We start from the raw sequence: 56,761 nt of genomic DNA on the forward strand, positions 1-56,761 counted from the left end.
GCCCATGCAGCCCGGCGACGTGCCGCGCACCTTCGCGAGCGCCGACCTCCTGCAGGCCCTCACCGGCTTCACGCCGAAGACGCCGCTCGCCGACGGCGTGCGCGCCTTCGTGGCCTGGTACCGGGACCAGGGCGCGCGCTGAGGCACCGACGTCAGATCGACAGGAGCACGATCGGCCGTTCGACCTTCGCCGCGGTGCGGCCGGGCGGCAGCACGGGTCCTGGCAGCGTGCCGGTCGGGTGATCGGGCACGCAGGTGCGCCCGGCGCCGTCCTGCGGCATCGGAACGCGAGGCTTGCCGAGACCGGCGACCACCGACTTCGGGACGTTCATGTTGAACGCGAGGGCGTCCCCCAGAGGGGCGGGGGCCATGAGGGCGAAGGCAACCAGGGCGATGGGCATGCGCTTGGCCAACGTCGTCTCCATGATCCTGACCGTGACGAACCATGATGTAGCAGGTCCGCCCTAACGGACCGGCTCAAGCGCGGGGCAGATTTCAAATCGAAATGAGGCGGCGCCGGCAACGGCTCGGAAACCATGGGCCGGCGACGCCGTCAGGCGGTGGCGGAGAGCGCCACGACGACGAGGTCCGGATCGCCGACGGCCAGGAAATAGGGGTTGGCGAAATCCACGTCGCCGGCCTGCCGGCGCTTGCCGTAGGCGAGCGGCCGGCCGTCGAACGTCACGACGGCCCCGCCCGCGGCGCGCAGGACCGCGTCGCCGGCTGCGGTGTCCCACTCCATGGTGCGGCCGTGGCGCGGATAAAGGTCCGCCTTGCCCTCGGCCACGAGGCAGAACTTCAGCGACGAGCCGGTGGACACGAACTCGGCCACCGGCAGGGGCGCGAGGAAGGTCGCGGTCTCGGGCGAGCCGTGGGACCGGCTGCCGATGGCCGTGAGGCCGGCCGCCGGGCGCGGCCGGACGGCGATCGGCTCGAACGAGGACCGCACCCCGCCCGTCACCGTGGCGGCGAACGCCCCCTCGCCTTTCGCGCCGACGTAGAGGCGGCCGAGCGCGGGGGCGTAGACGACGCCGGCCACCGGCGCGCCGCCCTCCACGAGGGCGATGTTGACGGTGAACTCGCCATTGCGGGACACGAACTCGCGCGTGCCGTCGAGCGGATCGACCAGGATGAAGCGATCGGCGATCTCGGCCTGGCGGCCGGCGGCGCTCTCCTCCTCGGCGATCACCGGGATGCCCGGGGCGATCCGGCGAAGACCTTCCAGAATCACCGCCTCGGCCCGCTGGTCGGCTTCCGTCACCGGCGAGGCGTCCGCCTTGGTGGCGACCGCGAAGTCGCCGGAATAGATGTCGAGGATGACGGCGCCGGCCTTGATGGCGAGGTCGGCGAGAGCTTCCAGTTGGATCATCGAAAGGGCTCTGCGGTGGTGGGGTCCGGCGGCTGCGGCCGCCACGACCTTGCAGTAAACGACTCTTGCCCGGACGGGAAGGGTGGCTTAGAACAGCAGCAAAGATTTCGACGTATTGATCCGCCGGACCGGCCGGCACGGCCCTGGTCATCACGCCGACGCACAGTATCGTTTATTATAAGATGGTTTATGGGTCGCCCAATCACGGCCCGACCACAGATGACCGGATCGGCCGGACGCCGAATAGTTCGGTTTCTCTGACAGCCAAACGCCGCACAAGGACTTCCCATGTTTCCGAAGCCACGGCCGGACGTAGTGCCGAACAGTCTCGCGTTCGAAACAAGCCCTCTCGTCAAGCCAACGGGCTTCCGTGAATACGACGCGCGGTGGTGGTTCGGGCATCCGGGCTCGACGAAGCCGCCCGAGTTGAACCTCATGGGCGTGCAGGCGCTGGGCCTCGGCCTCGGCACCCTGCTCCACGAGCTCGGAAAGCCGCTCGAGGTGGTGACCGGGCACGATTTCCGCGGCTACTCCATGGGGATCAAGATCGCCCTGGCGCAGGGCCTGATGGCGGCCGGGTGCACGGTGCACGACATCGGGCTCGCCCTGTCGCCGATGGCGTATTTCGCGCAGTTCGCGCTGGACGTGCCGGCGGTCGCCATGGTGACGGCCTCCCACAACGACAACGGCTGGACCGGCGTGAAGATGGGCTGCGACCGGCCGGTGACGTTCGGGCCGGAGGAGATGGGCCGGCTGCGGGACATCGTGCTGTCTGGCGCCTTCCGCACCGCGCCCGGCGGCCAGTACCGGTTCGTGGAGAATTTCGCCGACCGGTACCTGGACGATCTGGCGGAAGGCCGGCGGATCAAGCGGCCGCTGAAGGCGGTGGTCGCCTGCGGCAACGGCACGGCGGGCGCCTTCGCGCCGGCGCTCCTGGAGCGGATCGGCGTGGAGGTGATCCCGCTCGACTGCGACCTCGACCACACCTTCCCGAACTACAACCCCAACCCGGAGGACATGGAGATGCTCCACGCCCTTTCGGCCAAGGTGAAGGAGACGGGCGCGGACGTGGGGCTCGGGTTCGACGGCGACGGCGACCGGTGCGGCGTGGTGGATGACGAGGGCAACGAGATCTTCGCCGACAAGATCGGCGTGATGCTGGCGCGCGACCTCTCGTCGGTCCATCCGCAGGCGAACTTCGTGGTGGACGTGAAGTCCACCGGCCTCTTCCACGCGGACCCGGTGCTGAAGGAACGGGGCATCGCGACGGACTATTGGAAGACCGGGCACAGCTACATCAAGCGGCGCGTCCGCGACCTCAACGCCCTCGCGGGGTTCGAGAAGTCCGGCCACTTCTTCTTCAACGCCCCGGTCGGCCGCGGCTATGACGACGGCCTGGTGACGGCGATCGCCGTGCTGGAGATGATGGACCGCAACCCCGCCTCCACCATGGCGGACCTCTACCGCGCCCTGCCGAAGACCTGGGGCTCGCCGACCATGTCGCCGCACTGCGCCGACGAGGTGAAGTACGACGTGGTGGACCGGGTGGTGAAGCGCTTCACGGCCCTGAAGGACGCGGGCGAGCGCCTCGCCGGCCACGAGATCGTGGATCTGGTGACGGTGAACGGCATCCGGGTGACGACCGGCGACGGCACCTGGGGCCTGGTGCGCGCCTCCTCCAACAAGCCGGAACTGGTGGTGGTGGTGGAGAGCCCCGTCTCGGAGGCCCGGCTGCACGAGATGTTCCGCGCCGTGGACGGCGTGCTGCGCGAGAACCCGGAAGTGGGCGCCTACAACCAGACCATCTGACGGGGGATCGAGGCGCCGGGCCGGGCAGGCCCCGCGCCCGTCCGCGCCGAAGAAGGCGCGGGCCGCCGCCTTCGAAAACCGAGACGAGTGCAGACGATGTCAAACGCGAAGATCGTGCCGGTGATCCTGGCGGGCGGGTCCGGGACCCGGCTCTGGCCGGTGTCGCGCGACAGCTTCCCGAAGCAGTTCCAGCCGCTGGTGGGCAAGCTCAGCACCTACCAGCAGACGCTGAAGCGGGTGTCGGAGCCGAGCCTGTTCGCCGACCCGGTGGTGGTGACGGGCGACGCGTTCCGCTTCTTCACGCAGCGGCAGGCGCGCGACGTGGGGTCCAGCGCCACGGTGGTGCTGGAGCCCGCGCGACGGGATTCGGCGGCCGCGATGGCGGCGGCGGCGGTGTTCGTGGAGCGGCGGTCGCCGGGCTCGCTGGTGCTGGCGCTTGCCGCCGACCACGTGATCCTCGACGACGGCGTGTTCCAGGACGCCATCCGGCTCGGCGCCAAGGCGGCTTCGGCCGGCAAGATCGTGGTGTTCGGGCTGGTGCCGAACGAGCCGAAGACGAGCTACGGCTACATCCGCCCGGGCGCGCCGATCGACGGCGAGGCGGACCTGCGGCTGGTGGACGCCTTCGTGGAGAAGCCGAACGCTTCCACGGCCCTGGAGTACCTGGAGGCGGGCTATCTCTGGAATTCGGGCAACTTCCTGTTCCGGTCGGACGTGATGATCCGCGAGTTCCGGGCGTTCGCGCCGGACATCCTGGAGGCGGCGGAAGCCTCGGTCGCGTCGGCCGAGCAGGACCTCGGCTTCGTGCGCCTCGGCGTGGAGGCGTTCCAGACGGCGCGCAAGACCTCGATCGACTATGCGGTGATCGAGAAGACCCGCGACATCGCGGTCGTCTACGGTCGGTTCCGCTGGTCCGACGTGGGCGCCTGGGACGCGATCTGGCAGGTGTCGGAGCAGGACGCGGACGGGAACGCCATCCACGGCAACGGCTACGCCCGGGGCTCGCGCAACTGCCTGATCCATTCGGACGGGATCCTGACCACCGTGGTCGGGGCCGAGGACCTGCTGGTCATCGCCACCGCGGACGCCGTGATGGTGGCGCCGAAGGACCGGGCGCAGGACGTGAAGACGCTGGTGGATTCGCTGAAGGCCGAGGGCGTCGACCAGGTGAGTTCGCACCGGCGCGACTACCGGCCCTGGGGCTATGTGGAGGCGATCGACGAGGGCTCGCGCTTCGCGGTGAAGCGCATCGTGGTGGACCCGGACGGGACCCTGTCGCTGCAGCGGCATCACCACCGGGCGGAGCACTGGGTGGTGGTGCGCGGCACCGCGACCGTGACCATCGACGGCGAGGAACGGCTGCTGACGGAGAACCAGAGCCTCTACCTGCCGGTCGGCTCGGTCCACCGGCTGTCCAACAAGGGGCGGATCCCCCTGGAGCTGATCGAGGTGCAGACCGGGTCGTATCTCAACGACGACGACATCGAGCGGTTCGACGACGTCTATCGCCGGGTCTGACCGGCGGTCGGCCCGTCCGCCCGGACGACCAGCACCGAACCATCGGCGCCGGCGTCAGCAGCGGGGCGAGTTCTGCACCACGTTCCGGTCGCGGATGTTCGGCTGGGAGCCGCAGGGCTGCTGCTGCTGCTGCTGGGTGCCGCCGGTATAGCGGCCGATCTCGGCGTCACGGTGCACGTTGCCGGGCCGCAGACCCTCGCGGCGGTCCTTGCGGATGGTGGTCCGCTCGTCCGGACAGGGACGGGACTTGTCGCGGCACTCGGTGGCCGCCGCCGGCGACCAGACGGCCAGGACGACCGGGACCGCGAAGGCGACGAACAGGCAGAACAGAAGAAAACGCATGATGCTCTCCGACGGGACGGCACGCTCGAAGGCGCCGCCGTGCCCGCCCCTCAGATGGCCGTTCCGGCCGTCGATGGCAAGTCGAGGATCGGCGCCACGCCCGAGGACATGGCCTCAGGCGGCAAGCCGGGCCTTTGCGGGTCAACGGGCGGTGACCGGAATGGTTGCGGAGACGACGATCGGGTGCGACGGACGACATCGGATGCGGACGGGGGGCTTGGGTCCGGAGCTTGCATAACTATTTATTAAAAACGCATATGTCTGCTCATTGCTCGTTCACCGGTTTCAGCGAATGGCCTCGGGCCATGCGGCCGGATGATGCCGCGTTTCATCAGGAATTCGGCATCTAACGGTTAGATCGACGAGGTTTCTTCGTTTCGTGATTGTTTTCAAGGTTCAGCGTTCGCGATGCTCACGACCCTGATGCGCCGCCTGTCCAGCCCGCCCGCCGCGCCGCCGCGCCGGCGTCGCCGGCTGTCGATCAATGCGCCCTACCCCGTGATCTACGCGATCGGGGACGTGCACGGCTGCCTTCGGGAACTGCGCGCCCTGGAAGAGCGCATCATGGCGGACGCGGCCGGACGGCCGGGCCCGAAGCTCGTCGTCATGCTGGGCGACTACGTGGACCGGGGTCCCCAGTCGGCGCAGGTGATCGAGCACCTGCTGGCCCCCATGCGGCCGCCGTTCACGCGGGTGTGCCTCTGCGGCAACCACGACGAGTTCATGCTCCGCTTCCTGGACGATCCCCAGCGCAACATGGGCTGGCTCGGCATCGGCGGGAAGGAGACCCTGCTCTCCTACGGGATCGACCCGGACATGATGCTGGACCCGTCCGCGGCGCCGGATCTCGCCGCGCTGGTGCGCTCGCGGGTGCCGGAGGACCACGTGGCCTTCCTGCGCTCCCTGCCCGTGCTCCTGGAAGGCCCGGGCATCCTGTTCGTGCATGCGGGCGTGCGCCCGGAGGTGCCGCTGGCCGAGCAGACCGACGACGACCTGATGCTGATCCGGGAGCCCTTCCTGACCCACGGCCCCGGCCTGCCCTATCTGGTGGTGCACGGCCATTCGCCGGAGGTGGAGCCGACGGTCGGGCGGCTGCGGGTCGGCATCGACACCGGGGCCTTCCGGACCGGGCGCCTCTCGGCCGTGCGCTGGGACGGGCAGGTGACCATCCTGCGCTGAGCGTTTCGGGGCCGCCGCACGGCCCCCTGAGAGGTGGCCGGTGCCGACGCGGAAGGCCGGATCCCGCGCTGTTTATCTTAAAAGCGTGTTATTTCCGGCCCGACTTTCTCGCCTACCGAGTTTCATGTAGGGATTACGATGGAAGCGGACGAAAGGATCGGACGGGTCGCCAGCCGCGTTCAGGGTTCATCTTTCGGGACCGCCACATCAGCCGCCGTCAGTCTGAGACAGTTCGGAGAGCGAGGAACCATGGAAGAACGTAACCCACGTCTCGACAGCCGCATGGAGCCGGTCGACGCGAGGCTGGAAAAGCTGATCGACGAGGTCCATGCCCTGCGGGTCGATGTGGCGCAGATCCGTGGTGCGGTGGGCAAGTACGCGACGGCGGAATCCGTCGGCTATCTGAAGGGACGGGTGGACCGCCTGCCGACGCTGGGCGGCGTCGCCATGCTGGCCGTGGGCTTCCTCGTGCTGCTGGTGGCCGCCATGCACTATGACGACATCATCGCCCTCATCCAGCCGGCGAGCGCCGTCACGCCCTGACACCGGACCGAAGGCTCCGCCGACCTCGGGCGGCGGGCCGGGCGGGTCGTTTCGCGCCGAACCGGACGGGGCGCCGCGCCACCGGGCGGGTGCGGCTTTTTCTCGCTATTGCGAAACATTTTGCTGCAGTGCACATTCGGATCCTCGAGAGGGGTCCAGCCATGCGCTTCAGTCGTGACATGCTCACCGTGGAGGAGCAGCGGGCGCTCAGTCTGGTGGCGGACGGAGCCCAGCTGGCGGCGACCGCCCCGGAGGCATTGCGCCTCGTTGGGCTCGGCCTGATCGCCCCGGACGGGCGGCGGCTCCGGCTGACGCCGCTCGGGCTCGCGCTCGCGACCGAACGGACCGCCCCGGACGTGCCGCGCCGGCCGACGGCCTGAGCCTTAACCACGGTTCCAGGATCCGGTGGACGCCCGACAGGGCGGCGGAGCGCCGTCGCGCGCCCATGCCTACCCCGACCGCACCAGGGGCGGCAGCCCGGAAAGGCCGGATTTCCGAGCCTTTTCGGCAAGCTCAGGCGTGGGCCGGGCGATAGTTTACGAAAACCGAACTTAGTCCGCGAGGCTGATTGACGCTTCGATGCCTAACTCTGAATATGTGAGTTGTAGATGGTGTCGACGAGACCGGCCGCCCGCCCCACCTGTGGCTCGGAGCGCATGAGGCGCCTCGCTGAAGCCGACGGCTCGGGTCTTTCGACAAATATTTTCATCCGCCTGGACCGGTTCGGCCCGGCGGGCGTTCGGTTCAACGTTAAACAGCTCGAGTTTCAGCAATGAAAATTGTGATCACCGGCAATATGGGCTACGTCGGACCCGTTCTCGTCCGGCACCTGCGTTCGAAATTCCCGACCGCCACGCTCGTGGGCATCGATTCCGGCCTGTTCGGCCACTGCCTCACCGGCACGGGCCTGCCCGAGGTGCTGCTGGACCAGCAGATCTACGCCGACGTCCGCGACGTCACCCCGGACATGCTGGCCGGCGCCGACGCGGTGGTGCTTCTCGCCGCCGTCTCCAACGACCCGATCGGGAACCGTTTCGAGACGGTGACCGAGGCGATCAACGAGCAGGCGAGCGCCAATATCGCCGCCATGGCCCAAGCGGCCGGCGTGAAGCGCCTTGTGTTCGCGTCCAGCTGCTCGATCTACGGCGCCACCGAGGGCGGCGCCCGGACCGAGAGCGATCCGCTCAACCCGCTGACCGCCTACGCCCGCTCCAAGGTGGCCACCGAGAAGGCGCTCGAGGCGCTGCCGCGCACCGGCATGGTGTCGACCGCGCTCCGGTTCGCGACCGCCTGCGGCTTCTCCGACCGCATCCGCCTGGATCTGGTGCTGAACGACTTCGTGGCGGCGGCGCTCGTCTCCAAGCGCATCTCCGTGCTGAGCGACGGCACGCCCTGGCGGCCGCTGATCCACGTGAAGGACATGGCCCGCGCCATCGAGTGGGCGATCACCCGCGACCCGTCGGTCGGCGGCGAGTACCTGGCGGTCAATGTCGGGTCGGAGCCGTGGAACTACCAGATCCGCGATCTCGCCCTGGCGGTGGCCGAGGCGGTGCCGGGCACGGACGTGAGCTTCAACCCGAACGCCCAGCCGGACAAGCGCTCCTACCGGGTGGACTTCTCGCTCTATCGCCAGCTCGCCCCGGCGCACCAGCCGCAGGTGACCCTGCCGATGGCCGTGAAGGAGATCTACGACGGCCTGCAGGCCTATGGCCTCGACGATCCGGACTTCCGCAACTCCCGCCTGATCCGCCTGAAGGTGATCGAGAAGGGCATGGAAGCCGGCCGACTGGGCGAGGACCTGCGCTGGAGCCACCAGCAGGCGGCCCCGGTGGACGCCGCGGCCTGACGGCCGCCCTCCCCCGACGCGTTTCGGACGGCCGGTTGCCAGCAACCGGCCGTTTCCGTTTTCTCCGCCGCGCGGGTCAGCGGGCGGCGCCGGTCCGGCTGGCGGACAGGAGGTCGTCGAAGTAGGCGATCGTGCGCGCCAGCCCCTCGCGGAGCGGCACCTGGGGCTCCCAGCCGAGGCGCGAGCGGGCCTCGGCGATGTCCGGGCGGCGCTGCTTCGGGTCGTCCTGCGGCAGCGGCCGGTATGTGATGGCCGAGCGGGAGCCGGTGAGCTCGACCACCAGGCCGGCGAGCTCGCGAATGGTGAACTCCACCGGGTTGCCGAGATTGATCGGGCCGGTGACGGACGCGTCGGTGCGGATCATGGCCATCAGGCCGTCGACGAGGTCGTCCACGAAGCAGAAGGACCGGGTCTGGCTGCCGTCGCCATAGAGGGTGATCTCCTGGCCGAGCAGCGCCTGGACGATGAAGTTGGACACCACGCGCCCGTCCTCCGGGTGCATGCGCGGCCCGTAGGTGTTGAAGATCCGGACGACCTTGATGCCGACCGCGTGCTGGCGGTGGTAGTCGAAGAACAGCGTCTCGGCGCAGCGCTTGCCCTCGTCGTAGCAGGAGCGCGGCCCGATGGGGTTCACGTTGCCCCAGTAGCTCTCGGTCTGGGGGTGGACGGCGGGGTCGCCGTAGACCTCCGACGTGGAAGCCTGAAGCACCGGAACACGCAGGCGCTTGGCGAGGCCCAGCATGTTGATGGCGCCGATGACGCTGGTCTTCGTGGTCTGGACCGGATCGAACTGGTAATGGATGGGCGAGGCCGGACAGGCCATGTTGAAGATGGCGTCGCATTCCACATAGAGCGGGAAGGTGACGTCGTGGCGGAGCAGCTCGAATCGGCGCTCGCCGAGCAGGTGCTCGATGTTGCGCCGGGTGCCCGTGTAGAAATTGTCCACGCAGAGCACCTCGTGCCCCTCGGCAAGCAGCCTGTCGCAGAGGTGCGAGCCGATGAAGCCGGCGCCGCCGGTCACGAGATAGCGCTTCGGCAAGAAGCCGCTGGTGTTGATGAATGGCATCCGGTCGCCCCCTCCCCGACGCGGGCGTCTTCAGCGCCCCGCGGCGCCCCCGGCCGGTGAGTCGCCCGGCGCGCATGGCGTTGTTTGCATCTTTATCGGGGGCGAGCGGGTTGTCGAGGCCGCCGGCCGTGATCTCGGCACGGGCAGCGCGGCTGTGGCGTCCGCGCCGCGCCGGGGCCGGACGCTTGGGAGTGTCAGCGCAGGATAATCGGCCAAATCTGCAGATCGACTGCCAACAAGCCCAGGCCGCCTACGTGGTAGACGAGCAGTCTTGAAGAGGTTCGCGGCCGACAACACTCACCCGTGAGCAGACGGGCGCGTCAACCTTAACAAGAGACGGCTTTAATAGAAGATATATTCACAATTGACAATTTGGCTATGTAAGAGCCATCTGGATGTACATTGCATTGTGGTACTTCAGCGAGTTCCGTGAATGATCTTCCATGAAACGCCCCTCGCCGACGCACGCGTGATCGAACTGGAGAAGCGTGGCGACAATCGAGGGTTCTTCGCGCGGTTCTTCTGCGAGAACGAGTTCGCGGAAGCCGGCCTGGAGACCAGGTTCAAGCAGATCAACAATTCCCTCAGCGCCCGGACGGGCACCCTGCGGGGCATGCACTACCAGCTGACGCCGTCGGCCGAGGTGAAGGTGGTGCGCTGCATCCGGGGCGCGCTCTGGGACTGCATCATCGACCTGAGGGAAGGCTCGCCGACGTTCGGCAAGTGGCACGGGGTGGAACTGACGGCGGAGAACCGCCTGGCCTTCTACGTGCCGCGCGGCTTCGCCCACGGGTTCGTGACCCTGACCGAGGACACCGAGGCGCTCTACCTCGTGAGCGACCTCTACGCGCCCGACCGGGAGCGGGGCGTGCGCTGGAACGACCCGGCGTTCGGGATCGAATGGCCGGTGGAGCCGACGGAAATCTCTCCGAAGGACGCCGCCTGGCGCGATTTCGATCCGGAGTGGCACGGCTCGGCCGTTCTGGCCGGCCAGAAGTAGACCTCCGCGCACGGTCCGCGGCGCCGCGCGGATCCTGCGCCGTCCATTGCGACCCAAGTTTTTTCCGAAGAGGCCAACATGATCATCGTGGATACAGCGATCGCCAAGCGGATGGCGACCGGCAAGCCCATTCTCGTCGGCGTCTATGGCATCGGCTTCATGGGCCGCGGCATGGTGGTCCACTCCGAGCGCCACCTGCCGGTGCTGCGCTTCGTGGCCATCTGCAACCGCAACGTCCAGCGCGCGATCGACGCGCTGGTGGCGGCGGGAGTGGACCGGGACGACATCGTGGAGGTGGACACCGACGCCGCGATGGCGGACGCCATCGCCAGCGGCAAGCGCGCGGTGACCGCCAATCCGGACCTGATCGCCCGCTCTGAGGGCATCGAGATAGTGGTGGAGACCACCGGCGCGGTGGAGTACGGCGCCCACGTGACGCTCGCGTGCATCAACCACGGCAAGGACGTGGTGTCGTTCAACGTGGAGCTCGACGCCACCGTCGGCCCGCTTCTGAAGAAGAAGGCGGACGACGCGGGCGTGATCCTCACCGGCGTCGACGGCGACCAGCCGGGCGTGACCATGAACCTCGTCCGCTACGCCCGGACCATGGGGCTGCGGCCGCTGATCTGCGGCAACATCAAGGGCCTGCAGGACCGCAAGCGCAACCCGACCACCCAGGCCGAGTTCGCCAGGAAGTGGAACCAGACCCCGGCGATGGTGACGAGCTTCGCCGATGGCACCAAGATGATGGCCGAGCAGGCCATCGTCGCCAACGCGGTGGGCCTCAGGGTGCCCCAGCGCGGGCTGATCGGCCGCGACCACCAGGGCCACGTGGACGAGCTCGTCGACTTCTACGACTACGAGCAGGTGAAGTCGCTCGGCGGCATCGTGGACTATGTGGTGGGCGCCAAGCCGAGCCCCGGCGTCTACGTGATCTGCGACGCCCCGGACGACCACGCCCGCTTCTTCCTGGACCTCGGCAAGCTGGGCAAGGGGCCGCTCTACAGCCTCTACACCCCGTGGCACCTGATCACCCTGGAGTTCGGCATCTCGGTCTGCCGCGTGGCGCTCCTGCGCGACGTGGTGATCGCCCCGAAGGGCGCCCCGATGGTGGACGTGGTGACCAACGCCAAGATCGACCTGAAGGCTGGCGACACCCTCGACGGCATCGGCTGGTACATGACCTACGGCGTGGCGGAGAACTACGACACGGGCCGGCGCGAACGCCTGCTGCCGATCGGCCTCGCCGAGGGGTGCCGCCTGAAGCGCGACATCCCGGCCGACCAGACGATCACCTATGACGACGTGGAGCTGCCGACCGGCACGCTCGTGCACCGTCTGCGCGCGGAACAGGACGCCCTGTTCCCGGTGACCTGATCCTTTTCAAGACCCTCGACGAGAGGACGCATATCCATGAAGGCAGTCATTTTCGCCGGCGGCTTCGGCTCGCGACTCAGCGAGGAAACGACGCTCCGCCCCAAGCCCATGGTCGAGGTCGGCGGACGGCCGATCATCTGGCACATCATGAAGATCTACGAGCACTACGGCATCAACGAGTTCGTGGTGCTGGGCGGCTACAAGGTCGATTTCATCAAGAACTATTTCCTGAACTATCACGACCAGTCGAGCGACTTCACCATCGATCTCGCCTCCGGCAAGATCCGCTGGCAGTACAGCCGGACTGAGAACTGGTCGGTGACGGTTCTCGACACGGGCCTCGAGACGATGACCGCCGGGCGCCTGAAGCGCGCCCGCAGGGTGATCGGCGACGAGCGCTTCCTGCTCACCTACGGCGACGGCGTCTCGGACGTGAACATCCGCGAGGCGATCGCCCAGCACGAGCGCTCGGGCAACTGGGTGACGCTGACGGCCGTCAGCCAGCCGGGCCGCTACGGCGCCCTCGGGCTGACCGAAGACATGACCCAGGTGCGCGCGTTCCGCGAGAAGGCGGCCGGCGACGGCGGCCTGATCAACGGCGGCTTCTTTGTGGTGGAGCCGCAGGTGTTCGACCTGATCGACGGCGACGAGAGCGTGTGGGAAGAGGAGCCCATGGAGCGGGTGATCGAGCGCGGCAAGCTCGGCGCCTACTGGCACCGGGGCTACTGGCAGAGCATGGACTCCGTGCGCGACAAGATGGTGCTGGAGAAGCAGTGGGAGAGCGGCAACGCCCCCTGGAAGCTCTGGGACTGACCCGGACGCGCGGTGGACGATGAAACGAGGCCCGGGGCGATGCTCCGGGCCTTTTTCGTTGGGGCGGGTGCTGGAGGTCCGGTGACGGGGTTCGCGGGGCATGGAGCCGCGGGGCGGTTGGCCCCGCGGCGTCAGCGACCTGCGATCACTCGAAGTCTTCGCCCTTGGAGGTGTCCTTCCAGCGGGCGAGAGAGCCTTCCAGGGTGTAGCGGTAGGGAAACCCGTGCTTCTTCAGCTCGTTCGGAAGCACGTTGGTGCTCTGGTAGAGCTTCATCACCCGCGCGCGGTTGATCGACGACTTCTTGAGGCCGAGCGCGTTCAGCACCTCCATGCCGAAGCCGGCGAGGAGCATGACGGAGATCGGCACCGTGGTGGTCACCGGCTTGTAGCCGGCCACCTTGGAGAAGGCGCGGCAGATGTCCTCGGACGTGAAGCGCTCCTGGTGGGCGAAGTTGTAGGTGATCTCCGGCAGGCCCCGGTCGCGCATGTAGGCCATGGAGGCGACGAGATCCTCCACGTAGCCGCACGACTTGATGGTGTCGCGGCGCCCCGGATAGACGAACCGGCCGGCGCGCATGAGCCGGGCGAGGCGGGTGAAGTTGCCCCGCTCGGTGCGGCCGTAGATGACGGCCGGGCGCACCACCACGAGCCGGCGCTCCGCCGGGCGCTCGGCGCGCCAGAGCCGGTGGACGCCCTCGGCCAGCAGCTTGGAGCGGCCGTAGGCGGATTCCGGCTTCAGTTCGGAGGCTTCGTCCTTCGGCTCCTCGGACGGGCCGTAGACGGAGATGGAACTGGTGAACACGATCGTGCCGGTGCCCTTCTCGGAGGCGAACCGGCAGACGTTCGTGGCGCCGTGCAGGTTGGTCCAGTAGTACTCCCAGTCCTCGTGCCCGGGCGTCGTGTGCACGGCGGCGAAGTTGTAGATCTCGGTGGGGGCGAAATCGACCAGATCGGCCGGGATCGGCTTGCGCACGTCGCAGGTGACGTACTCGACGCCGTCCACCCCGAAGCGCGGGGCCGTGATGTCGGCCGAGACGAGCCGCGAATAGGAGCCGCTCGCCGCAAGAGCCGCCAAGAGATGGGAGCCGATAAAGCCGGCGCCACCGAACACTATGGCTGTCGTCATCCAAAAACCCTTCGTGCGCGGCCTGACCGCAGGCCTTGACCTGCCGTGACCGCCTGTCCTGGTCCGCCGCGCAATATAGCGCCGAGGCGCGGACAATGAGATTAACGCATGAGCGGTGCGTCAGGAGGAAGCGAGGCTTATCCTTATGATTTCATGTTCGACCTGTACGTATCCAGTCATCTCGGCAACCGGCTTCTGTTTAGGTTAACGGGCGGGTCGCCCGGATCGGCGGAAACAATGCTTGCCGGACCCATCACGTTCTTCATAGCACTCCCTGTCCCGACGGCACGGCGCGAGTCGGGCCCGCCGGCATGGCGGCCGAGTCCGGCGTCGGTGGCGAAAGGCCGGGTTCTTCGATGTAAACGACCATGGAGCAGGAAAAAATCCAGGGCCGGTCACGCCTTCGAGAGCGGCGCGCCCATGCCGGGGCGGCGCTCGCGTCGTCGATGGGCGGAGCCGGTCTGGTGCGGAGCGGACCGGAGCGACGTGCCGGGGGCTGGTTAACCAATTCGAAAGATAGAATTCCTGCAGCCGTCGAAGTCATCGACCGCATGGACTACCTTTCAGGGTGTAATGGCCCGCTCCCGGTCGGAGCGCCGAAGACCTGAGGACCGTCAACGCAGTCGCGTCGTGGCTGTGCGTACCCGTTGTTTTGCGTGGGTCTGAGGTACAAGCGATGCGTAAGCTTCTCAGCTGGCTGAGCCGCTGGTCGGATCAGGGCCCGGAACCTGTGCAGCCGGTGGAGCGCTACCACACGACGATCGAGGCGGAGGACGCGCTGGTCTATGCCGTCGGCGACGTGCACGGCTGTCTGGCCGAGCTGATGCGTCTGGAGACCCTCATCGCCGAGGACGCCAAGAGCCACGCCGGCCCCAAGTACATCGTTATGACCGGGGACTATGTGGATCGCGGGCCGAACTCGGCCGGCGTGATCGAATATCTGCTCGGCCCGCCGCCGGCGGGCTTCCAGCGGATCTGCCTCGCCGGCAATCACGACGCCAGCATGCTGAACTTCCTGACGGACCGGCGCGGGGACCCGACCTGGATCCGGATCGGCGGGGCCGAGACCCTGCGCTCCTACGGCCTTGAGTCGCCGCGGACGGCGGGGGGCCGCTTCTACCTGCGCACCCTGGCCGAACTGGCGGCCGCCAAGGTGCCGCCGGAACACCGGCAGTTCCTGGAGGACCTGCGCTGGACCGCCCGGTTCGGCCGCTACCTGATCGTCCACGCGGGGATCCGGCCGGGTATCGGCCTCGCGGACCAGCGGCCCGTCGACCTCCTGTGGATCCGGGACGAGTTCATCCACTCGTCCGACCCGCTCGACTTCGTGGTGGTGCACGGGCATACGCCGGTGGACCAGCCGCTGCGGACGGATCGGCGGATCGCCATCGACACCGCCGCCTATGCGACCGGCCGGCTGACGGCCGTGAAGCTGCAGCCGGATCAGGTGTCCTTCCTGACCGCCACCGCCGGGATGTCGCCGTTTCCGAGCCTGCTCGCCGCCGGCCGCTGAGCGGACGGACCGCGCCCGCCGGACGACCGTGACCGCCCGAGGCACGCGCCTGGCCGCCGGCGAGCCCGGTTGTCAGCGCGGCCGGACATGATGTATCTGGAATTAACTCACTTTTCAGCCGCAGTCGCCGCACCGGATCCCGGTCCAGGTCGGAGCGTGGTGCTGGTGCCACGCACGGCCGGAATCGGCCGTTTCACGCCCCCGGTCGCGGGGCGAGCCCACAAAAGATCGGTATTTCCGTATAGATCTTCCATGGGGTGAACAGCGGCAGGCGGGTCCGGAGGCTTGGTGGATGGTCATTGGGGACGGCACTTACCCGCTTGTTGCAGTGGTCACTCCGGTCCGCAACGGCGCGCCGCATCTGGCCGAGACACTGGAGTCCGTTCAGGCGCAGGACTATCCGTCCCTCCTCCACGTGCTGCTGGACAACGCCAGCACGGACGAGACGGCGGGCATCCTGAAGGCCTTCGGCAAGCGGGCGGTGCCCTTGGCGGTGTGGCGCAACCGCGAACCGCTGAGCCGCCCGGCCAACTGGGAGACGGCCATCCACCAGATCCCGCCGGAGACGGCCTATTTCCGGCTCCTCGCCGCCGGCGACCGGATGCGGCCTGACGCCATCAGCCGCATGGTGGCGGTGGCCGAGGCGAGCCCCAACGTGGGGGCCGTGGGGGCGCTGGCGGCCGGTTCGGGCGGGTCGGTGCCGGACTACCGGCTGCTGCCGACGGACCGGGCCGTGTTCTCCGGCCACGACATCGCCGCGGGCCTCTTCCGCGACGAGGTCTATCCGGTATGGGTCCGGCACGTGCTGGTGCGCGCCACCCTCCTCCACCACCGCGCGCCCTATTACGCCCAGCACCTGGAGCACCTGGACCTCGACAGCTTCTTCTCGCTGATGTGCGTGAGCGACTTCGGCTTCGTGCACGAGGTGCTGGGCTGGGACCGGGCGCTTCTCACGAAGCCGCGCCCGGACGTCTACGATCCGGACCTGGCGCCCGAATGGATGCAGGCGCTGAACCGCTACGGCCCGGTGTGCTTCACGCCGGACGAGTTCGACGCCGTCCTGCAACGCTTCTACCGGCGCTACACGGATGCTCTCCTCACCTGGCGCTACACGGGCCGGATCGACGCGGAGGTCTTCCGCATGCACGTGGAGGGCCTCGCCGAACGCGGTCACGCGCCGACCTTCGGCCGCACGGTGGCGGCGATGCTGAAGGCGGTGCCCCGGTCGCTGCGGCTGAGGCGGTCGCGGACCGGCGGCAAGAAGCGGCTGAGGATCGACCGGACGCCGCATACGGCCCAGACCGATCCGGCCGGCGCCTGACCGGGCGCGGAAGGGTTCGTGCGATCGGCCGGGCGCGTTCCGGAACATGTCGGGTGACGGAGCGCGCTCCGCCGGGCGAGTCGCGTCGGCAGGTCAGGACTTGTTCAGAGGCGGTTTCTATACTGAAAGCTGATTGCATGCCGGCGCGCGAACCGCCCGCCGGCCCTTCCATTCCGCATGCAGGTGCCACCGATGGCCGAAGTTGAGTGCATTGTCGTGGGCGCGGGGATCGTCGGCCTGGCGGTCGCCCGCACGTTGGCGATCAAGGGCCACGAGGTCGTGGTCCTGGAGGCCGAGAGCGCGATCGGGACCCACACGTCGTCCCGCAATTCCGAGGTGATCCACGCCGGCATCTACTATCCGGCGGGATCGCTGAAGGCGGAGCTGTGCGTGAAGGGCCGGGACATGCTCTACGCCTACGCGGAGGCGCACGGCATCAAGCACAAGCGCTGCGGCAAGCTGATCGTGGCGACCACCGAGGAGCAGGAACCAGGGCTTCAAGGGATTCTCCAGGCGGGCCTCACCAACGGGGTTTCGGACCTGGCGCCGATTCCGCTGGCGCTCGCCCGGGAGATGGAGCCGGAGGTGCGCTGCGTGGCCGCGCTCCACTCGCCGTCGACGGGCATCATCGACAGCCACGGGCTGATGCTCGCCTACCAGGGCGACGCGGAGGACCACGGCGCCATGGTGGCCTTCCACACCCCGATCGTCCGCGCGGAGGTGACCGCGGACGGATTTCGGGTCACCACCGGCGGCGAGACGCCGACCACCTTCTCGTGCCGCATGCTGATCAACGCGGCGGGCCTGACGGCGCCGGACGTCGCCCGGATGATCGACGGCTACGACCATGACCTCGCGCCCCGCGCCTACTACGCCCGCGGGGTCTACTTCACGCTGATCGGCGCGACGCCGTTCCGCCGGCTGGTCTACCCGATCCCGGAGCGGGCCGGCCTCGGCATCCACGTGACGCTGGACCTCGGCGGCCGGGCGCGGTTCGGGCCGGACGTGGAGTGGATCGACAGCATCGACTACCGCTTCGACGAGAGCCGCGCAGCCCGCTTCTACGAGGCGATCCGCAGCTACTGGCCGGGCCTGAAGGACGGCCAGCTGTCGCCCGGATACACGGGCATCCGGCCGAAGATCAGCGGTCCGGCCGATCCGGCGGCGGACTTCCTGATCCAGGGGCCGGACCGGCACGGCGTGCCGGGGCTGGTGCACCTGTTCGGCATCGAATCGCCGGGGCTCACGTCCTCGCTGGCGCTCGCCGAATCGGTGGCGGGGAGCCTCGACGGGGCGTGACGGGCCGGAACGCCCTCCCCTTTCGGACCTGAGCCTGACAGGACGGCGCCGGAAACGGCGCCGTTTCCCGTTCGGCCGCGGGCTCTCCAAGGGCTGCCGGGTCGTCCGCGCCGGCGCAAAGAAAAACCGCCCCCGGGTCGGACCCGGAGGCGGCTCGCATGGGCTGGTCGGATGTCGGACGATCAGTCGCCGATGGCGCGGATCGCGTTCCGGGCGTCGTTGATGTCCTGCGGCACGCCGGAGGCGGTCGTGGACACGTTGTTGACGATGGTGAGGAACTTCGTCAGTTCCACCGACTCCGCGTTCGACACGTAGATCAGGTCGCTGTCCTGCATCGGGAAGCGCTGGACCGCGAAGAAGGCCGAAGGGTCGCGCAGGTTGGCGCGGAAGACCACCGGGATCTGGTCGTCGTGGAACTTCGTCACGTCGCCGCCGTACTGGGCGACCTCGCGGCGCGGCACCAGGCGATAGAGGAGAACCTCGGCCGGATCGGCCTGGTTGTCCAGGAGACCGCCGGCCTTGCCGAGCGCCTCGCCGAGGGTGAGGTCGGACTCCTCGAAGTCGAAGCGGCCGGACACGCCGGTGGCGCCGAAGGCGAGGTAGGTGCGGCGCTCACGGTCGACGTAGATGGTGTCGCCCGGCAGAACGTAGATGTTCTCGTTGGCGTTGTTGACCACGTCGTCGAACAGCACGGTGGCGGTGCGGCCGCGGCGCTCGAGGGTGATGTAGGTCTCGATGCCCGGGGTCGACAGACCGCCGGCGCGCGAGATGACGTCGAGGAGACGCTCGCCCGCCGGGTTCAGCTCCAGCTTCGCCGGGGAGTTCACGTCGCCGAGCACGGCCACTTCGGCCGAGCGGCTCTGCTCCACGGTGATGAGCACCTGCGGCTCGATCGCGCGGTTGGCGAGGGTGTTCTCGATGTCGGTCTGGACGGTCGCGACGGTGCGCCCGGCGGCCGGGACGCGGCCCGCGTACGGAACCGTGATGGTGCCGGTGCTGTCGACGCGCTGGCTGGGCAGGGTGATGAAGTTGCCCGGACGGCTGCCGGCGTCGGCCGGAATGAAGAGACCGCCGGACCCGGCTTCGAAGATCGACACCTGGACGATGTCGCCCACGCCGAGCGGCAGCGCCGGGGCGCTTCCGCGACCCATGCCGAAGCCGTCGGCGAGCGACGACTTGGTGGCGGCGGTCACATAGGGAAGAACCGACTTGTTGATGTCGACGAGAACGTAATCGATCCCGACCTTGTTGCCCGGCGTGGTGACACGCTGGGAGGCGCCTTTTTCGACGGCCTGATGGGCCGGACCGGACCGGGGGAGCGTCGAACACCCACCGATAGCCAGAGCGAGCGCCACACCGGACACCCGGACGAGATCTTTCCTGAACCGCATACCCCACCCATCCTCTGGATCGACTGCGTTGATTTATACAGCATAGGCTAACCTACGCCATTTGTTCGGGCACCCATCGATAGGTGACAGAACATTTAAGTCTCATGTGTTGCCGATCGGCAACGTCCGACCCGGAACTTTGTGGACAACGAACCTTATCCGCGCCTCCGGCGCCACTGATCTGTCGCGGCGCAAAGTAAACCAAGATCAGCCTTCGATGACCACTGAATCGACTGGTCGTTAACTCCTTTGCATCATTAGCCTATACGAGACTAAAAATGTGTTTATCGCCGTTTACGACGATGCCGCCCCGTGGCGCAAGCCGATTCATTCCGGCCATCCACCCCCACGGTCGGTGTGATGCACGCAAGTCACGCACTTTGCAGAAGTTTTGACGTTTTGGCTCCAGACTTCCCGCAGTTCTCTGCAGCCTTGAATCGGCGCGGCCGTGCACTATCGGCGTGCAGAACGCTCTCGGCGAACAGGCGGCGGCCGGAGCTTTCGTGACGCGGGCGACGTTTTCCGGACGAGTGTTGCGGCGACGACACGGGGTGCGTAGGTGGGAGCGTCGCCCGGCCCATGGCAGGCGACGCTTCGCGCCCGGTCATCCGTCCTGCCGGTCGGCGGCCGCGGTGGCGCGCTGGTCGATGGCGAGGGCCGTGCTGGTGCCGAGGACCACCGCGAGGAGAAGGATCACGGCCGGCGTGTCCAGCGGAAAGCGCAGGAGCGACTGCGCCCCTGCAAGGCCGAGGCAGCCGAGCCCGAGCATGGACGCCCAGTTGTGGCGATGGCGGCGGCGGCAAGCAGCGATGAAGTTGCCCGCGAGCGCCAGGCCGCCGAGGGTGAGGAGGATCGGGAACACGACGCCGACGGCCAGGAAGCCTGCCACGACGGTGCCATCCGCTCGCGCCCAGGCGTCGTTCTCGACGCAGGCCGGATCCCGGTAGGGGATGGAGCCCTCGGCCAGCCCGTCGATGCCGAGACCGAACACCCAGTGGTCGCGGAGGGCCTGGATGACCCCGCCCACGTTGCAGAGACCGCTCTCCCCGGTAAGGGCCGCGAGGTCCGCCGAGGTCGCCGCCAGGTAGCCGCCCACCAGGATGGCGGCGGACAGGACGACGTAGACCGCGACGAGGGCCGCGCGGGGCGTCCGCGACGGGGTCACCTCCCCGGGCCGGCGGCTGGCGATGACGCCGACGATCACGAAGACCGTCAGGCCGACCGCGGTGGCGATCCAGCCGTTCAGGGAGCCGGTCATCAGGAGGGCGATCAGCGTCAGCCCCAGCATGCCGAGATAGATGAAGGCCCGCCGTTCCCGCTTGCGCAGGGGGCGCCAGGGGTCGAAGGCGCGGGCGATGGTGTCGAGCCACTCGAAGCCGTACATGGACCGGGCGATCTGGCCGGCCTGCGCCAGCATGGTGAGCCCGAGGAAGGTGGCGGCCGCGTCGGCGTCGCCGAACAGCTCCGGCAGGGTGCGGAACTGGAGCGCCCAGTCTCCGGCGCCGATGGCCGGCGGCAGGAAGCGGCGCTGCAGGAGCGCGTAGACGGCCAGCGCCGCGCCGAGGAGAGCCAGGAAGACGGCGACCTTCTTGGCCGTCTCGTCGTTGCGGCCGACGGAGACGGCGGCGATGAAGAGGAGGAAAGGCGCGGTGAGCAGGCACACGAGGGCGATGGCGTCCCCCGTCGGCCGGACCGGCCACGTGGGCGCCGGCGCCAAGCCGCCGGTGAGACCACGCACAAGGCCGTTGTCCAGGAGGTCCGCCGGGATCAGGCGGGTCTGCCACAGGATGTAGAGGGCGAAGACGGCTGCGAGCGTCACCGCCAGCCGGCTGATGGCCCGGGCGCCCGGGTGCTCCCGAAGGAGCACCATCACGCCCGCCGCGAAGACGATGATGGCGGCGGCGAGGGCCTCGATGCCCCACGGATGGACCGCGCCGAGCGGCAGGATGCCCGCCGCGACGAAACCCACGAGAGCGGCGGCCAGGGCGGTCTGGCCGACGTCCGAACGGGACGGCTCCGACCGGTCGGCCGAGGGGAGTTTGATCATCGTGCGGTCGCTCACGGTTGACGGAAATCCCTGACTTGCGTGGCCGCGGCCGGCAAGAGCCGGGCACGAAGCCGCCCCCGGCCGGTACACTGGTCGGCCACACTTAATAAGCGCTTGATAAACGCCGGAGCGTGCCCCACCGGTCCCGCCGGCTTCCCCAGAAATCTTATGGTGGGCGCCAAATCTATAAACGGGCGGACACCCTCTTTCGACCCTCCCCGGCCATCGCCTCCAGGCGGGTGCACTGCGGCAGAACGGACTTATACAGGAACACGTAACTATATGTGAGACAAGTCTGTCTTGCCTCTTCGGCTGAAGTCTCGCCGGTCGCGCGGCGTTGTTTCTGCCCCACCGACGCCTCAATCATAATGCAGAGGGGTGGCTTCAGAAGTCATGGGCACGCTGTTCCGCTCACTGCATTTTCGGAAATAGTATGCTATTGGATGGGCGCTTGGGTTCGCTGCGGCCCGTCGCCGAGACTTGTGCGTCACTCCGATTGCGCGAATTGACAATATCTATGACTCTATTTGCAATCCCGGCTTCAGCCAGGACCGAGATGCGGGTGAGGGTCGAGCAGCACGCCGGTCCGATGGGGGTCCCATGTTGAAAGAAGTCGACCAGGCTGCGGTCTACGACATCATCCCGAACACCGACGCGGGTGGGACCACGCTGGACATCGACTGGATCCTGGCGGCGGCCCGCCGGCAGATGAAGGTGGTCGGGCTCGCGGCGCTGAGCGGCCTCCTGCTCGGCACCGTGTTCGCACTGACGTCGACCCCCGTGTACACGGCCCGGACCACGGTGCTGATCGACGGCCTGAAGTCCAACACCCTCGGCGAGGCGGAGCCGGGCAGCAACTTCCTGTTCGAGTCGAGCGGCGTGGACAGCCAGGTCCTGGTGGTGAAGTCGGAGAAGGTCGCCAACGCGGTCATCAACGAGCTCAACCTCCTGGAGGACCCGGAGTTCAACGCGGACACCTCCAGCCTCCTCGACAAGATCAAGGGCACGGTGATCGGGACCATCACCAACCTCCTGACCTTCGGCGGCGGGGGCGGCCAGCTGCCGGACGAGGCGCAGAACTTCGTGAACCGGCGGATCGCCGTTGAGCGGCTGATCGGCAACACCAGCGTGGAGCGGGTCGGCAACAGCTTCGTCATAGACATCACCTACACGTCGCCCTTCCCCTACAAGGCCGCCCAGATCGCCAACGCGGTGGCGGACGCCTACATCGACGACCAGCTCGGCTCGAAGTACGACGCCACCCGGCGCGCCAGCGAGTGGCTGGAGACGCGTATCCAGGAGCTGCGCCAGCAGTCCCTGACGTCCGACCTCGCCGTGCAGAAGTTCCGCGCGGAGAACAACCTGACGTCGTCCGAAGGGCGGCTCCTCAGCGACCAGCAGCTGTCGGAGGTGAACAACCAGCTCATCCTCGCCCAGGCCGCCACCAAGCAGGCGGAGGCGCGCTACATGCGCCTGAAGAGTATCCTGGACAAGGGCGAGATGGAGGCGGCGGTGGCGGAATCCCTCGCCAACCCGGTCATCACCGACCTGCGGACCCGCTACCTGGAAACCTCCAAGCTGGAGGCGGACATCACCAACCGGCTCGGCCCGGAGCATCTCCAGGCGGTGAATCTCCGCAAGGAGATGGAGGAGTACAACCGGCTGATGTTCGAGGAATTCGGCCGCATCGCCGAAAGCCTTCGGAGCGAGCTGGAGATCGCCCGCACGCGCGAGAACTCCATCCGCGAGGGCCTGAACAACCTCGTTGGCCAGTCGTCCGAGACCAACCAGATGCTGGTGACGCTGCGCGAGCTGGAGCGCGAGTCGCAGACCTACAACCGCCTCTACCAGGACTTCCTCGCCCGCTATCAGGAGGCGCTGCAGAAGCAGTCCTTCCCGGTCAGCGAGGCGCGCATCATCACGCCCGCCACCCAGCCGCTCGGCCCGTCGGCGCCCAAGAAGGGCCTGATGGTGTTCGGCTCGCTCTTCTTCGGCCTGATGATGGGCGTCGGCATCGGCGCGCTGCGCGAGTTCCGCGACCGGGGCTTCCGGACCGGCCAGCAGGTGGAGCAGCTCGGCCTGGAGTTCCTGGGCGTCCTGCCGCGGTCCGGCCCGCCCACGCCGACCGATCTGTCGGCCAAGGGCAAGCTCGCGTCGCGCCTCACGGGGGGCGGCAAGCCCGCCAAGACGGCGCGGCCGCTGGCCGACCTGTCGACGAACGTCGTCCACATGGAATATGCCCGCAACCGGGCGCGCAGCCCCAATCCGGTGCCGGCGATCATGCGCCGCGCCACCCTGGCGCCGCTGTCGCGCTTCTCCGAGACGCTCCGGGCCACCAAGGTGGCGATCGACATCGCGACCGTGGACCACCGGCCGAAGGTGATCGGCATCGTGTCGCTGCTGCCCGGCGAGGGCAAGACGACCGTCTCCAAGAACCTCGCCAGCATGATCGCCCACCAGGGCGGCCGCACCCTGCTGATCGACGGCGACCTGCGCAACCCGGGACTCAGCCGCGCCATCGGGGCGACGGTGGACGTGGGCCTCGCGGAGGTCCTGCTCGACCAGGTGCCCTACGAAGACGCGCTCCTCATCGAGCCGGACACCCAGCTGTCGGTGCTGCCGGTCTCCGGCCGCCAGCGGATCACCCACTCCAGCGACCTCCTCGCGTCGGGGGGCATGCGGTCGCTGATCAAGGAGGCGGGCCAGTCCTACGACTACGTGCTGGTCGACCTGCCGCCGATCGGCCCGGTGGTGGACGCCCGCGCGGCGGCCGGCACCTTCGACGGCTTCATCTACGTGATCGAGTGGGGCGCCACGAGCCGCAGCTCGGTGCGCCGCGCGCTCCAGGCCGAGGCGGCGATCGCCCGCAAGTGCATCGGCGTGGTGCTGAACAAGGTCGATGCCGAGACCATCAACCTCTACGAGACGACGGAATCCGCCTACCACGACCACGCCCGCTACAGCGCCTACTACCGCGACCCGCACTGACGCGGGACGCGGAGGGCGACCAAGGGCGAGGCATGCGGGGGCGCGGCCGTCAGGCCGCGTCGCGCACGAGGGCGGTGTCGCGGAAGGCGGCCGGATCGACCAGCCGGGCGACCACGTCCGGCCAGGTCAGCGGGATCACCGGCTCGAAAGCGGCGTCGGGCGCCAGCGCGCGCCGGAAGGCGTCGATGATGGAGGCCGGATCGCCCGGCCCGTAGCCGAAGCGTCCGCGATAGTCTCCGACCGCGAAGTCCGGGCAGACCGCCGGAAGCCCCAGATACCCATACTGCATCAGCTTCATGCTGGAGTCCGACAGGTAGCCGGACTCGTGGTCCTTCCGGTAAGGCGCGACGCCCACGTCCGCGTGCTTCAGGTAAGGGATCGTGTCCTCGAAGGGCATCCGGCCGTGCTCGCGGACGTTCGGCGCCGTCTCGCCGAGGGGCGGCGTGCCGATCAGGTGGAAGTCCACGTCCGGAAAGGCCCTGGCGGCGGTGGTGAACACCAGCGGGTCGAACAGCATGGATCCGACGGTGACCACGTTCCGTCCCCGAGCGTAGGGGCTCGGCGCCTCCGTCGCGAAGGCCGCCACGTCGACGCCATGGGGCACGAAGTGGACCGGCCGGCCGAAGCCGCGGAAGTGATCCGCCATGGCGCGCGCGACGACCACGACGGCGTCGATCGCGGCACGGTCGCGGAAGAGCATGCGATCGATGTGCGGGTGGGCGTTGACGGTCTCGTTGAGATCCGACGCCAGATAGACGATCCGGGCGTTCGGGGCGGCCCGGCGCATGCGCCCGACGAAGGCGGCGCTGAGGCCGGACTCCACCACGATCACGTCGGACTGGGCCGCCGCCTCGTCGACGGTCTTCGACGGCCAGTTCACCCAGGCGTCGAACATCCGGTTCATCACCGGCTCCAGGGGACCGAGACCCCGGCCGAACGGATGGACGGCGGTCTTCCAGAGATAGGTGTCGATGCCGTTCACCGCCTCCCAGCGGTTGGACCGGCCGTTGAGGTCGGCCCGGCGGTCGCCGACGATCAGCGAGAGCGCGCTGAAGCCGACAGAGAGGAAGCGGGTGGTCCAGCCCGCGTCGCGGAAGCTGTCCGCGATGAAGTGCATGTTGGCGCGCCAGCCCGTCCGGTAGTCGTGTCGGGTCAGGATGAGGACCGTACGCGCCATGACATGTCTCCACTGCGAAGCCGCTCGCGGCCCGCGTCCCCCGCCCGTCCGCCCGGGTCTTTAGCAGCCCCCGCCGCCGTTCTCCGGTCAAGTCGAATGGCTCGATCGACCAGAGGATGCTCCAGCCTGGTCGGTCTGGAGCGGTTTCTCGTCGACCTGACGTCCGTGAGGTCCGAAAGCGCTCTAGAGGCCGGCTGCGGCCAAACTGGGGCCGCCCCGCCGACGCCGGGCGGACCGCCCGGGCTCACCTGAACTCGACGAGGAGCGGGGTCTGGGGCTTGTCGCCCCGGTTGTCCGGCTCCACGCTGAAGTGGTAGTCGCCCCACCAGGCTCCGGCCGCCCAGTAGGCCCAGCCGATCCAGACGTCCTTGTTGTCCGCCATGTGCTGGAGCAACGCCCTCCCCTCCACGAGCCCCTCGGGCGAGCGCGGAAAGCCGAACTCGCCGAGGAAGCCCTTCACTCTCTTGGACCGGGCCCAGTCGGTGAAAGCCTTCAGCCGGGTGGCGCCCGCGCCGGCGACCACGCTGTTGGTGGTGCCCGAGCTGTCGCTGTCCAGATACTGGTGCACCTCGAAGACGAAGTTGTTCGCCGGATCCCTCACCTTGAGCATCACGGTGTCGTTGTCGCTGCTCACCCAGGAATGGGCGCCCGACCAGTAGGACCCGGGCACCATGATGAGCTGGCGGGCGCCGGCCTTGCGGATCGCCGCGATGGCGGCGTTGGCGCCGACGAGCCATTCGCTGGCGCTCTGCCGGTTGGGCTCGTTCATCAGGCCGAAGATGACGTTCCGCCGGTCCTTCAAGCGTTTGGCCACCTCCGTCCAGGCGGCCACGAAGGCCTTGGTGGCCTTGGCGTCGCGGCCGATCAGACCGCCGCCGTCCATGCCGCCATACTGGTGGAAGTCGATGAGGATGTAGGTGCCCGTCTTGTTGGCGTGCGAGATGATGTTGACGAGTTCGGTCCAGTCGGCCGTCCGCTTTCGGAAGTCCGAGCCGAGAATGCGCGAGGTGAGGACCGGCACGCGGATCACCTTGAAGCCCTTGCCGGCCCAGTAGGTGATCTGGGAAGCGCTCGGGTACACGTAGTCGAAGTTCATCCGGGTCGCGCCGGGATTGAACTCGGCTCCGGCGATGTTCACGCCGGTGATCCAGAGGTTCGGCGCGGCCCGCGCGGGCGACGCTCCGGCGACCGCGAGACCGAGGGCGACGAGCGACGCCAGGAGCGCGCCGGCCCGCGGCCGGGCGACGGCGGAAAGGCGCTCAGCGGACCGCGGACGGCCGGGGGCGCGTGGACGGCCGAGGGCCCGCGACAGGGCGCCGGCGAGGCTGCCGGAACGGAACGCATGCATGCTGAAACCTCATCCGTGTACGCGAGGAGGCGACGAGAACGACCGGTTCGCGAATCCCAGCCGATGGACCGGCCTCGCCGCCCTCGCCGCAAGGCGGGCGCCGGCCGGGAGGGCGACGTCCCGGGCGAGCGCTCCATAGGTGAACCAGAGAAGACCGGCCGTCTTGACCGAGAAAAGGGAATTGGAGACCAACAGATTGAGCGCGATATAGGCGCAGACCCCGTGCAGATAAATAACGGAGGACTTGTTCTGGTACTTGATCCCGAAGGCGATCATGCACCAGATCAGGAGAACGCCGAAGATGGACTGGCTGTAGAGGAGATAGGCGAGGCCGCTGTCCATGACGTTGTAGGCGAGGTTCGGCGCCAGCCCCATCAGGTCGACGAACCGGAAGTTCATGATCGCCTCGTAGCTGAACACGAGGCGGCCCTGGAAGGTGTCGCCGTCATAGCGCCAGCCGAGGATCAGGATGGCGGAGATGACCGCCACGAGCACGCCCGGCAGATAGAGCGCGTTCACGTAGCGGGGCATCATCAGCGACAGCCAGCGGAGCGCGATCACGAGCAGGATGGTCACCGTCGCGAACCGGCCGTCGCAGCCGACCAGGATCATGAAGGTGCTGACCGCGAGGAAGATCCGCTGCCGCGTGTTCAGGTAGCTCCAGACGGCGACGATGATCATCGACACGATGACGCAATAGTTGCCGAGGGAGACCGGCTCCAGGAAGACCGACGACAGGCGGTGGATGTCGAGGAAGCCCATCAGGAAGCGCTCGCCCGGGCGGGTGGCGCTGGCGAACAGGGTGGAGCCCTCGTTCCAGAACTGCTCCTCGGAGAAGCCGCGCGTGTCGATGTAGTAGCGGACGATGTTGAAGAGGTTGCCGTAGCTTTCCGGCAGGATCGCCTCGTAGAGCATGACGAGGAGAACGACCCACTGGAGCCGGATCACCACGCGGATCACGTCCTTGCGGGTCGCCGACAAGCCGAGCACCACAAAGATCGGGATCACGAGGACGTCGCGGGCGAACTTGGGGTCGATGACCCCGCTCATGACGCCGAGCATGAGATTGAGGCCGAGCAGCGCCGCCCCGGCCAGGAGCCACGCCTCCTTGGCCTTGGTGATGTGACGGCAGCCGATCGCGACCGCGTAGGCGTAGAGAAGCGCCTCGCAGACGATCACGATGCTCGAGCTGATCCGCATGCCGTGGGCGTTCAGGAAGGCGAGCCCGGCGTTGAAGACGGCCGCGCCGAGGATGATCGCCGTGAAGTGGTCGATGCGGATCTGAGGCAGCCTGACAGACCGGCTCGCTTTCAGGGGCGGCAGTCTGGCGTGCATGAAGCTCCCTTCTCGGCTGCGGTGCCGGCCGGCACGAAACACTCTGGCCGGACGTCCGGCCGCGCGCCTGGCGGCGCTGGACATATAAATCCTACCGCATACCTCGTCCGCATGCCACCCGCGGGGTGCGGGAAGCGTGCCAGTTTGGTCCATCCGCATCCTTGCCGACATGACGGGGTCACGGCTCGGCCGATAGAGTCGCCCCGGCGCCCGGCCCCTCCGGCGCGCCCGACGCGCGAGGGTCCATGGAAACGATCGTGACGCTGACGCTCAATCCGGCGGTGGACGGCTCCGCCGACGCGGAGGTGGTGCGGCCCACCCACAAGATCCGGACCACGAACGAGCGCTACGATCCGGGCGGCGGCGGCATCAATGTGTCCCGGGTGATCCAGTCGCTGGGCGGCGACGCCCTGGCGGTCTACCTCGCCGGCGGCGCGACCGGGTCGGTGCTGGACGAGTTGCTGGACGCGCGCGGCCTCCGGCGCCTGCGGCTGCCGATCCGGGATCATACCCGCGTCAGCCATGCGGTGCACGAGCGGTCCACCGGGCTGGAATACCGGTTCGTGCCTGAGGGTCCGCTGGTCGCGGAGGCGGAATGGACGGCGTGCCTGTCGACCGTGGCGGACCTCGACTGGCACGTGCTGGTGGCGAGCGGCAGCCTCGCCCGCGGCGTGCCGGAGGACGTCTACGTCCGGCTGCAGCGTCTCGCCGCCGGCCGGGGCGGCAAGCTGGTGCTGGACACGTCGGGGCCGGCCCTCAAGGCGGCGCTGCAGCACGGCGGACTTTATCTGGTGAAGCCGTCGATCGGCGAGTTCGAGAGCCTCGTCGGCCGCACGCTCGGCACGAAGGCCGAGGTGGGCACCGCCGCGGCGGACCTGGTGACGGCGGGACGCGCCGAGATCGTGGCCGTCACCCTCGGGCACGAAGGCGCCGTCCTGGCGACGGCCGGCGAGACGCTCTACCTGCCGGCGCCGGACGTGGAGGCGCGCAGCGCCGTCGGGGCCGGCGACAGCTTCGTGGCGGCCATGACCTACGCGCTCTCGCTGGGCCGGCCGGCGGCCGAGGCTTTAGCACTCGGTGTCGCGGCCGGATCCGCCGCCGTGCTCTCGCCCGGCAACGACCTCTGCGCCAAGCCCGACGTGGACCGGCTGTTCGAGGTCGTGAACGGGACGGCGGTGCGGCTCTGAGCGCCGGGACGCCCTCCCCTTCGGCGAATCCGGGGATTCCCAGGGCGCGGGCGCCCGTCGTCCAGTTCGGCGAAAACGAATCCCACGGGAGGCGCCGTGGACGCGACGCCATTGCGGATCGTGGCGAGACTATGGAATTGACTTAGTCGACTGAGGTAGTCGACAATAAGGACATGTTAACGGATCTCCGGAGGCCGCCCATGTCCAGCATCGAGACGCCGATCGGACCGGTTCCCCTGAACCGGGAAGCCCGCCCCGCGGCGCGCCGCGCCCGGTCCGGGTCTTTCCTCGACCTGGCGCTGGTGGTGCTGGCTTTCGGCTTCGTGGTGGCCCTCACCCTCGCGCCGGTGCTGACGCCGGCCGTGCAGCCGGCCTCCTCCGTCGTTCACGCGGAGTAACGGCTCGGACCCGGCGCGGGGCGGGTCAGATCTCCAGAAGGGCGTAGGGGCGACCGGTCGGCTTCTCGATATGGCTCGCCACGTTGTAGACCGCGTGCCCGCGGGGCGTGCGGCCCTCGAAGCGCCCCCGATGGGCGTGGCCGTGCACGATGGCGTCGACCTTGAAGCGGTCGATGGTCTCGGCGAGCCGGGAGGAGCCCAGGAAGGGGAAGATCTCCGGCGGCTCGCCCTCCACGGTCTCCTGGATCGGCGCGTAGTGGAGCACCACCAGCGAGCGCTCGGCCCGCACGCCGCGCATGGCGATCTCCAGCTGCATCGCCTCATGCATGGCCTCGGCGACGAAGTTCTTGATCGCCGCTTCGCCGAAGCTGCCGAGCATGCGCGTGCCGAACCCGCCGGCGAAGCCCTTGGTGCCGACGAAGCCCACCCCGTCGATCTCCGTGCTGGAGCCCTCCAGGAGCTTCAGTCCGGCATGGCAGAGAATGGTGCGCACCTCCTCCACCTTGCCGGCCTCGTGGTCGTGGTTGCCGAGCACGCCCACCATCGGGATGGAGCAGGCGCGGAACTGCTCCGCCAGCCGGTCCGCCTCCTTGGGCGAGCCTGTGTCGGTCAGGTCGCCGCAGAGGACGAGCACGTCCGCCTCCTTGGACACCTCGGCGAAGAGGTCGCGGACCGGACCGAGATCGCTGGTCTCCTTGACGTGTATGTCGCCGATGGCCGCGATCTTCAGTTTGCGCTTCGGAGCGAGGTCACCATCGACAGCCGCCAGTTCAACCATTGCGCCATTCTCCTTCACCACCAACGTCCGCGAAGCCCCACTCGTCCACGGCGATCGCATAGTCCACGCGGGACAGCATCCGCCCGCGGCAGACCTTCATGTCCGGCGGCGGCAGCGACATCTGGTGGCGGAGGCGGTCGAGCAGTTCGTCCATCAACCAGCGCGGAACGCGGTCGCGCTCGGTCGGATAGATCCAGCGGAAGTTGAGGAGATGGGTGAGCAGCACTTCCCAGTGCAGCTCCATGTAGTTCAGCAGCCGGTGCCAGTCGATCGCGTCGTGCTGCTTCAGGATCACGTGGACGATGTCCGCCCCGTCGTAGCGGTGCCGGAGCTGGATGAAGGCCTTGGACCAGATCAACTCGGTCGGCCCGACGATCCGGACCGTGCTGCCGAACAGTTCGATCTGGCGCGCGTCCTCGAACCAGGCGTCGTTGACCGGCATGGTGCCGTTCGACGAGGCGAAGATGACGTCGAAGAAGAGTTCGCCCTTGTGCACCTTGCCGAGCCAGCGCTCGTCCTCGATCGTCACCGCGTAGCCGAGATCCTGGAAATTCGACAGGATGCGCGGGTAGTCGCCGGCCTTGCAGAACACGTCGAGGTCCTTGGTGGACCGCGTGATGCCGGTGTAGGCGCTGACCGCATAAGTGCCGGCAAGCAGGAAGGGCAGCCCCATGTCGGTGAGCTGCTTCAGGGCCGTCACATAGAAGGCCTCGGCCTCCGGATTGATCAGCTGAGGCGCCGCTGCGGCTTGGATCAGTTGAATGGGAGCCTCCTCAAGGCCGGAACGGGAGCGTCGACGCCCCAGGTGTCCCAGACAAGTCCGACAAAAGCGGTCCGGTTCCCGATGGCGTCGGACCGGCGGCCCGACGCCGAGGCGGCCATCAGATGCGCTGGCCGCTCATGTACTGGTTGAACACCCGGAACAGGAACGCCACTCCGTCGATGAGATAGCGCCGGCAGAGACGCCGGGGTTCCAGGGTCATCCGGAACAGCCACTCCAGACGGTTCCGGCGCAGCCATTCGGGCGCGCGGGGCTTGTTCTCGGAGGCGAAGTCCAGGAAGGCGCCGACCGCGAAGGCGACCGCGCAGCCGGTGGCGTCCGCGTTCTGCGACAGCCAGTCCTCCTGCTTCAGGTTGCCCATGCCGCAGAGCAAGGTGTCGGCCCCGGAGCGGCGGATGTCATCGACCACGGCGGCGTTCTCCGCCGGGTTGAAGAAGCCGTCCCGGACGCCGACGATCTCGTGACGCGGGAAGCGCTTCTTGAGCGTCTCCGCCGCCAGGGCGGCGACGCCCGGCTTGCCGCCGAGGAGGAAGATCCGCAGGCGCCGCGGCGTCGCCTGGAGATAGGTCGGGCAGAAGTCGGTGCCGTTCAGATTGTCCGGGAAGGGCGACCCGAACAGGAGCTTGCTGGCGATGTCGACGCCGAGGCCGTCGTTCAGCACCAGGCTGTTGGCGAGGAGGGCCTCGCGATCGTCGCGGCCTCGGATGAGGTTCAGGAAATTGGCGTTTGCGAAGTAGACCTTCAGCGTACCGCCGGACTGGCGGGACCGGTCGATGTAGCTCACCGCCTCGTTCGACGACAAGGCGGCGATCTTCACGCCAAGAAGGGTTCGGGTCTCGATCCCGAGCACGTCCTTGTAGACCGTCTCGACCTGCTTGACTGCAGCGCTCATCTCAAACAATCGGGCACTTGCCTCCAGTTCTGACCGGGTGGTCGTGAAGTCGTCGATCGAGTCCCAGGTGGACAGGATCTGGCGAGCGGCGGCGTCCGGCGACGCGAAGTCGACGATGCTGCCGTAGTTCGTCTTGCCGACGAGCGTCCGGTAGGGCGCGATGTCGTTGAGAAAGGGGTAGAGGCCAGCCGCCATGGCCTCCACGGCGGCGATGCCGAAGCCCTCGTATTCGGACGCGCTGAGGAAGACCGAGCAGCGCGCCATCAGGGTGCGGATCTCCTCGTTGGAGTATCCGACCGCGAGCACGACCCGGTCGCGCAAGCCGGCCCCGTCGACGAGCGACTGCACGTAGGCGCCGTCCAGATCGTCGTTGCGGCCGACGATCACGAGCCGCCATTCCGGGTCGAGGTCGACCATGCGCCGGAACGTCTCGACGATCCGGTCCATCCGCTTGTTGCGCGAGAACCGGCTGATCGCGATGGCGGTCTTGGTCTTGGAGACGGCGCCGGCGTCCACGAACTTGTCGATGTTCACCCCGTTCGGGATGGTGATGATGCCGTGGGTCCGGATCGCGTCGAACGTGGCCCGGTCCTGCTCGCTGACGCAGATCACCGCGTTGTAGGAGCAGATCATCAGGCGCGTGACGGTCTGGAAGTAGACCTTCTTGAGCAGGCCGAACTTTTCGGTGTGGAAGAACCCGCCGTGGGTGGTGACCACAAGCGGCAGCCGCCGGAAGAAGCCGATCAGGCCGAAGAAATCGAACGCGAAGTCGATGGCGTGCACATGAAGCACATCCGGCTCGCCGATGTGACGCACCATGGCGGGCGCGATCGGATAGCGACGAGACCCGACAAATGGAACGCGAACGACTTCGACACCGTCGATGGTGTCGGTGCGGCTCAGTGTTCGATCAGGGTCCGCAAAGCTTCTATCAAGGGTAACGACTCGGACACGATGACCCGCCCTCACCTGCGCAGCAGCAAGGTCATGCACAGCAAATTCAAGCCCCCCGGCCTGAGGCAGATACTGCCGCACCACGTGAGTTATCTTCATCAATGCACGCTCAATCCGCTGTATGCCTACTCCAAGTACAAGCTTTCTATTATGCGCTATTAAGAAAATACCGTTCGCAATTCGCGTCTATACACACCGGAGCAAAGCAAAAGCGACGATGGATGGCGTCAGACCGAGCCCCGAAATCTGCGGTCATGAATAGGCTCCCATCCGTCTAACTTCAAGCAAATATGCTGATACATTGATGTGTCATCCGTAAGGCACTGGTCGGGCCGAAACGGGATTGGGGCGTGCGCGGGAGCCTGAGGGTGCGGAAAGTGGCAGGGAACCGGCGCGCCTTCGGCTGGTTCAGTCCTCCGCGACGAGACGCGGAGGCAGACATGGACGAGCAGACGATGCTGTTGCGGATGACGCTCGCGGCGCTGGGCGGCATGGCCCTTGGCATCGACCGGGAGATTCGCGGCATCTCCGCCGGCCTCAGGACTCACGCGCTGGTGAGCACCAGTTCGGCCATGATCGTCGTCTCGGCGCTCATCATGGCGGAGGAGTTTCATGACACGAGCGGCATGAACACCGACCCGCTCCGCGTGGTGCAGGGCCTCGCCCAGGCGATCGGCTTCATCGCGGCGGGCGCGATCTTCGTCGCCAATGGCAGTGTTCGGAACCTCACGTCCGCCGCCAACGTGTGGCTCGCGGCGGCGGTGGGGATCGCCGCCGGCGCCGGTCAGTACAGCCTCGCGGCGTTCGGCGTCGGGTTCGGGCTCGTCCTGCTCGTGGTGGTGCGCAGCTTCGAGCACTTCCTGCCCGGCCGCGCCAGCCACGCGGACGAAGCGATGGACACGGATCCGCCGCCGTCCGACGCGGACCCGGCCACCCACGGCAGCCGCATCCGCGCCTCCCAGCGGCGCTGGGACACCTCCGGCCGGTGAGCCCGGACACCAGGAAAGGAATGGCCATGGACCCGAATCAACTGAGCCGCGAACTCCGCCTCGGCACCGGGCAGGACCTCGCCAACCGGCGCCGCATGATCGGCCTCTCGATCCTGGGCGCGGCCATCGGCGGCCTGGTGGGCGCCTATCAGACCGGCATGGTGCGCACGCTGCCGGACCCGCCCGTCGGCCCGTTCGACAGCGCGCGGGTGGACGCCTCGGCCTACGGCTACCGCCGGCTGGACACGCCCGACGGCTTCCTGATGATGATCACCTACGCGGTCACGGCGGCGCTCGCGGCCGCCGGCGGTCGGCGCCGGGCCGAGGCGCAGCCTTTCCTGCCGCTGATGACGGCCGGAAAGGCGCTCTACGACGTGGTCACCTGCGCCCGGCTCGCGCGGGAGGAGTGGGCCGAGAACAAGGCGCTCTGCGCCTACTGCCAGCTCGCCACCGTGGCGTCGGTCGTCACCTTCGCGCTGTCCCTGCCGGAGGCGGCGCGCGCCGCCCGGGCGCTCGGACAGCGGAGCCGGTGACCAGGCGGCCGCCCTGGCCCGCTCGGCGTTTCACGCGATCGTCAGCCGCCCGGCTGCCTGTTTCCGCCCGGAGTGTGACCGGGCGGCCATAGGTTCGGGCAAGCGGTAAGGATCGCAACAGCTTGGCCGCAGCCACGCTCCAGCTTGCCGGCGGGCCAAAGGCACGCGGCCGACGCTTCGGCGCGCCCATCCCTGACAGTTTTCGGATCGTCGGAACAGGAGCCCTTCGCAATAGGACGGATTTCGCCTCAGACACCGATTTGACACGGTTCGGCCCGGCCGGGATGCCAAACGCGCATCGAGGCCGAAGGTTCCAACCAATTTTTTTCAAGACGGTGACGATGCGGCATCTCCTGCTCTCCATTGCTCTCCTTGTCGCCGGGACGTCGGCCGCGTCCGCCGGCGTGGTCGAGTTCAAGGCCTTCGACAGCCCGGCCCTCGGCCGTACCCTCCCGACGGCCGTCTACGTGCCCGAGGGCGCGCCGCCGGTGGGCGGCTGGCCGGTGGTCTATCTCCTGCACGGGCACAACGGCAACGAACGGTCGTGGGTGGACCTCGGCGCCATCGAGGAGACGCTCGACCGGCTGATGGCCAAGGGCGGCGACCTCGACCCCGCGCTCGTGGTCATGCCGGACGCGGAGAACAGCTGGTACGTGGACAGCGAGGCGGCCGGCGGCCCCGGCGACTACGAGACGGCCCTGACGCGGGACCTGCGCAAGGCCGTGGAAGCCGCCTACCCGGTGCGCACGGACCGGACCGGCCGGGCCGTGGTGGGCCTGTCCATGGGCGGCTTCGGGGCGCTGCGGCTGGGGCTCACCCATCCGGACCTCTACGCGGTCTCGGCCAGCCTTTCCGGGGCGATCTGGCAGAACATCCCGCAGGCGTTGGCGGGCCGGTCCCTGGACGACCTGAAGGCGGTGCAGAACGAGACCTATCTCAACCGGCTCGACGAGGCGACCATGACGGCCGGGGTCATTCTGCCGTCCGTGGGCGACCACTACGAGGGAGCGTTCGGGACGCCGTTCGACGCAGGGCGGTTCAACGCGCTCAACGTGTTCACCCTTCTGGCGAAGCAGGTGGCGGCGAGCGCCCGGCTGCCGGCCTTCTACATCGCGTGCGGAGACGACGACGGCCATGGCCTATGGCGCGGCGCGGTGGCGTTCTACACCGCCCTGAAGGCGAACGGCGAGCAGGCGGAGCTGCGGATCGCCGACGGGGATCACATCTGGCCGGTCTGGGCGCGGGACGTGGTGGGCGCCCTCGCCTATGTGGAGGAGCAGCGCGAGGCGGGCGACGCCGTCGTGACGGCTCCGGTCCCGGCGGACGACCGGCCGGCCGCGACGCCCGCGGCGGCCGTGCTGGCGCTGGACGAGAAAGCGCCGGTGGTGGCCCGCTGACGGCGGATGGGCGAGCGGTCTTAACCGGCCGTTCACCCTGGTTCCGCTAGACCGTTCTCCGATCAAGTCGCACGACTTGAACGCCGAGAGAATGCTCCAGCGTACTGAATCCGCAGCGGTTTCTTGTGACGCGGCGATTCCGTCAGGTCGGAAAGCACTCGAGGCGAGAGAGGATCCGGCCGCGCGGGAACACCCGCCTGCCCGGGTGTTTCGACCGGCGAAGCCTCCTTCCACGCGGAGCCCCGATGCCGACGCCCTCGCCCATCGACGAGCCCTCCTCGGCCGATCCGGACGCGCGCCCCACGCCGCGGAGCCTCGGCGGGCGTCTTCTCGACGCTTGCCTCGGCGCGGTTCTCCATGGGGCACTGGCGCTCGCCGGCGCGGTGATCGACCGGGCCGAGAAAGCCGACCGGTCCCGCCGCCGCTGAGCGCGCGGAAGGGATACGTCAGGTCGGGGCCGAGTGGTAGTAGCCCTGGTACTTGCCCCGGTAGCCGGTGGCACCGCCCTCGGTCTGGTTCAGGACGGCGCCGATGACGAGCTGGTCCCCCCCGGCCGCCCTCAGGTCCGACACGGCGGCCCGCACCTCCCGCTGGGACGTGCTGGCGTAGCGGACCACGAGCACGGCCAGATCGGCGTAGCTCGCCAGATATTGGGAATCGACGACCGGAAGCACGGGCGGCGTATCGAGGACGACCACGTCGAAGCGATCGCGCACGAGGTTGATCAGGCGCTTGAACCGGCCGGACTCGATGAGGCTGTCTGTCGGCACCCGGTTCGGCCGAGAGCCGAGGATCATCTGCATGCCGGTGGCCTCGTCGACGGTGACGAAGTCCCGGAAGTTTAAGGTGTCGACGGCCTGGGACAGGAAGTCGATCAGGCTGGTGGACGGCTCCACGCCCACGGCCGCGGCGACGGCCGGGCGGCGGAGGTCGCAGTCGATGAGCGCGGTCCGCCGGCCGGTGATCGCGAAGGCGCGGGCGAGCGCGACGGCCGTGGTAGTCTTTCCTTCCGCCGGAACCGCGGAGACCACCATCACCAGGATGGCCTTGCCCCGTCCGCTCGGATCCGCGTCGCCGGCGCGCGTCATCAGCTCCACCGCGAGCCGGGTCCGCCGGATGGATTCGCTGTAGGCCGACAGCGGCCTTCGGACGAGTTCGAAGGCGATCTCCGGGCGGGTCTCGTCGCCCTTGGCGCCGACGTTGAGGAGAGGCACGGTCGAGATTGCCGGGACGCCGGACACGGCCTCCAGCTGGTCCTCGCTGGTGAAGCCGCCGACGAAGTTCTCGTACACGAAGGCGAGGCCGACGCCGAGCCCGAGCGCCGCCAGGAAGGCGCCCGACAGGATGAGCTGAATCTTGGGGGCGCTCGGCCGCGTGGGCGCGGTCGCCACCGAGACGATGCGGCTGTCCGGGAGCTGCAGGTCGGCCTGGGCCTCCGCGTCGCGCATGCGCTGGAGCAGATCCTGGTAGAGGCCGCGGGTGACGTCCGCCTCCTTCTGGAGCCGGTACAGGTCCGACACCATTTCGGTCGGCAGATTGTTCGCGAGCACGGTTTCGCGAAGCTGATCGCGAAGCTTGTTCTCCTGCTCCTGGGCCACCTGGGACTGCAGGCGCAGCTTCTCGATCTCCTCGGACACCTGCTTTCCGAGGTCGGTCTCGATCCTGGCGAGCTGTCCCTGAAGGTCGAAGGCCTGCGGCGTGTCCGTGCCGGCGGCCTGGAGGCTGCGGACCAGAGCGGACCGCTGCTGCTCCAGGGATTTCACCGCTTCGGAGCTGAGCTCGCGGGCGATCGCCTCCCAGTCCTTCTGCTCCTGGTAGCGGCCGAGCACGGAACTGAGGCTGCCTGCGCGGATGCCCTGGCTCTTCGCGGCCTCCAGCTGCATGCGGAGGGCGACGAGATCGGCCCGGTTGCTCTCGCTGGCGATCGCTTCCAGGTTGGTGGTGACGAAGCCGTCGATCTTCTCCTCGATGGCGTCGATCTCCCCGGAGGCCCGGCTGAGACGCCGGTTGAGGGCGTCCCGGGCGCCGAGCGCGTTCGCCACCTTGGCGTCGATCTGCTGTTGTATGTAGACCCGGGCGGCGGTGTTGGCGAGTTGGGCCGCCTTCGCGGGGCTGATGGAACTCGCCTGGACGGAGATCAGGTAGGTGCGGCCCAACCGGCTGACCACGAAACTCTCCCGCAGACTGTCGAGGACCTTCTGAACGGCGCGCTCGCCATCCTGGAGGCTGGCTCGGTCCGACAGGCCGAGGACCACGAGAACCTGGTCCCGCAGGCCGAGCTTCGGGGCGAATTCCGGATCGGTCATCAGCGTGAGGTCCGACAGGACCGCCAGCAGCGTGCTGTCGGACCTCAGGATCTCCACTTCGCTCTCCACCCGCCCGACATCCGCCGACATGTTGGTCTGGAGTTCCGGGTCGAGGATGTTCTTCACCCGCGGGTCCACGAAGACGAGAGCGGTGGACGTGTACACGGGCACCTGGGTGAACACGAAGAGCGCGGCGAGCGCCATCACCAGTGCGAGGGTCGCGAGGATCAGCCGGGACTGCCTCCGGACGGTGCCGAGGAGCAGGCGGATGTCCACCTCGTTCCCCGCCGGTTCGGCCTGGAGGTCGACATCCGGGCGGGAAAGGTTGGAGGCCCGGTCTGTCGGCACCTGACGCATGCGACCCCGCTGCAACGCCTGGACGTCAATGGGAACGTTGGTGGAGGTCGGCGGCGCTGGACGCCGGCGCCCGCCGGGAGACGCCCAGGATTGCGGGCGGTTCGTCGCCGACGAGCCGGACCGCGCAGAGCCGGCCCGTCGCGAAAGCGCCCGTGTCGATGCCGATGCGATGGCGCAGGACCGTGGGTTCGGGCGTCGGCGTGTGTCCGTGCACCACCGGGAGGTCGAGGCCGTGGTTTCGGCTCAGGAACGGCTCCCGGATCCAGAGGAGGTCGCTTTCGGTCTGCGCCGCCAGCGGAACGCCGGGGCGGACGCCCGCATGGACGAACAGGTGGCGGCTGGTGCGGACGGTCAGCGGCAGCGCCTCCAGGAAGTCCACGTGCGCCCTCGGCAGATGGGCGGCGACGATGTCGGCGCGACGCCGGGCCGACGCCGCCTGGAGGAAGGCGACCGGCACCCCGTACGACCGCAGCGTCTCGCCGCCGCCGTGCTCCAGCCATCCGTCGTCCGCCGGATCGCTCAGCCAATCGAGCAGCATGGCCTCATGGTTGCCGAGGAGGCACAGGCGTTCGACGCCGTCGTCGGGCTGGTCGCTCAGGTGATCGAGCACGGCGGCGCTGTCCGGCCCGCGGTCGATCAGGTCGCCGAGGTAGAGGATGAGAGCGCGCGTCCGGCGGGCGCGCGCGTCCTGCAGGATGCGGGCCTCCAGGGCATGGAGGAGATCGGCGCAGCCATGGACGTCGCCGACCGCGTAGATCGAGGCGTCGTCGGGCGCGACGACATGGCGATCCGGGTCCGGAACTGCGTCGCGGGCGGCGGCGCGGGCGGACCCCAGCAGGCGATCCAACAGGCGGAACAAGAGACGGCACCTCGGGATTGCTGCGGCTCGGACGTGGATCCGGACCGAGTGGCGGTCGAGACCATCGGTCCCGATCAGCTGCACCTTACGGATGGAAACGTTACATTGCAACTAATTACAATAGCATCCGCCGGCCGGGCCCGGGTGCGACCGCCCGCTCACCTTCCGCCGGCGTCGTCCGTCCGCCATCCCGGTCCGCGCGTGTGCCGCTCGAACGCGGCGCGGGCGGAGCCGATGACCTGGTGCATGTCGTAGTAGCGGTATTCGGCGAGCCGCCCCCCGAAAAGGACGCCGGGCTCGTCGCGCCCGCGCTCCTGGTAGAGCTTGAAGCGACGGGTGTTCTCCGCGTCGTTCACCGGATAGTAGGGCACCGCGGACCGCGACCAGGGCTCGGGATACTCATAGGTCACCACCGTCGCCGGCTGCTGACCGAAGGCGAAATGCTTGTGCTCGATGATTCGGGTGTAAGGCACGTCGGCGTCGCAGTAGTTGATCACCGCGTTACCCTGGAAGTTGGGCGTCTGGAGGACCTGGGTGTCGAACCGCAGGGTCCGGTACTCCAGTTCCCCGTGCTCGAAGCCGAAATATTCGTCGATCCGCCCGGTGAACACGAGCGTCCGCCCGAGCGAGCGGAGGTCGGCGCGATGGGCGAGGAAGTCGACGCCGAGGCGGACCTCCACGCCGTCCAAAAGAGCGTCGAAGAGGCTGGTGTAGCCGGTCTCGGGGATTCCCTGATAGCGGTCGGCGAAATAGTTGTTGTTGTAGGTGAAGCGGAGCGGCAGCCGCTTGATGATCCAGGCCGGCAGGTCGCGCGGCTCGCGCATCCACTGCTTGCGCGTATAGCCCTGGATCAGCAGGCGGTAGATGTCGGTCCCGACGAGGCTCAGCGCCTGCTCCTCCAGGTTGGCGGGATCCCGGTCGAGGCGCAGCCGCTGGCCGTCGATGATGGCCGCCGCCTCGTCCGGACGGGTGACGCCCCAGAGCTGGTTGAAGGTGTGCATGCTGAAGGGCAGCGAGTAGAGCCGCCCGTCCGCGTAGGCCATCGGCGCGTTGACGAAATTGTTGAAGCGCACGAAGCGGTTCACGAACGACCAGATCCAGTCGTCGCTGGTGTGGAAGATGTGCGCCCCGTAGCGGTGGACGGTGATGCCCTCCACCTCCTCCGTGTAGCAGTTGCCGCCGATGTGCGGTCGACGGTCCACCACGAGGCAACGCCGGCCGGCGTCGGTCGCCAGCCGGGCGAAGGTCGCGCCGAACATGCCGGCACCGACGATGACGTAGTCGTAGGCCCAGTCCGATCCCATCGCCGTCCCCCCACCCTGTCCGGCGCCGAACCCCGTCCTGCAGGGCGAATCGCGCGGAGCGGCATCGTCAATTTTGCACAAGGCTCCGGGCCGGTGCGAGCCCCGCGCCCATCGGGCGCAGGGCCTCCTTCGGCGGGTGGGAACGGCAGCGCTGGCGAGCGCGTTTTCCGCGGGAGGCTGCCGCCCTTCCGGCGCGGCCGAACGAGGAGAGTATCCATGCGTAGGAGCATTCTCGCCGCAGCCGCGACGGCGCTTCTCATGGCAGCCCCGGCGGGCGCGCAGACGGTGGAGTTCGGTCGGGACGGCGTGCGCGTGCTTCCGCCCGGCTATTCCGAGCGCTACGACCGCCGCGACCGCTACGAGCGTCGCCGGGAGATCAGCTCGCGGCAGGCCGCCCGGATCGCGCGCGAAGCCGGCATGCGCGAAATCGACGAGATCCGCGGACGCCGCAACTCCTACCGGGTGATCGGCGTCGATCGCCGGGGCCGCGACCTCGCCGTGGACGTGGACCGCTGGTCCGGCGAGATCCTGCGGGTGCGTCGCGGCTGACGGACGAAGCAGACCGGCCGGGCGGGAGGGCGGCGACATCGCCCTGGCGCCCGGCGCGGACGGGCTCAGTCGAGCATCTGCACCGGGCCAAGCTTCGGCCGGAACCGCAGGCCCGCGAAGCGACCATCGCGCCAGACCACGTCGGCGATCACGGCCTCGCGCAGGCGCGGGAAGTGGAGCCGCACCACGTCGTCGAGCGATCGATGCTCCGGGATCCGGATACGACATCCGGTGGGGCTGAGATCCACCACGTCGCACGGAAAGGCCCACTGTCCGGACAGGACGGAGACCTTGATCATGCACGGTCTTCGGTTGATCCGACGGTTGTCGCTCGATGCGGTCACGCCAAGGCCCCCCTTTGGCGCACGCCGTCCGGGCATCACGGCGCACGTCGGCAGTGTGCCCGACGAGAGGGCGAACCGTCGATTGTCTGATCTGCGACCGATATCGCGGTGCGCGCCGGTGGCTCGGCAGTATGCCCGATCGTGAACGTCCGTACGGGTGTGCGATCCACAGGTTCGATAGGCATCAAGGCCGTCAATCCCTGCCGCGACCGCCGCCACCCTTGGAGTCGCCGCCACCGCCGCCTTTGGACTCGCCGCCGCCCTTCGAGTCGCCGCCTTTGGACTCGCCGCCCTTCGAGTCGCCGCCACGACCGCCTTTGCCGTCGCTCTTGCCACGGCCGCGGCCTCCGCCGCCGAGGGCATCGCCGAGACCGCCCGCAAGGCCGCCCACCGCCGAGCCGACCCCGCCCACGGCCGAACCGAGGCCGCCGCCAGGGCCGGATCCGCCGCCGGGAGACGCGGTCGAGCCGCTGCCGGACGGCGACGATCCGCCCGAGCCGGACCCGCCGGGAGAGCCGGCGTTCCCGCCCGCGGTGGCGCCTCCTCCGGAAGGCCCGCCGCCTCCGCCGGAAGGCGCGCCGCCCCCACCGGAGGGCGCGGATCCACCGCCGGAAGGCGCCGATCCACCGCCGGACGACTCGGACCCGCCGCCGGACGATCCGCCCCGCCCGGGCCCGCTCCGGCCGGACGTGGCGGCCGCCACCTCGCGGCCCGTGTCGGCGCCTCCGCCGATGACCGGGAACCAGAGCGTCGACGAACGGCGTCGGGACGGCTGGACGGGAACGCGTCGATCCTTCTCCACCGCGAAGTCGACCGCCGGCGGCTGCCAGCGCCGCACCCGGTTCGTGCGCGGGCGCTTGGCGCGCTTGGCCTTCTTGGCCGACCGGGCCGGCGCGGCCTTGGCGGTCTCGGTCTTCTTCTCGAACGCGCCGTCGCTGTCGCAGCACGGCCCGAGCGCATGGTCGAACGCCTGGAGGCGCGGCGGCGCGGGCGCGAGCGGGCCGGTGGCGGCGAGACCCGCCACGGCCGCGGCCGTGCCGAGCTCGACGCCGGCCGCCGCGAGGCACGCCGCCGGGTCGGCGCTCGAAGCGCAGCCATCGGCCGCGAACCCGGCGCCCTCGGCGGCGGCGGGCTCCGCCTCGCCTGTCGGCGGCAAGTGGATCGCCTCCTCCTCGCCGGTCGGTTCGGCGGCTGGCGCGAAGCCCGCCTCCGGCTCCGGAGCGGCCGGGCGGGGCACAGGGCGCGGCGGCGCCGCCAGGTCGGGAGCGATCGCCGCGACCTCCGTACCGCCGGGCGCCGGATCGACCGGTTCCCGGGTCGGCCGAAGCGTGCCGAGGCTCGGCGCGCGCGCGTCCATGCCCGGCGCGGGCTGCGGCGCGTCGGCCGCCGGCGCCGGGTCGGGCGCGCGGGCCGGATGAGGAAGGATGACCCTCGGCGGCCTCGGTTCGGCGCGTCGCACGTCTCCCGTCGCGGCAGGTGGGGCGGCGAGCGGGACGCGCTCGTCCAGGTCCGGGAGCGGAGGGACGCGCGGGGGAGCGGACGAGGTCGTCCGGTCAGGAGACAGGGCGCCGAGGCCCACGTCCGCCATCGAAACGGCCCCGGTCGGCGTGTCCGCGGAGGCGGGCGGCGGCTCGATCCTCGGGCGGAGCTCCGGCGGAGCGGCGTCCGCCGACGGCCTTGCGGAGGCGAACCGGTCGCCGGCGGCGGCCTCCGCCGCCGGGGGCGTGCGGCTGGCGCCGGTCTGGAACGGCGACCAGTCGGCGGCCCAGAGCGCGCCGGTGGCGCCGAGGATGAGCGCGGCCGCGGCGGCGGCCGCCAGGTGCCGCTGGCGCGGCGGCGGCTGCGAGGCCGCGGCGGCGACCCCGAACGTCGGGCCGGCGTGCGCGCCATCGTAGACCGAGGCGGGAAGCACCGGGCTCGGCGGCGACGCACCCGGTCCGGGCGCGCCGGCGGCCGGCCAGGATCGACCGCCGGCGAGGGCGGAGACGGGGGTGACGGCGGCGGTGCCGGCGGCGAGGCCGGCGGACGGGCCACCCATGCCCGGGCGCGCGCCTCCAGCGAGGACCCGCAGGGACGGGCGGGCGCCCGCATTGGCGGCGGCGATCCGGCCGGTGTTGTCCAGGAAGGCGACCTCGCCGTCGCGGAACCGCGCGGCGGTGAGCCGACCGGTGCGCCAGACGCCGGTGTCGAGGCAGATGTGTCGCTCGTCGATCAGCGGCGTGAACCGCACCGTATGACCGTGGACGATCCGGAACGGCGCCTCCACGTGCCGGGCGAGGTGCCAGTCCTTGAAGAGGAGCAGATCCACCTTGGACTGGGCGGAGAGATCCACCCCCGGCCGAAGGCCGGCGTGGACGAAGACGTAGCCCTCCGTCCGGGCGATGAACGGCAGCCCGGACAGGAAGGCGACGTGCTCCGGCGGGATCATCTGGAGAGCCTCCGCGCGGACCGACTGGGCCACCCTGCCGTTGACGCGCCTCGGCACCTCCACCCCGTAGGAGGCGAGCGTGAGGCGGCCGTCCACGTCCAGCCAGCCGGCATTCGCGCCGGGCTCGGACAGGAAGCCGAGGAGGTATTCCTCGTGGTTGCCGCGCAGGCAGATGCGAGTGATGCCGGGCGGCGACGGCTGGATGAGGTGGTTGACGACGCCGGAGCTCAGCGGGCCGCGATCCACGTAGTCGCCGAGATAGACCACGGTGGCCGGCGCGCCGGCCGCGTCCGCCAGGATGACGGCCTCCAGGTCCAGCAGTTCCCGAAGGCAGCCGTGAACGTCGCCGACGGCGTAGACCAGGGCGTCGGGCGGTATGTCGATGATCCCGGTGGCCGACAGGTCCGTCCCGCCGACGCCGAGGTTCGCCGCCGTCTCGTCGATCCGCTGCCTCATGCCGAACTCCTGCACGCTGGCCCTCCCGAACGGCTTGACGGCTCGGGTGTCGGCTTATTCCGGGCGACTGGTTAACAACCCGAAAGGTTTTCGTACCCCAGACGCGTTCCGCTGAAGGAGGGTGCAATTAATGACATCATCTATCGTCGATGCTTGCTATGTATATTACATCCAGCAATAATCCTCGTTCTCTGCCCAAGTTCACCGAGCGGGACGTAAAGCCTTTCTCGTGCCACCAGGACGGGTCATGGATCTCAACGCGTTCGTCGACAGCATCTATGAGGCTGCTCTCGTGCCGGAGCTTTGGCCGGACCTCCTCGACGGCCTGACCCGCGAGGCGGACGCGCTCGGCTCCATGTGCTTCACGGCTTCGCCGACCCGGACCAACTGGGTCTCCTCCCGCGAGGTGGAGCCGCTTCTCGCGCGCTTCCTGGCCGACGGGTGGATGGCCCGGAACACGCGCGTGGAGCGCGCCCTGAAGCTCGACCTGCCGGGCTTCGTGTCCGACCAGGACATGTTCACGCCCGAGGAGATGGACCGCGACCCGATGATCGCCTACCTCCGCCAGAACGGGGGCGGCTGGTGCACCGGCACGCTGATCACCATGCCGTCCGGCGACCTCCTCGTGTTCAACATCGAGCGCAGCCACCGGCGCGGCCCGTTCGAGCCGGAGGTGATCGCCCGGCTGGAGACGCTGCGGCCGGACCTCCACCGGGCCGCCCTCCTGTCGGCCCGCCTCGGGTTCGAGAAGGCGCGCGCCGCGGCGGCCGCCCTGGCGGCCGTGGGGCTTCCCGCCGGCGTGCTGTCCCATTCCGGCCGGCTGATCGCCGCCAACGACCTGCTGACGGCCATGATGCCGTCCGTTGTTCTCGACCGGCGCGATCGGGTCCAGCTGGCGGGGTCGGCTCCGGACGCGCTTCTGAAGGATGCGCTCGACCGGCTCGCCTCGCAGCTGATGCCCCAGGTGGCGTCCATCGCGCTTCCGGCCACGCACGCCCATCCGGCGATGGTGGCCCACCTCGTGCCCGTCCGGCGCAATGCCCGCGACGTGTTCGCCTCGGCCAACGCCTTCCTGATGGTGACGCCCGTGTCGGCCGCGGCCGTGCCCGGCTCGTCCCTCCTCCAGGCGCTGTTCGATCTCACACGGGCGGAAGCGCGCGTCGCCAAGGGCATCATGGAGGGCAAGACGCCGGCCGACCTCGCCCGCACGCTCGGCGTCTCGGTCGACACGGTGCGCACGCAGCTGAAGAGCGTGTTCGCCAAGGTGGGCGTCTCGCGCCAGGCCGATCTCGTCCGCCTGCTGGGCGGCCTGACCATCACCCGGTGACGTGCGCTCCGGTGTCATCGACGTCGCTCTCAGTCGTCCGTGTGGATGCCCTTGCGGAGGCGTTCCGCGTCGGGGTTCGAGCCGGGTCCCTTCGGCAGGCCGTCCTCGTCGAGGTCCGGGTCGTTGTTCGGCGGCGCCGGATCGAGCCGCGTCTTCGCGGGATCGTCCGGAAAGGTGCGTTCGGCGGGCGAGACGGCGGCGCGGTGCGGTCCTGTCATGTCTCTTCTCCGGGCTCGTCGCACGCGGCCGTCCGGGCGCCGGCGAAAGCCCCCGACGGACCGGCTTGGGAACGTCAACGCCCGGGAACGCGAAAGGTGCCGCACCGACGACGCGGAAAGTTGAAAACGTCTCGGAAACGGATGGTTAACCGTATCGGCCGCACAAGGCAGTCCCATCCGTTCCAGCCTGGTGAGTCGATGCAAGCCCAACAGTCCGCCGTCCGCAGCGCGAACCCGCGCGCCGTCCCGCTTCTCGACGCCGGCGCGTTCCGGTGCCGCAACCCGCTCTTCGACGTGGTCCAGGGCGTGGCGCCGTCCCAGCTCATGGTGTGCGGCAACGACGTGATCCCGGGGCGCTGGTTCTGCGCCACCTGCAAGCCGCGGCTGGTCTCCTCGGTTCGTCCCTCGCCGGTGAAGGCGCCGCGCTGAGCGCCCGAGCCGACCGAGGATCGCGCCGCGGGCTCATGCCGGCGGCCGCTCCCGCGCGGTCAGGCGATTGTGGATGTCCGTCGCCGCTATGGCCGCATGGCCGGCGGCGACGGCGATCTGGTTGAGCTCGTTCACCACGTCCCCGACCGCGTAGACGCCGTCCACGCTCGTGCGCTGGTGCGGGTCGGTCAGGACGCAGCCGACCGGGTTGCACGCGACCCCGAGCGCGGCGGCGAGCGTGTTGCGGGGCAGGTTGCCCATCGCCGGATAGAGCGTGTCGAAGGTCTCGCGGACGCCGCCCTCGTAGACGGCCACCATGCCGCAGAGGTCGTGGACGAGATCGACCACCGGTTCCGTCACCACGCGCAGCCCCAGCCGCTCGGCGCTCCCCATCGTGTCCGCGTCGAACGGGGCATGCTCGGCAAGGCGCATCAGCGCCACCCGGTCGGTGAACGACCGCAGGAAGCGCCCTTCCCTCAAGGCCCGGTCCGGCGGGCCGACGATCCCGACCCGCTGTTCGGTCGCCTCGAAGCCGTCGCAGACCGGGCAGAAGCGCAGCCGACCCGCCTCGATGGCGCGCTCGTAGTCGGCGAAGCCCGGCATGATGTCGACGATGCCGGTGGCGAGAACCACCATGGGCGCCGTCACCGCGATCCCCTCCCCCACCGCCTTGAAGTCGCCCGCCCTGCCGGTGATGGCGTCGATGCGGCCGTCGACCAGGTAGGCGCCGTAGCGCTCCGCCTGGACACGCAGGCGGGCGAGGAGATCCGGCCCGGTCACGCCCTCGGGGAAGCCGGGCGTGTTGTGGCTGACCGGGATCCAGCGCGCGCGGCTCTCGCCCGCGTCCACCACCACCACGGTCCGGTGATAGCGGGCGAGATAGGTGGCCGCGATGAGGCCGCCCGGCCCGCCACCGACGACGATGCAGTCGGCCTCCGACCCGGTTCGGGAGATGCTGGACGCTGGCATGGCGAGGGCCTCGAGGACGGTTCGGACGGGGCGGCGCAGCCGCCGGAACCGGTCTAATCCCCGGGGCGGGACGATGTTTCATCGAGCCTTGACGCGGAAGCCTCGCCGGGCTCGCCCTCGGCCGGGATCAAACCGGCGGGTCGGCGCGTTCAAGCCGTCACGCCCACGCCGGCGACAGACGAGGATTGCGACAGCCATGGCCGAAACGCCCGTCCCACCCGCGCCGACGAGCCAGGGCTTCTCCATGCTGACGGCCGGCGGGCTGGTGCTCGCCATCGGCGGGCTCTACTTCGGCCGCGACATCTTCGTGCCGTTCGCGCTCGCGATCCTCCTGGCGTTCGCCTTGTCGCCGCTGGTCACCGGCCTTCGCAAGCTCCGCATCCCGCGGGTGGCCGCGGTGATCGCGGTGGTGGCCTTCGCCCTGGTGGTGATCGCCGGCATCGGCCTGCTGGTCGGCACTCAGCTCGTGAGCCTCGCCGACAACCTGCCGCGATACCAGTACACCATCGAACGCAAGCTCGACTCCCTGCAGTCGGACGCGCCGGGCGGCGGCGTGCTGGAACGGTTGACGAGCACCGTCCGGGACCTTGGCGAGGGGCTGGAGCGCGCCGACGAGAAGACCGAGAAGGCGGCCGAGCAGGCGAGCGGCGAGGAGCCCGAACGGGAGCCGATCCCGGTCCGGGTGGAGCCGCCGGCCGCCAGCCCGATCCAGGTGATCCAGACGGTGGTCGGCCCGATGCTGGCGCCGCTCGCGACCGCCGGCATGGTGGTGGTATTCCTCATCTTCGTGCTCCTGGAACGGGAGGACCTGCGCGACCGGTTCATCCGGCTGATCGGCGCCGGCGACCTGCACAAGAGCACCCAGGCGCTGAACGACGCCGGCGGGCGGGTCAGCCGCTACCTGCTGATGCAGCTGATCGTGAACATCACCTATGGCATTCCGATCGGCATCGGCCTCTACTTCATCGGCGTGCCGAACGCGGTCCTGTGGGGCCTGATGGCGGCCGTGCTGCGCTTCATCCCCTACCTCGGGCCGTTCCTCGCGGCCCTGTTTCCGCTCGCCCTCGCCTTCGCGGTGGACCCCGGCTGGTGGATGCTGGTCTGGGTGATCGCCCTCTTCCTGGTGGTGGAGCTCATCAGCAACAACGCCGTGGAGCCCTGGCTCTACGGGTCCAGCACCGGCCTGTCGTCGCTCGCCATCATCATGGCGGCGGTGTTCTGGACGACGCTCTGGGGGCCGGTCGGCCTGTTCCTGGCGACGCCGCTGACCGTGTGCCTGGTGGCGATCGGCCGCTACGTGCCGCAGCTGGAGTTTCTCGGAGTCCTCCTCGGCAACGACCCGGTGCTCGCGCCCGAGCAGCGGCTCTACCAGCGCCTGCTCGCGGGCAACCTGGAGGAGGCCGTGGAGCTGGCCGAGGCCTATGTGGCGGAAACCTCCACGCGCGAGTTCTACGACCAGGTGGCGATCCCGGCGCTCCGGATGGCCGAGAACGACGGCCAGAGGAGCACGTCCGAAAGCGGCTACCGGCGTACGGTCGCGGACACCGCGATCTGCGTGGTGCGCGACCTGGACGACCTGGCGGAGGAGCGGCGCGGCGAGGAGGAGACCGAGGCCGCATCGAGAGCCGGGCCGAACGGTCGCACCGGCGAGGACATGCCCGTGCTCTGCATCGCCGGGCGGAGCGAACTCGACCGGGCCGCCGCCGAGATGGTGGCGAGCGTGCTGAGGGAGGACCGGATCGGCGTCCGCGCGCTGCCGCCCATCATGGTCACCCAGGACGCGCTCGGCCAGCTCGACCTCACCGGCGTGGAGGTCGTCTGCCTCGCCTACATGCACCCGCATCCGGAGGTCTACGCCCGCTACGTCTGCCGCAAGCTGAAGCGCCGGGCGCCGAGCCTGCGGGTGATCGTCTGCCCGTTCAACGCCAGCGAGGACGCGGACGCGACGCGGCGGCGCAGCGCGGCCACGGGGGCGGACGCGGTCGCCACGTCGCTCGGCGTCGCCCGCGACCAGATCTGCGCCTGGGTACGCCGCGATCCGCCTGCTGGGGCCGTGCCGCCGGCGGAATCCGATCCGGATCGGGCCAACGTCCTCAAGGAGATGGGCCTCGACGCCCGCCGGACCGAGCGCTTCAGCGACGCGACCCGCGACGTGGCGGCCGCGTTCGGGACGCCGATCGCGCTCGTCGCCCTCGCCGAGCAGTTCCCCGACCCGGCCCAGGCGGACGCATCCGCCGCGGCCACGGATGCGGCGCCAGCCCCGACCGCCGCGGGCGGGCCGGCGGGCGTCTCCCACGAGCTCGCCTCCCTCGGCCACCTGGTGGGCCAGGAGTCGGTGCTCGTGATCCCGGACATCCAGAAGGACCCGCGTTTCGCCGACGACCCCACCCTGCGCAACAACGGGATCCGCTTCTATGCGGGCGCGCCCATGCGGCTCTCCACCGGCGTGGTGATCGGCACGCTGTGCGTGATCGACACCCGGACCCGCACCTTCGAGGCGGAGGACGTGGCGCGGCTGGAGCGGTTCGCGGCGGAGATCGTCGCCAACGTGGAGGCCACCCACGCCATCGGCCATGGAGGATCGTCGATCCGGCCCGCCCGCCGCATCCGGGAGGTGGGCGGCGTGCGGGTCGCGGCCTTGCCGGCGGGCGCCGACGTCAAGTCATGAGGCGTGGCGCCGGCGCGGATGGTGGACCACCTCCGACAGGCGGTCCACCAGGGCGGCGCAGTCGGCCGGCATGGTGACCCAGTTGGACCGCGGCACCGCCGCCGCCCTGGCTCGGAGCTCCAGGTAGCGCTCCGGCGTGAGGCTGGAGAAGATGTTGACCAGGGTCGTCTCCAGGTCGTTCTCGACGATCACGCCGGTGCCGAGGCGCTGCAGCATCCGGCCCGTCTCCACGCTGCCGAGGGCGATCGGCACGGCGTTGTTGAGGCCGCCCTCGTAGATGCGGTTGGGCAGGAGCCAGTTGGAGTTCAGCCCCTCCTCGAAGAAGTCCACCGCCCAGGTGAAGTGCACGTCCGAATAGATGTCCGTGATGTCGTCCGGATAGACGTAGCGGCCCCGATATTCGATGTGCGGCGGCATCACGTCCGGCCCGAGGCCGTTCGGGAACTCCGCCTCGGTCGGGATGCCGCGCATCACCACCTTCAGCTTTCCGTCCAGCTTCTCGGTCACCCGGGTGAGAAGGTCGAAGCTCTTGGAATCGCGCAGGGCGCCGAACCAGCCAATCCGCCAGGGCGGCCCCAACGGGGCGGGCGCGGGCAGTTCAGGCAGATCCGCCGTTTCGAGCAGCAGCTTATTCTCCAGGAGGAGGACGGGCAGCGACTTCAAGCCGTCCCGATGGGCGAAGTAGTTGCGCACGAAGCCCGGCGACGAGGTGATCAGAAGGGCGCTGCGCTTGGCGAGCGCCGTCTCCAACGTCCTCAGCACCGTGCCGACGGGGCCCTTGGAGAGGAGCAGCCGGTGGATGTCGAGGGACTCGTAGACGATCGGAACCGGCTTGCGGGCGAGGCGCGCCTGCGAGGCCGCATAGGCGAGGAGTTCCAGGCTGCGGGCGACCACGATGTCCGCCCGCGCCACCATCTCGGTCACGCTGTCGCGACGCAGGCCCGCCCGGCCGATGGCGGCGCTGCGGTGGACGAAGCCGTAGTCGCGCGTCCGACCGAGATCGACGGGCCGTACCCCGCCGAGCGGCTTCGGCGGCGCGTCGGAGCGGCGGAAGCCGGCGACCTCGACCGTGGCTCCGCCGAGCTGGAACATGCGGACGCGCCTCAGGACGGCGGCGTCGTGGGTGTTGTGGACGAGGTAGGCGATACGCAGCGCAGACGCCATCATGCTCTCTTCAGCATTGGCGGGCGCGCCATCCGGCGCCCCGCCGTCGTTCACCGTCGCCGAGATCGGCGAGCGACCGCCGGACTGGACCGGACCGGCTCAAGACGCAAGCCCATGGTCCATGGTTCCGACCATGCACAGGCGTCAACGCGCGCCACGACGGTTTATGCCCAGGAAGAGCAGAAACTGGTTAAAACGATCCGCATGTTTTGACACGTCTCGGCCGACGACCGGAAGGGCCGGGCGACCGGAGCGGTCCGGGCGACGGATCGCGGGCCCGGACGCGGTGGGAGAGGTCTGGAGGTCGTGCAGACCCGAAGGAGCCGGCAGGTCGAAACGGCGCTCCCGGTTGACCGAGCCGGGCCATTCTCTCCCGGGCCAGAGTCTTCGACCTCGTCGAATGAAATTCTAGGAGGACACCGGACGCGGCACCGCGGCGCTCATCACCCGGTCGGCCAGGGCGGCCACCTGCCGGCGCACCAGCGCGGCGTAGAGCGGCATGGTGTTGGTCTCCACGGCCCGCCGGCGTCCGGCCTCGCCCATCCGGGCGGCCTCCGCCGGGTTCTCCAGAAGGCGCACGATGGCCGCGCGCATGGCGTCCGGATCGCGGCAGGGCACGTAGAGGCCGGTCTCGCCGTGGACGATCAGGTCGCTGTGGCCAGGGTTGTAGGTGGCGATCACCGCCTTTCCCATGGCCATGGCCTCGGCGATCACCGAATAGCCGCACGCGAACGGGGCGGGTTGGGTGGGCACGACCACGAAGCGGGACCGGGCGTAGAGGTCCCGGAGCCCCGTGTACATGGGCAGTTCGCCGGCCTTCACGTTGGAGGGCAGCGGAGCGTCGAACCTGACCGACGCGATCCAAGCGCTGTTGGTGGCGAGTTCCACGGGAGCGGGCAGACCCTCCACGGCCTTGAACAGCGTGTCGTAGTCGCGGAAGGCGACACCGGCGCTGGCGATCACCCCCTCCCCCCGGAGCGGCGCGGGCGCGAAGAAGGCCGTGTCGACTCCGGCGGTGATCACGCCCGTGCGCTCGGCCGGCATGCCGAACTCCGTCACCAGATGATCCGTCACCGCCCGGGACAGACCGAGGAAGTGGATGTGCCGCATGGCCCGGATGACCGGCATCAGCGCCCTGAAGCGGGGGCTCTCGAAGTAGGTGCCGTGGAGGATGCACACCATCGGGATCCGGACCCCATAGGCCGTCAGGCCGAGGAAGGTCGGCAGGCCGACGTCCTCGCCGGCCGCCACAAGCGCGCCGAGATCCTTGACGGCCCGGCGCACCGGCCAGATCCGCCGCGGGCTGGAGAAGAAGCCGAGCCAGCTTTCCTCGACGCCCTTGGGCGGGCTGATGTCCACCATCCGAAACCCGCCGAACTGCTGCAGGGCGTGGAACTCGGACGTGGGCCGCGCTCCCCCGCGGATCTCAGCGTCAATGGCCGGAGTGTCGTAGAACCCCCTCGCCAGCAGGCCGAACGTTCCGAGCATGACGGATCACTCCTGTCCACCCCCGTTGTCTCGTCCGGCTCCGGATCCCGGCACGCCGCCGCCAGCGAACCGTGATCCACCCCGAATGGCCTGGACGATGATTTCGTCGAGAAACGCCTGTCACAAAAGTTTCACTAAATATTAACCCTATGACAAGGCCTGTTCGGGTGGCGTCTTCATCTTTTCGAATCGCGCGGCATTCACGCCAAAGACGCCGGCTCAGCTCTGGAGGTCCGAGAATTTGATCGGAAAACAGGGCGAACCAGCGCCGGATCTGCAACCAGGGGCGGTTGAATACGCACTTGTGCCCGACCGGATCGGTGATCGAATGCCTGGACCGACCTGAACCGGCGATCACCCGCGGGCTCGACGAGGGCGCGTCCGCCGGACGGGGAGTCTGGCGGCCGCCGACCCGCGCACGCGCGCCATGGTCGGCGTGCCAGGCGCACCGGGCTCGGGACCGAGGCCGTCTGATCGCAACGAGAGCGCGTCGCCGTGTCTATGGTTGTGCTCGGGGCGTGCAGGACGAAGCGGAGCCGAAAGCAGAATGACAGCCGGAGCGGCAGCCTGAACCTGAACAGTATGAAGAGCCCTCAACGGTTTCAACTGAGTGTTCAGCGCCATCGCTCTCAACTTTTTGGCATCCGGTAACCTATTCATACTTTTCATCTGCTAATTGACACTCGCCAAGCACAGAATTTTTCGATGCTATGTCAATACATATCTCGAGCACAGACCCTGACAGCCCTCCTTCGTCTTGCGATTGCGCGCGAAGGTGAGCAGCTGAACGCGAAGACCGACGACGAATTCTGTCGGCCCCGGAACAAAACGACCGCGCGCCCGTTTATCGCACAAGGGCCGGGGTTGGATGCTCCGGCGGCCGGGGCAGATGGACCGCACCGGCCAGGGACGAGCAGACCGGCCGGCGATCTTGGAAGCCGGACAGGCTGCAGTGTTAACGCTGTGTTGAGATCTGAGGGGATGACCAAAGGCGGCGCTGGCAAACCATAGATTATGCTATATTTTTGATGTGAGGCTTGGGGTACGTCCTGTATGTCGAAGCTTCAAGAGAGCGCCCCGCTCTCCGTCGAAAATGATTTTAGTACTTTTTCAGTTTGATGCGGAACACCAAGGTTCATGCCAAAGCCCCGAAGATGACCGACCGGTGCCGGCACTATAGCTCAGAGCTTGATAAGACTTGACGCGTTGGACTTTCGCATTCGCATACTATGTATTTAGAGGGATGAGTTCTCGTGACCCTACAAGCCATTCCGTCCAGCCACGACTGGCTGAAATCTCTGCCGGAAAACTCGGTCATCGAGAGTGACACCAGGCTTCATTCGGTGAACGTCAAGCTGTCCGTCGACAGCGCGCTCTACGAGCCCTCCCTGATCGTCGTGCCTTGCTTCAACGAGGAGAAGACCCTGGAGGGCGTCGTCGCCGACCTCCTTCGCCAAGTCGGCTTCGAAAAGCTGGTGATCGCCATCGTGGATGGCGCCAGCACCGACCGCACGGCCGAGATCGCCCGCAATCTCGCCGCCCGGCACAGCAACGTTGTCCTGATCGACAATCCCCACCGCCTCCAGAGCGCCGCCGTCAACATGGCCGTGCAGGCGCTCGGCAAGGATTTCGATTACCTTATCCGCGTGGACGCCCATTCGTCCTACCCGCCGGACTTCTGCCGGGTGCTGGTCTCCGAGGCGATGCGCACCGGCGCGGATTCGGTGGTCGTCAGCATGAAGACCGAGGGCAAGAAGTTCTTCCAGCGCGCCGCCGCGGCCGCCCAGAACTCGCCGCTCGGCAACGGAGGCTCGGCCCATCGCAGCCTGCAGAGCGGCGGCAAGTGGGTGGACCATGGCCACCACGCGCTGATCCGCGTGAAGGCGTTCGAGGCGGTGGGCGGCTACGACCCGACCTTCTCGCACAACGAGGACGCCGAGCTCGACATGCGCCTCGCCAAGGCCGGCTTCAAGTGCTGGCTGACCAATGCGACGGCGATCAACTACTATTCCCGCGAGACCCCGTGGAAGCTGTTCATGCAGTACTTCCGCTACGGCCGCGGCCGGGCGCGCACCATCGCCAAGCACGGCTCGATCAAGATCCGCCAGATCGTGCCGCTCCTGATCCTGCCGATGGTGCTCCTGGCGCTGGCGGCACCGGTCTCCTGGCTCGCCGCCGTGCCGGCCGCCGCCTGGGCGGGCCTCTGCCTGATCTGGGGCGTGGTGATCGGCATCAACGAGCGCAGCCTGCCGGGCATGATGTCGGGCGTGGCGGCGATCATCATCCAGCTCGGCTGGTCCGCCGGCTTCTGGTGGCAGGCGCTGCGCCATCCGTTCGCCCGCCAGGATCGGTGACGGCGCGATGATCGGGACCGATCGCCAGATCGACGTCTGCGTCTGTACCTTCCGCCGGCCCTCGCTCGCCGACACCCTCGCGTCGCTGATCCGGTGCGCGGTGCCGGACGGGTGGACCGTCCGGATCGTCGTGATCGACAACGACGACGAGCCGAGCGCCAAGGCCCTGGTGGCCGCGAGCGCCGCCGCGTCGCCCGTCCCGATCGACTATGTGCACGCGCCGGGCCGCAACATCTCCATCGCGCGGAACGCCGCGCTCGACGCCGCGACGGGCCGCCTGATGGCCTTCATCGACGACGACGAGGTGGCGACGGCCGGCTGGCTCGACTGCATCGTGGCGGTCTGGGCGGAAACCGGCGCGGACGTGGTGCTCGGCCCGGTGGACGCCACCTACGCGGCCGACGCCCCGCGCTGGATGCGCCGCGGCCGGTTTCACGCCACCCGGCCCGTCTGGGTGGGCGGGGAGATCCGCACCGGCTACAGCTGCAACGTCCTCATCGACCGGGCGTCGCCGGCCCTCGTCGGCCGCCGCTTCCGCCTGGAACTCGGCCGCTCGGGCGGCGAGGACACGGAGTTCTTCCACCGCATGCATGCGGCGGGCGCGCGGATCGCCTATGCGCCGGACGCCCTCCTGACCGAGCCGGTGCCGCGCTCGCGCCAGAGCTTCGGCTGGCTGATGCGGCGGCGCTTCCGGTCGGGCCAGACCCATTCGCTCATCGTCCGCGACCGGCGGGGCGGCTCTGGCGGCCGCACGCTGCTTCTGGTGAAGGCCGCCTCCAAGGTGGCCGTCTGCGGCCTCGCCGCGGCGGGCCTGATGTTCAACCCGGTGCGCGCCCGCGCCTGGGCTCTCCGCGGCGCCCTCCACGCCGGCGTGATGGCGAGCCTCCTCGGTGCGCGCGACCTGCAGCAATATGGACGCGTCGATGACCCCGGCTACGCGCCCTGACGTTTCGATCGTCGTCCCAGCCTGGAACGCCGCCGGCTTCATCGCGCCGGCGCTCGCCAGCGCGCTCGCCCAGACCGGGCCGTCGATCGAGGTGATCGTGGTGGACGACGCCTCCACCGACGCCACGGGAGACGTGGTGCGCGCCGTCGGCGACCCACGGATCCGCTACGTCCGGATGGAGCGGAACGGCGGGCCGAGCGTCGCCCGCAACCATGGCTTCGCCCTCGCCAGGGGCGAGTGGATCGCGGTGCTCGACGCCGACGACCTGATCGAGCCGGG

The 56,761-nt window shown here is 69.0% G+C and carries 48 protein-coding genes and 1 pseudogene (1 of these 49 cut by a window edge); 27 read left to right on the plus strand and 22 right to left on the minus strand.

Features of this window, described 5'->3' with window-relative positions; genetic code table 11:
- Window positions 1–142 (plus strand): annotated as a pseudogene (locus HND91_RS22625) (UDP-glucuronate 5-epimerase); the annotation flags it as partial.
- Between the two features lie 10 nt (window positions 143–152).
- On the opposite strand, the gene HND91_RS06290 reads toward HND91_RS22625, so the two are convergent.
- Window positions 153–425: a hypothetical protein gene (locus tag HND91_RS06290; protein ID WP_181705704.1), complete on the minus strand. Its 273-nt coding sequence runs from the start codon at window positions 423–425 to the stop codon at window positions 153–155.
- Window positions 426–553: 128 nt separating this feature from the next.
- Entirely contained in the window at window positions 554–1,369 is an 816-nt protein-coding gene (cysQ, locus tag HND91_RS06295; RefSeq protein ID WP_181705705.1) for a 3'(2'),5'-bisphosphate nucleotidase CysQ, read from the minus strand.
- A 288-nt stretch (window positions 1,370–1,657) separates the two neighbouring features.
- Between cysQ and HND91_RS06300 the strand changes: the two genes are divergently transcribed.
- The gene (locus tag HND91_RS06300; protein WP_181705706.1) at window positions 1,658–3,178 is read left to right on the plus strand and encodes a phosphomannomutase/phosphoglucomutase; all 1,521 of its coding nucleotides are present in this window, start codon (window positions 1,658–1,660) and stop codon (window positions 3,176–3,178) included.
- 96 nt (window positions 3,179–3,274) lie between these two features.
- Window positions 3,275–4,696 carry a mannose-1-phosphate guanylyltransferase/mannose-6-phosphate isomerase gene (locus HND91_RS06305; protein WP_181705707.1) on the plus strand — a complete coding sequence of 474 codons (1,422 nt, stop codon included), beginning with the start codon at window positions 3,275–3,277 and terminating at the stop codon, window positions 4,694–4,696.
- A 54-nt stretch (window positions 4,697–4,750) separates the two neighbouring features.
- Here the strand turns inward: HND91_RS06305 and HND91_RS06310 are convergent, their stop codons facing one another.
- Window positions 4,751–5,038: a hypothetical protein gene (locus HND91_RS06310; RefSeq protein WP_181705708.1), complete on the minus strand. Its 288-nt coding sequence runs from the start codon at window positions 5,036–5,038 to the stop codon at window positions 4,751–4,753.
- Window positions 5,039–5,446: 408 nt separating this feature from the next.
- Here HND91_RS06310 and HND91_RS06315 point away from each other — a divergent pair, with 408 nt between their 5' ends.
- The 4 genes from HND91_RS06315 to HND91_RS06330 all read left to right on the plus strand — a co-directional run bounded on the left by HND91_RS06315 (window position 5,447) and on the right by HND91_RS06330 (window position 8,606).
- Window positions 5,447–6,217, plus strand: coding sequence for a metallophosphoesterase family protein (locus tag HND91_RS06315; protein ID WP_181705709.1), 771 nt, complete (start codon window positions 5,447–5,449; stop codon window positions 6,215–6,217).
- 249 nt (window positions 6,218–6,466) lie between these two features.
- Window positions 6,467–6,760 carry a hypothetical protein gene (locus HND91_RS06320; RefSeq protein WP_181705710.1) on the plus strand — a complete coding sequence of 98 codons (294 nt, stop codon included), beginning with the start codon at window positions 6,467–6,469 and terminating at the stop codon, window positions 6,758–6,760.
- 161 nt (window positions 6,761–6,921) lie between these two features.
- On the plus strand, window positions 6,922–7,140 hold the full coding sequence (locus tag HND91_RS06325) for a hypothetical protein (RefSeq protein ID WP_181705711.1): 219 nt from the start codon (window positions 6,922–6,924) through the stop codon (window positions 7,138–7,140).
- A gap of 392 nt (window positions 7,141–7,532) precedes the next feature.
- Complete coding sequence (locus HND91_RS06330) at window positions 7,533–8,606, plus strand: NAD-dependent epimerase/dehydratase family protein (RefSeq protein ID WP_181705712.1); 1,074 nt, start codon at window positions 7,533–7,535, stop codon at window positions 8,604–8,606.
- A gap of 76 nt (window positions 8,607–8,682) precedes the next feature.
- Here the strand turns inward: HND91_RS06330 and HND91_RS06335 are convergent, their stop codons facing one another.
- The gene (locus tag HND91_RS06335) at window positions 8,683–9,672 is read right to left on the minus strand and encodes a UDP-glucuronic acid decarboxylase family protein (protein ID WP_181705713.1); all 990 of its coding nucleotides are present in this window, start codon (window positions 9,670–9,672) and stop codon (window positions 8,683–8,685) included.
- 433 nt (window positions 9,673–10,105) lie between these two features.
- Here HND91_RS06335 and rfbC point away from each other — a divergent pair, with 433 nt between their 5' ends.
- From rfbC to rfbF, 3 genes are all read left to right on the plus strand, one after another.
- Complete coding sequence (gene rfbC / locus HND91_RS06340) at window positions 10,106–10,672, plus strand: dTDP-4-dehydrorhamnose 3,5-epimerase (RefSeq protein ID WP_181705714.1); 567 nt, start codon at window positions 10,106–10,108, stop codon at window positions 10,670–10,672.
- 78 nt (window positions 10,673–10,750) lie between these two features.
- Entirely contained in the window at window positions 10,751–12,049 is a 1,299-nt protein-coding gene (locus HND91_RS06345) for an NAD(P)H-dependent oxidoreductase (RefSeq protein ID WP_181705715.1), read from the plus strand.
- A gap of 36 nt (window positions 12,050–12,085) precedes the next feature.
- Window positions 12,086–12,862, plus strand: a complete 777-nt coding sequence (gene rfbF, locus HND91_RS06350) for a glucose-1-phosphate cytidylyltransferase (RefSeq protein WP_181705716.1) — start codon at window positions 12,086–12,088, stop codon at window positions 12,860–12,862.
- Between the two features lie 145 nt (window positions 12,863–13,007).
- Here rfbF and HND91_RS06355 read toward each other — a convergent pair whose 3' ends face one another.
- Window positions 13,008–13,988: an NAD-dependent epimerase/dehydratase family protein gene (locus HND91_RS06355; protein WP_181705717.1), complete on the minus strand. Its 981-nt coding sequence runs from the start codon at window positions 13,986–13,988 to the stop codon at window positions 13,008–13,010.
- Between the two features lie 676 nt (window positions 13,989–14,664).
- Between HND91_RS06355 and HND91_RS06360 the strand changes: the two genes are divergently transcribed.
- From HND91_RS06360 to HND91_RS06370, 3 genes are all read left to right on the plus strand, one after another.
- On the plus strand, window positions 14,665–15,501 hold the full coding sequence (locus HND91_RS06360) for a metallophosphoesterase family protein (protein ID WP_181705718.1): 837 nt from the start codon (window positions 14,665–14,667) through the stop codon (window positions 15,499–15,501).
- A 292-nt stretch (window positions 15,502–15,793) separates the two neighbouring features.
- A complete protein-coding gene (locus HND91_RS06365) occupies window positions 15,794–16,822 on the plus strand; it encodes a glycosyltransferase family A protein (RefSeq protein WP_181705719.1) in 1,029 nt (342 codons plus the stop codon).
- Window positions 16,823–17,014: 192 nt separating this feature from the next.
- Complete coding sequence (locus HND91_RS06370; RefSeq protein WP_181705720.1) at window positions 17,015–18,121, plus strand: NAD(P)/FAD-dependent oxidoreductase; 1,107 nt, start codon at window positions 17,015–17,017, stop codon at window positions 18,119–18,121.
- Window positions 18,122–18,303: 182 nt separating this feature from the next.
- On the opposite strand, the gene HND91_RS06375 is transcribed toward HND91_RS06370, so the two are convergent.
- Window positions 18,304–19,512, minus strand: a complete 1,209-nt coding sequence (locus HND91_RS06375; protein ID WP_181705721.1) for a polysaccharide biosynthesis/export family protein — start codon at window positions 19,510–19,512, stop codon at window positions 18,304–18,306.
- Window positions 19,513–20,116: 604 nt separating this feature from the next.
- Window positions 20,117–21,559, minus strand: a complete 1,443-nt coding sequence (locus HND91_RS06380) for a hypothetical protein (RefSeq protein WP_181705722.1) — start codon at window positions 21,557–21,559, stop codon at window positions 20,117–20,119.
- 600 nt (window positions 21,560–22,159) lie between these two features.
- Here HND91_RS06380 and HND91_RS06385 point away from each other — a divergent pair.
- On the plus strand, window positions 22,160–24,547 hold the full coding sequence (locus HND91_RS06385; protein ID WP_181705723.1) for a polysaccharide biosynthesis tyrosine autokinase: 2,388 nt from the start codon (window positions 22,160–22,162) through the stop codon (window positions 24,545–24,547).
- Window positions 24,548–24,596: 49 nt separating this feature from the next.
- On the opposite strand, the gene HND91_RS06390 is transcribed toward HND91_RS06385, so the two are convergent.
- From HND91_RS06390 to HND91_RS06400, 3 genes are all read right to left on the minus strand, one after another.
- On the minus strand, window positions 24,597–25,724 hold the full coding sequence (locus HND91_RS06390; protein ID WP_181705724.1) for a GumK N-terminal domain-containing glycosyltransferase: 1,128 nt from the start codon (window positions 25,722–25,724) through the stop codon (window positions 24,597–24,599).
- A gap of 244 nt (window positions 25,725–25,968) precedes the next feature.
- Complete coding sequence (locus HND91_RS06395) at window positions 25,969–27,072, minus strand: glycoside hydrolase family 5 protein (RefSeq protein ID WP_181705725.1); 1,104 nt, start codon at window positions 27,070–27,072, stop codon at window positions 25,969–25,971.
- A 9-nt stretch (window positions 27,073–27,081) separates the two neighbouring features.
- Entirely contained in the window at window positions 27,082–28,407 is a 1,326-nt protein-coding gene (locus tag HND91_RS06400; protein WP_181705726.1) for a hypothetical protein, read from the minus strand.
- 245 nt (window positions 28,408–28,652) lie between these two features.
- Between HND91_RS06400 and HND91_RS06405 the strand changes: the two genes are divergently transcribed.
- Window positions 28,653–29,594, plus strand: coding sequence for a 1-phosphofructokinase family hexose kinase (locus HND91_RS06405; protein ID WP_181705727.1), 942 nt, complete (start codon window positions 28,653–28,655; stop codon window positions 29,592–29,594).
- A gap of 200 nt (window positions 29,595–29,794) precedes the next feature.
- On the plus strand, window positions 29,795–29,992 hold the full coding sequence (locus HND91_RS06410) for a hypothetical protein (RefSeq protein ID WP_181705728.1): 198 nt from the start codon (window positions 29,795–29,797) through the stop codon (window positions 29,990–29,992).
- Between the two features lie 25 nt (window positions 29,993–30,017).
- On the opposite strand, the gene HND91_RS06415 is transcribed toward HND91_RS06410, so the two are convergent.
- The 3 genes from HND91_RS06415 to HND91_RS06425 all read right to left on the minus strand — a co-directional run bounded on the left by HND91_RS06415 (window position 30,018) and on the right by HND91_RS06425 (window position 33,496).
- A complete protein-coding gene (locus HND91_RS06415; RefSeq protein WP_181705729.1) occupies window positions 30,018–30,770 on the minus strand; it encodes a metallophosphoesterase family protein in 753 nt (250 codons plus the stop codon).
- Entirely contained in the window at window positions 30,763–31,470 is a 708-nt protein-coding gene (locus HND91_RS06420) for a nucleotidyltransferase family protein (protein WP_425485424.1), read from the minus strand. Before HND91_RS06420 ends, HND91_RS06415 begins: the two co-directional genes overlap by 8 nt.
- Before the next feature lie 181 nt (window positions 31,471–31,651).
- Window positions 31,652–33,496: a WecB/TagA/CpsF family glycosyltransferase gene (locus HND91_RS06425; protein ID WP_181705730.1), complete on the minus strand. Its 1,845-nt coding sequence runs from the start codon at window positions 33,494–33,496 to the stop codon at window positions 31,652–31,654.
- Window positions 33,497–33,837: 341 nt separating this feature from the next.
- Between HND91_RS06425 and HND91_RS06430 the strand changes: the two genes are divergently transcribed.
- The 4 genes from HND91_RS06430 (at window position 33,838) to HND91_RS06445 (ending at window position 36,744) form a co-directional block, all read left to right on the plus strand.
- Complete coding sequence (locus HND91_RS06430) at window positions 33,838–34,386, plus strand: MgtC/SapB family protein (RefSeq protein WP_181705731.1); 549 nt, start codon at window positions 33,838–33,840, stop codon at window positions 34,384–34,386.
- Between the two features lie 26 nt (window positions 34,387–34,412).
- Window positions 34,413–34,919 (plus strand): vitamin K epoxide reductase family protein, encoded by a 507-nt coding sequence (locus tag HND91_RS06435; protein WP_181705732.1) that lies wholly within the window; start codon window positions 34,413–34,415, stop codon window positions 34,917–34,919.
- Window positions 34,920–35,260: 341 nt separating this feature from the next.
- Window positions 35,261–36,316: an alpha/beta hydrolase gene (locus HND91_RS06440; protein WP_181705733.1), complete on the plus strand. Its 1,056-nt coding sequence runs from the start codon at window positions 35,261–35,263 to the stop codon at window positions 36,314–36,316.
- A 245-nt stretch (window positions 36,317–36,561) separates the two neighbouring features.
- A complete protein-coding gene (locus HND91_RS06445; protein WP_181705734.1) occupies window positions 36,562–36,744 on the plus strand; it encodes a hypothetical protein in 183 nt (60 codons plus the stop codon).
- A gap of 18 nt (window positions 36,745–36,762) precedes the next feature.
- Here the strand turns inward: HND91_RS06445 and HND91_RS06450 are convergent, their stop codons facing one another.
- The 3 genes from HND91_RS06450 to glf form a co-directional block, all read right to left on the minus strand.
- Window positions 36,763–38,979 carry a GumC family protein gene (locus HND91_RS06450; RefSeq protein ID WP_181705735.1) on the minus strand — a complete coding sequence of 739 codons (2,217 nt, stop codon included), beginning with the start codon at window positions 38,977–38,979 and terminating at the stop codon, window positions 36,763–36,765.
- Window positions 38,980–39,004: 25 nt separating this feature from the next.
- The gene (locus HND91_RS06455; RefSeq protein WP_210272615.1) at window positions 39,005–39,838 is read right to left on the minus strand and encodes a metallophosphoesterase family protein; all 834 of its coding nucleotides are present in this window, start codon (window positions 39,836–39,838) and stop codon (window positions 39,005–39,007) included.
- 158 nt (window positions 39,839–39,996) lie between these two features.
- A complete protein-coding gene (glf, locus tag HND91_RS06460) occupies window positions 39,997–41,142 on the minus strand; it encodes a UDP-galactopyranose mutase (RefSeq protein ID WP_181705736.1) in 1,146 nt (381 codons plus the stop codon).
- Between the two features lie 216 nt (window positions 41,143–41,358).
- Here glf and HND91_RS06465 point away from each other — a divergent pair, with 216 nt between their 5' ends.
- A complete protein-coding gene (locus tag HND91_RS06465; protein ID WP_181705737.1) occupies window positions 41,359–41,691 on the plus strand; it encodes a PepSY domain-containing protein in 333 nt (110 codons plus the stop codon).
- 65 nt (window positions 41,692–41,756) lie between these two features.
- Here the strand turns inward: HND91_RS06465 and HND91_RS06470 are convergent, their stop codons facing one another.
- Both HND91_RS06470 and HND91_RS06475 read right to left on the minus strand, forming a co-directional pair.
- Window positions 41,757–42,071 carry a PilZ domain-containing protein gene (locus HND91_RS06470; RefSeq protein ID WP_281379039.1) on the minus strand — a complete coding sequence of 105 codons (315 nt, stop codon included), beginning with the start codon at window positions 42,069–42,071 and terminating at the stop codon, window positions 41,757–41,759.
- Window positions 42,072–42,228: 157 nt separating this feature from the next.
- Entirely contained in the window at window positions 42,229–44,919 is a 2,691-nt protein-coding gene (locus HND91_RS06475; protein WP_181705739.1) for a metallophosphoesterase family protein, read from the minus strand.
- A gap of 247 nt (window positions 44,920–45,166) precedes the next feature.
- Between HND91_RS06475 and HND91_RS06480 the strand changes: the two genes are divergently transcribed.
- A complete protein-coding gene (locus HND91_RS06480) occupies window positions 45,167–46,246 on the plus strand; it encodes a helix-turn-helix transcriptional regulator (RefSeq protein ID WP_181705740.1) in 1,080 nt (359 codons plus the stop codon).
- Window positions 46,247–46,275: 29 nt separating this feature from the next.
- Here HND91_RS06480 and HND91_RS06485 read toward each other — a convergent pair whose 3' ends face one another.
- Window positions 46,276–46,464, minus strand: a complete 189-nt coding sequence (locus HND91_RS06485; protein ID WP_181705741.1) for a hypothetical protein — start codon at window positions 46,462–46,464, stop codon at window positions 46,276–46,278.
- A 198-nt stretch (window positions 46,465–46,662) separates the two neighbouring features.
- Between HND91_RS06485 and HND91_RS06490 the strand changes: the two genes are divergently transcribed.
- Entirely contained in the window at window positions 46,663–46,893 is a 231-nt protein-coding gene (locus tag HND91_RS06490; protein WP_181705742.1) for a hypothetical protein, read from the plus strand.
- A 33-nt stretch (window positions 46,894–46,926) separates the two neighbouring features.
- Here the strand turns inward: HND91_RS06490 and HND91_RS06495 are convergent, their stop codons facing one another.
- Window positions 46,927–47,862 carry an NAD(P)/FAD-dependent oxidoreductase gene (locus HND91_RS06495; protein WP_181705743.1) on the minus strand — a complete coding sequence of 312 codons (936 nt, stop codon included), beginning with the start codon at window positions 47,860–47,862 and terminating at the stop codon, window positions 46,927–46,929.
- A gap of 196 nt (window positions 47,863–48,058) precedes the next feature.
- Between HND91_RS06495 and HND91_RS06500 the strand changes: the two genes are divergently transcribed.
- The gene (locus tag HND91_RS06500) at window positions 48,059–50,530 is read left to right on the plus strand and encodes an AI-2E family transporter (RefSeq protein ID WP_181705744.1); all 2,472 of its coding nucleotides are present in this window, start codon (window positions 48,059–48,061) and stop codon (window positions 50,528–50,530) included.
- Here HND91_RS06500 and HND91_RS06505 read toward each other — a convergent pair.
- Together HND91_RS06505 and HND91_RS06510 are read right to left on the minus strand one after the other, a co-directional pair.
- Complete coding sequence (locus HND91_RS06505) at window positions 50,525–51,694, minus strand: glycosyltransferase family protein (protein ID WP_181705745.1); 1,170 nt, start codon at window positions 51,692–51,694, stop codon at window positions 50,525–50,527. The genes HND91_RS06500 and HND91_RS06505 overlap by 6 nt on opposite strands.
- A gap of 408 nt (window positions 51,695–52,102) precedes the next feature.
- A complete protein-coding gene (locus tag HND91_RS06510; protein WP_181705746.1) occupies window positions 52,103–53,182 on the minus strand; it encodes a glycosyltransferase family 4 protein in 1,080 nt (359 codons plus the stop codon).
- Window positions 53,183–54,537: 1,355 nt separating this feature from the next.
- On the opposite strand from HND91_RS06510, the gene HND91_RS06515 reads away from it, so the two are divergent.
- The 3 genes in view from HND91_RS06515 to HND91_RS06525 are tightly spaced (at most 7 nt apart) and all read left to right on the plus strand, a layout consistent with a single transcriptional unit that may run on beyond the window.
- Window positions 54,538–55,536, plus strand: a complete 999-nt coding sequence (locus tag HND91_RS06515; RefSeq protein ID WP_181706066.1) for a glycosyltransferase family 2 protein — start codon at window positions 54,538–54,540, stop codon at window positions 55,534–55,536.
- A gap of 7 nt (window positions 55,537–55,543) precedes the next feature.
- A complete protein-coding gene (locus HND91_RS06520; RefSeq protein WP_181705747.1) occupies window positions 55,544–56,482 on the plus strand; it encodes a glycosyltransferase family 2 protein in 939 nt (312 codons plus the stop codon).
- Window positions 56,460–56,761, plus strand: the 5' end (the start) of a protein-coding gene (locus HND91_RS06525) for a glycosyltransferase family 2 protein (protein WP_181705748.1). 736 nt of this gene lie beyond the right edge of the window; the window shows 302 of its 1,038 coding nt (coding positions 1–302); the start codon lies at window positions 56,460–56,462; its stop codon lies off the right edge, out of view. The genes HND91_RS06520 and HND91_RS06525 overlap by 23 nt, the downstream gene beginning before the upstream one ends.

It is taken from the genome of Chthonobacter rhizosphaerae (assembly GCF_013839525.1).
Classification (GTDB): Bacteria; Pseudomonadota; Alphaproteobacteria; order Rhizobiales; family Pleomorphomonadaceae; genus Chthonobacter; species Chthonobacter rhizosphaerae.

Coding starts and splice junctions, on each gene's coding strand:
- HND91_RS06290 (WP_181705704.1), bottom strand. CDS start 425: ATGGAGACGACGTTGGCCAAGCGCATGCCCATCGCCCTGGTTGCCTTC.
- cysQ (WP_181705705.1), bottom strand. CDS start 1,369: ATGATCCAACTGGAAGCTCTCGCCGACCTCGCCATCAAGGCCGGCGCC.
- HND91_RS06300 (WP_181705706.1), top strand. CDS start 1,658: ATGTTTCCGAAGCCACGGCCGGACGTAGTGCCGAACAGTCTCGCGTTC.
- HND91_RS06305 (WP_181705707.1), top strand. CDS start 3,275: ATGTCAAACGCGAAGATCGTGCCGGTGATCCTGGCGGGCGGGTCCGGG.
- HND91_RS06310 (WP_181705708.1), bottom strand. CDS start 5,038: ATGCGTTTTCTTCTGTTCTGCCTGTTCGTCGCCTTCGCGGTCCCGGTC.
- HND91_RS06315 (WP_181705709.1), top strand. CDS start 5,447: ATGCTCACGACCCTGATGCGCCGCCTGTCCAGCCCGCCCGCCGCGCCG.
- HND91_RS06320 (WP_181705710.1), top strand. CDS start 6,467: ATGGAAGAACGTAACCCACGTCTCGACAGCCGCATGGAGCCGGTCGAC.
- HND91_RS06325 (WP_181705711.1), top strand. CDS start 6,922: ATGCGCTTCAGTCGTGACATGCTCACCGTGGAGGAGCAGCGGGCGCTC.
- HND91_RS06330 (WP_181705712.1), top strand. CDS start 7,533: ATGAAAATTGTGATCACCGGCAATATGGGCTACGTCGGACCCGTTCTC.
- HND91_RS06335 (WP_181705713.1), bottom strand. CDS start 9,672: ATGCCATTCATCAACACCAGCGGCTTCTTGCCGAAGCGCTATCTCGTG.
- rfbC (WP_181705714.1), top strand. CDS start 10,106: ATGATCTTCCATGAAACGCCCCTCGCCGACGCACGCGTGATCGAACTG.
- HND91_RS06345 (WP_181705715.1), top strand. CDS start 10,751: ATGATCATCGTGGATACAGCGATCGCCAAGCGGATGGCGACCGGCAAG.
- rfbF (WP_181705716.1), top strand. CDS start 12,086: ATGAAGGCAGTCATTTTCGCCGGCGGCTTCGGCTCGCGACTCAGCGAG.
- HND91_RS06355 (WP_181705717.1), bottom strand. CDS start 13,988: ATGACGACAGCCATAGTGTTCGGTGGCGCCGGCTTTATCGGCTCCCAT.
- HND91_RS06360 (WP_181705718.1), top strand. CDS start 14,665: ATGCGTAAGCTTCTCAGCTGGCTGAGCCGCTGGTCGGATCAGGGCCCG.
- HND91_RS06365 (WP_181705719.1), top strand. CDS start 15,794: ATGGTCATTGGGGACGGCACTTACCCGCTTGTTGCAGTGGTCACTCCG.
- HND91_RS06370 (WP_181705720.1), top strand. CDS start 17,015: ATGGCCGAAGTTGAGTGCATTGTCGTGGGCGCGGGGATCGTCGGCCTG.
- HND91_RS06375 (WP_181705721.1), bottom strand. CDS start 19,512: ATGCGGTTCAGGAAAGATCTCGTCCGGGTGTCCGGTGTGGCGCTCGCT.
- HND91_RS06380 (WP_181705722.1), bottom strand. CDS start 21,559: ATGATCAAACTCCCCTCGGCCGACCGGTCGGAGCCGTCCCGTTCGGAC.
- HND91_RS06385 (WP_181705723.1), top strand. CDS start 22,160: ATGTTGAAAGAAGTCGACCAGGCTGCGGTCTACGACATCATCCCGAAC.
- HND91_RS06390 (WP_181705724.1), bottom strand. CDS start 25,724: ATGGCGCGTACGGTCCTCATCCTGACCCGACACGACTACCGGACGGGC.
- HND91_RS06395 (WP_181705725.1), bottom strand. CDS start 27,072: ATGCATGCGTTCCGTTCCGGCAGCCTCGCCGGCGCCCTGTCGCGGGCC.
- HND91_RS06400 (WP_181705726.1), bottom strand. CDS start 28,407: ATGCACGCCAGACTGCCGCCCCTGAAAGCGAGCCGGTCTGTCAGGCTG.
- HND91_RS06405 (WP_181705727.1), top strand. CDS start 28,653: ATGGAAACGATCGTGACGCTGACGCTCAATCCGGCGGTGGACGGCTCC.
- HND91_RS06410 (WP_181705728.1), top strand. CDS start 29,795: ATGTCCAGCATCGAGACGCCGATCGGACCGGTTCCCCTGAACCGGGAA.
- HND91_RS06415 (WP_181705729.1), bottom strand. CDS start 30,770: ATGGTTGAACTGGCGGCTGTCGATGGTGACCTCGCTCCGAAGCGCAAA.
- HND91_RS06425 (WP_181705730.1), bottom strand. CDS start 33,496: ATGAAGATAACTCACGTGGTGCGGCAGTATCTGCCTCAGGCCGGGGGG.
- HND91_RS06430 (WP_181705731.1), top strand. CDS start 33,838: ATGGACGAGCAGACGATGCTGTTGCGGATGACGCTCGCGGCGCTGGGC.
- HND91_RS06435 (WP_181705732.1), top strand. CDS start 34,413: ATGGACCCGAATCAACTGAGCCGCGAACTCCGCCTCGGCACCGGGCAG.
- HND91_RS06440 (WP_181705733.1), top strand. CDS start 35,261: ATGCGGCATCTCCTGCTCTCCATTGCTCTCCTTGTCGCCGGGACGTCG.
- HND91_RS06445 (WP_181705734.1), top strand. CDS start 36,562: ATGCCGACGCCCTCGCCCATCGACGAGCCCTCCTCGGCCGATCCGGAC.
- HND91_RS06450 (WP_181705735.1), bottom strand. CDS start 38,979: ATGCGTCAGGTGCCGACAGACCGGGCCTCCAACCTTTCCCGCCCGGAT.
- glf (WP_181705736.1), bottom strand. CDS start 41,142: ATGGGATCGGACTGGGCCTACGACTACGTCATCGTCGGTGCCGGCATG.
- HND91_RS06465 (WP_181705737.1), top strand. CDS start 41,359: ATGCGTAGGAGCATTCTCGCCGCAGCCGCGACGGCGCTTCTCATGGCA.
- HND91_RS06470 (WP_281379039.1), bottom strand. CDS start 42,071: ATGCCCGGACGGCGTGCGCCAAAGGGGGGCCTTGGCGTGACCGCATCG.
- HND91_RS06475 (WP_181705739.1), bottom strand. CDS start 44,919: ATGAGGCAGCGGATCGACGAGACGGCGGCGAACCTCGGCGTCGGCGGG.
- HND91_RS06480 (WP_181705740.1), top strand. CDS start 45,167: ATGGATCTCAACGCGTTCGTCGACAGCATCTATGAGGCTGCTCTCGTG.
- HND91_RS06485 (WP_181705741.1), bottom strand. CDS start 46,464: ATGACAGGACCGCACCGCGCCGCCGTCTCGCCCGCCGAACGCACCTTT.
- HND91_RS06490 (WP_181705742.1), top strand. CDS start 46,663: ATGCAAGCCCAACAGTCCGCCGTCCGCAGCGCGAACCCGCGCGCCGTC.
- HND91_RS06495 (WP_181705743.1), bottom strand. CDS start 47,862: ATGCCAGCGTCCAGCATCTCCCGAACCGGGTCGGAGGCCGACTGCATC.
- HND91_RS06500 (WP_181705744.1), top strand. CDS start 48,059: ATGGCCGAAACGCCCGTCCCACCCGCGCCGACGAGCCAGGGCTTCTCC.
- HND91_RS06505 (WP_181705745.1), bottom strand. CDS start 51,694: ATGGCGTCTGCGCTGCGTATCGCCTACCTCGTCCACAACACCCACGAC.
- HND91_RS06510 (WP_181705746.1), bottom strand. CDS start 53,182: ATGCTCGGAACGTTCGGCCTGCTGGCGAGGGGGTTCTACGACACTCCG.
- HND91_RS06520 (WP_181705747.1), top strand. CDS start 55,544: ATGATCGGGACCGATCGCCAGATCGACGTCTGCGTCTGTACCTTCCGC.